This window comes from Hydrogenophaga sp., assembly GCF_030373245.1.
Lineage (GTDB): Bacteria > Pseudomonadota > Gammaproteobacteria > Burkholderiales > Burkholderiaceae_C > Hydrogenophaga.
The window spans coordinates 728,940-784,462 of record NZ_JAUCZF010000001.1 but is presented as its reverse complement, the minus strand read 5'-3'; the positions used below and the strand labels follow the sequence as shown (position 1 = coordinate 784,462).

The window sequence follows — 55,523 nt, the reverse complement described above, 5'->3', positions numbered from 1 at the left end:
TATGGGACACCTGCAACGCCTTGTTCGCAAGCACGGCGTTGGCCTCGTCATTGTTGACTCTGTCTACAGCACCACGGGTGCTGTGTGTCCTTTGGAGGTGATGGTGGATGTCGCCGAATCAGCGGGCTGCATGATACTGGTGGACGAGTCCCACTCACTTGGCACGCATGGGCCTGGGGGCTCTGGACTGTGTCAAGCCTTGGGCCTTTCTCACCGGGTGCATTTCATCACCTCAAGCTTGGCCAAGTCGTTTGCTGGGCGTGCCGGTTATTTCAATATCCCGACGGGCCTGCGCAACTACATCTTGAGTACCAGCTTCCAGAACATTTTCAGTTCGTGTCTGTTGCCCCACGAAGTGGCGGCGCTCGATGCCACTTTGGACGTGATTCAAGGCTGCGACGCGCAGCGGCAGCGGCTGCACCATGCGTCAAAAGCGATGAGACAGTCGCTCTCTGACATTGGCTTTCCGGTTCATCAAGGAACAGAGCAAATCATCGCCCTGGAAGCTGGCACCGAGGCAGATACGATGGTTCTGCGAGATTGCCTGGAGGAGCGGGAGGTTTTTGGCGCGGTGTTTTGCGCCCCGGCGACCACCAGCAGCAGGACGATCGTGCGTCTGACGCTGGACGCATCGCTGACGGATTCTGAACTGGCGCATGTTGAGCTGGTCGCTCGCGAGATCGCGCCCATTGTCAAACCATGGGAGTGGCCGATTGCGCGACGCGCCCGGCTCAACGCGGCTCAATCGTCCTGAATGAGCCGATCGCCCTGTGCCTCCAGAAAGTGGCGGTAGGGGTAGATCGGCGCAGGCAGGTCTTCCGGTTCGAGGCTGAATAGCGCTGCACGCAGCGTGTCATCGTCGCCCATGGACATGGACGGCGCGGTGCGGACCGCACCTCGCAGTCCGAGGTGCTGGTGCAATTCGATCGCCACAAGCCGGTGACCTTGTTCCACAGCCCGGACCGCCTCGAGTCCGAGGCCGGCCGAACTGGCCAGCTCCGCCAGGTCACCCAGGCTGGACTTCGCCTCCAGCTGGAGCCAGTGGCAACGCCCGTCGACGTCCATGCCCAGCAGGCCAAAGGGCTGGTCGAGCACGACGTACTCGACCCAGTGCTTCTCGGCATAGTTCTGCAGCGCCTGCGCGACCGCCGGAATCTGCAGCATGGACTGTTGGGCGGGCCGCAGCGTGGCCCGCCACAAGGTGTTGACGCGCGGGTGAGGTGAGTTCCCCAGTTTTCGCAAAGCGCCCAGCAGCAGGCGGGTGATGTCGCGCGCCTGCTTGGGTACGAATTGGTCGATCAGGCCCTGGTTGAACGCCTGCACCGCGACTTGCTCGTCGGCCTGGCCCGTGAGCAGAACGCGGGCACCGGGCCAGTCGATCAGCGTTTCGAGCACCTGCAAGCCATTGGTGCCTGGCATGGCGTAGTCGACCACGCAGGTCTTGGCCAGCTGGTGGCGTTGCGGGTGGTTGGCCCAGTAGCGCAGCACCTGGGGCAGCAGGGGCTGGCCCTGGCGCCAGCGGTCGATCATCTGCAACTGGGCCGCGGCGTCGGCTTCCCAGCGCGCCGGCTCGTCGCGCATGCGGCGAGAAAAGGCAGCGGGTCGCGAATACAGCTCGACCTGCCAGTGCGCCGGGATCACCATGCCCAGCATCTCGAGATACTCGGCGTCGTCGTCCAGGAACAGCACGCTGCCGGGTCGATGGAAAAGGGATAGTGTGAGTGCCATGTGGTGTTCAGCTAGAACTGCAGGCGTGCTCAGTGAGCGTCCCGGTAGATGGGCAGATCGACCATGAAGACTGCGCCCATGGTGGGCACGGAGTGCACGCTGATGGTGCCGTGGGCGGCTTCCACCACGTTCTTGCAGAAGGTCAGGCCCAGGCCGTTGCCAGCGCCGGCCTGGGTGGAGAAAAAGGGTTCAAAGATCCGTGCCTGCTGCTCATGGGCAATGCCCACGCCGTCATCGGACACCGCAATGCGGCCCTTGCCTCGGTGCACGCCGACATCGATGCGCAGGTCGCCCGGGTTGGGTGCGGTGCTGGCCGAGGCCAGAGAGTGCAGCGCGTTTTTGAGCAGGTTGGTGATCACCTGCATGAACAGTGGGCGCGAAGCCATGAAACAGAAGTCTTCCTGGATGTGAAGCCGCACGCAGTCGCGCTCTCGGGTGGACCGATAGGGGTAGTTGTTGATCACTTCACTGACCAGATCGCCCGCCATGACCGGAGACTGTTCGCGAGGCAGGCGCAGCAGTTGCGCATTGGAAATCTGGGTGTCGATCTGCCGGTTCATGCTGCGCACGAGATTTTGCAGGCGGGTGGACAGCTCTTCGATCTTCTTGCGTTTGCCTTCTGGCACGTCGTTGCGCGCCAGCGTGCGCAGCACGTCGCCCATCAGGTTCACCGTGGCCAGTGGCGTGCGCAACTCATGTGCCATCACGGCCATCGTGCTCAGGGTGTTGATCAGGCGGGTACGGCGCAAGTTGGCGCTGGAAAGACCAAGGAGCACGGCGGACACCCAGGCAAAACCGATAGCGAGCAGATTTTCGGGCGGAAGTGGTAGGGTCTCTTGAGCCATCAGATAGGAAAATGCGCATCCCAAGATCAATCCGAGGCAGCTGCCAATCGTCGCCACACGCCAGTCCGTCAGGTTGTAGTAGATGAGCAGCATGCCGCAGACGCTGGCGAGCCACACGGCATTTCCCTGATTCATCCAGTACATCCAGAAAAAGAAAACGGGCATGCTCACAAAGCAGACGAGCGAAAACGTCCAGACACTCCACCGGGAGCTCACATCGCGATTGATTGAGTTGGATAAAAACAGCAGACCACTGATCGATAGCGTGAATCGCACTGGCGCACTTTCGAAGGGCTGCGGCAGCCACTGCGTCCAAACCAGCCAGAAGAAGATGTTGCCCGAACAGAGGGCAAATCCCGTCCACTTCAATCTGGCGGCGGACGCGTGCAAAATGAGGTCGAGTGGCTCATGGACGACCTCGGTCATGAACCACCGGAACAATCGGGCTCTCGCGCTGTGGAACCACAACCGGTCCAAGGGCAACATGTACTCCTTCCAACGACAATCTTTGCCCACTTGTGCCGAAGGCTCGAGAAAAGCAGCGATTGTCCGTGCATTCGGGTGTAACGACCATGACACTGCCTGTCAACTTTGACAACCTTGGTGTGGATGCGGTTTTGGCTGACTGGGTCGCCGCGCTGAGCGACCAGGGCGTGGAGTCGGTGGTGGTGCTCGGCCCTAACCCCCTGGCTGGGCGCGACGACAGGGAGGTACTGGCCGTGCATCCGCCGCGGTTGCTCGGTGCGGCCCAGGCCCTGGCTGAGAGCCGGGACTTCGGCGCTGCCTGGCGCGAAAGCGATGCGCCACTCGTGGCCTGGCAGGAAATTTCCAAGGCGTCTTTTGAACAAGCCAGCCGTTGGCGCCGTCTGTGGCTGGCGCACGGCCACCAGACGTTGGTGCGTGTGGCGTTCAGCCTGCCGGCGGGGCGGGCCTTCGAGTGTTTCATGTTCAGTCCGCGGGCGTTCTCCAGCCGATCCGAGGCTGCCGCCCTCGCTTGGTCGGCCTACAACATCTGGCCCATGCTGCGACGAGCGATCGCCGAGCAGCGCGTGAGCCTGAGCCCGCGCGAGCAGGAAAGTCTCAACCTGGCCTTCGAGGGTCTCACGGCGCGCGAGACGGCCGCTCGCATGGACTGCTCCGAGCGCACGGTCAATTACCACCTGGCCAACGCCATGGCCAAGCTGCAGACCGACAACAAGCTCGCCGCGGTGCAGCGCGCCTGCTGGATCGGTCTGATCTGAGCGGTTGAACCGCCCATGTTGCACTGCGGCAGGGTGAGCGGGGTGGCGTGGAGATAATGCGCGCATGACTTTTTTGGCACTGGACGTCGGAAACACCCGTCTGAAGTGGGCTGTTTACGACGCTCCCAAGGTCGGCGCGCGTTTGATTGCCCACGGCGCGCAATTCCTCGAAAACATCGAAACCCTGGCCGAAGGCGACTGGCGAGCGCTGGATGCGCCGCATTGGGTGGTGGGCTGTGTGGTTGCCGGCGATGCGGTCAAACGCCGGGTCGAAGAGCAACTGGAGCTGTGGGATGTGAATCCACGCTGGGTGGTGTCCAGCCAGCACGAGGCCGGGCTCACCAACGGCTACGACCACCCGGCACGGCTGGGCTCCGACCGCTGGGTCGCCATGATCGGCGCCCGCCAGCGGCTGCTGGCTCAGGGCCCGGCACGGCCCTGCGTCGTGGTGATGGTGGGCACCGCCGTGACGGTCGAGGCAATCGACGCCGAGGGCAACTTCCTGGGTGGCATCATCTTGCCCGGACACGGCATCATGCTGCGCGCGCTAGAATCCGGCACCGCCGGCCTGCACGTTCCCACAGGCGAGGTGCGCGATTTCCCCACCAACACCAGCGACGCCCTCACCAGCGGCGGGACCTTCGCCATCTCAGGCGCGGTGCAACGCATGGTCGACAACCTTCGCCGCCATTGCGGCGACGAGCCGATGGTCTACATGACCGGTGGTGCCGGTTGGAAAATGGCTCCCAGCATGTCCAACCCGGTCGAACTGGTGGACAGCCTGATCTTTGACGGGCTGCTGGAAGTGGCCAGCAAAAGGCTGTAACCCTCCCCGCGCCGCGCGCATTGACTCCCCCCGCGCCGCAGGCGCGGCGCGGGAGGCTCACTCTGTCCAAGGCAGCATCAACGTCACCATCAGCAGCCGCTCGAACTCGGGCGCGAACTGATCGATGATGCGCTGGGGATCGGGGCACAGGGCGGTGTCGGCAATCACGCCGAACTGCACGCCGCCGCCATAGCTCAGGATGGACACGCCCAGACCGACCGTACCGGTCTGGGGGACCCAGAACATGTTTTGCTCCAGCGTGGCACCACACAGCTTGAGCTTGGTGGCCGGGCCGGGCACATTGGTCATCACCGCGGTGGTCTTCTTGCCGAACAGGCTGAGCAAGGCGTCCTGCGCCGGCTTGATCAGCAAGCCGGCGACCGACAGCAGACCAAAGGTCAGCAATGGTTGCAGGCTTCCCTTGAGCGCGTTCATGCGCGCGCGCACCGCGAACACGCGCTCAATCGGGTTGTCCAGCCCGATCGGCAAGACCAGCGGCACCAGACCAAAGCGGTTGCCCAACTTCCAGGCGTCCTCCATGGGTCGCAGGTTGATGGGCACCATGGCGCGAATTTCCTGGCCATCGGTGTCGTCGCCCATCTCGCGCAGGTAGGAGCCGATGGCGCCGGCCACGCAGCTCAGCAGGACGTCGTTGATCGAGCAGTTCAGCGCCTTGCCGATGGCCTTGACCTCGTCAAGCGGCAGCGGTTCGCACCACGCGACGCGTTTGGTGCCGCCGGGCTGGCCTTTCAGGCGGGTGGTCGAGTCGTCAGGCATGAGCGCAAGCGCGGCCAGGTCGCTGGCCAGTTGCCCGCCCATGCGCGCCAGATCCATCGCGCCACCCAGGGTGTCGTTCAGGCCCTGCTGGGGCGAAGCCATCATCGAAAACGATCGGGCCGCGCCACCGCCTGCCACTTCAAGTGCGCGCGCGGTCAGGTCGCCCAGCGGGCGGATCAGCGTGTCAGCGACCCAGTCTTCGGCTGCTTCCATGCCGGCTTTGCGCGCGCGCTTTTTGCGTTGGGGCGGCAGGTTGCCACCGTCGACCAGGCTCATCATGACGCTGATGAGGGCGATGCCGTCGCCAATGCAGTGGTGAATGCGTGCGATCAGGGCCGAGCCACCGTCGTGGTTTTCGATCAGCTCAAAACACCAGAGCGGGTGTTCGTGATCGAGCGACTGCGTGGCAAGGAGGGCCACGCGGGCCTGCAAAGCCTCCTGCTCGGACTGTCCGCGCTCGTGCTTCAGAGTTCCGGTCACCACATGGCGGTTGATGTCGAAGTCGGGGTCGTCGATCCAGTGGGCTCCTGCGGCGTCCTGGCGGGCGATCTGCACGAAGCGCCGGTAGGGCAGCAGGCGCTCCTGAACCCGTTGCTGCAAATCGTTCAGCGACACACCAGGGCGCAAGACCCAGATGCCCACGATCATCATCAGGTTGGTGTCGGAATCCATGCGCAGCCAGGCGGTGTCGACCTTGCTCATGCGCTCGCCCTCCAGGCCCAGCGCGCTGACCAGCGTCGGCGCAGCGGCACGCGCCCTGGCCGCTGGCGCGGTCTGGCCGGTCCTCTTGCGAGCGGCGGGCCGGGTGTGCGCCGGAGGAGTGCCTGGGGCGTGGGCGATGCGCTGGACCATGTTGTCTCCTGTGGCCTCCGCGCCTGGGCGCCACGGTGTGGTGCGGCAAGGGTGAGGCTTCTGACTTGGGGTGAGCGGCCTATTGTGCCGCGACCTCAGCACGTAAGATACCGGGCGAGCCCTGATGCCGGTGTCGCGGTACGCCTGGCCTGTGTCCCATTCTTTAGGAGTCCCTCATGTCCGATCTGAAGACGCGTTTCGAGGCCGCTGTGGCCGGTTCCAAGAATCTCAGCGAGCGTCCCGACAACGCCACATTGCTGAAAATCTACGGCCTGTACAAGCAGGCCACCACGGGCGACAACGCGGACAAAAAGCCCGGCTTTGGCGATATGGTGGGTCGCGCTAAGTGGGATGCCTGGAACAGTTGCAAGGGCACGTCGAAGGACGATGCCATGCAGCAGTACGTGGATCTGATCCAGTCGTTGAGCTGAGTCAGGTGGCAGCCGGTGGCGCCGCCGCCGGATTCCTCAGGTTTTTTTCTTGCGCGCTGCGGGCTTCTTCGCAGCAAGCAACTCGTCGAGGTTTTTCACGATCTCCGATTCGATGCGTTCCTTGAATGCACCGAGCAGGAAACCGAGCTTGGCGTCGAGCTCGAAATGATCGGCCGAGACGGTGAGCGTGCCGTCGACGCCGCTGCGGGTGAAGCAGACCTCATCGCAGTTGCCGCCTTCTTCGTACGTGCAGCTCATGCCGAACTCGCTTTCAGCCTGTTCGGCCCACTGCCAAGCGATCTTGCGCGCCCCGGCGAGACCCAGGTGGTGATTGCGTCGGATGTGAATGTCGGCCATGGGTGTCCTGCGTCGGAATGAAGATCAGCGAAGTTTCGGGCTTGCGGGCGGGAGCGTCTGTTCGGCCAGTCGGGTCTGCAGACCCAGTTCCTGCAAGGTCGCCGTGCGCTGCTCGGGGGGCTGCTGACCCAGCGCGCGAACCGCATCATAAAACCGGTTGAAGTCCTGACCCTCGCGCTCGAACAGGGCGAGGAAGCCGGGCACCAGATCGTCGTAGGCTGCCTGGGCGCCAAAGCTGGCATTGTTGGCGCGCGCCACCCAGGCGTCAAAGCCGGGGTAGTCGCTCCAGCTTGCCCTGAGAGCGGCGTAGGCCGCACGAAAACCGTCCATCACGTTGGCCTTGCGTTGCAGCTTCTCCGCGTCGCTCCAGGCGGCGTGGGTGTAGACAGCCTGAAGCTGCTCGCGCACCGAGCGGGAAAGCGCGCGGAATTCGCGGCGGCGCGCATCGAATACTGCGTATTCCGCCTTGGCCTGGGGGCTGGCCTCCTGGGTCAGCCAGCGCTCACCACCGATGCGCTCGACCGCGGTCGCGAAAGACTCGTTGAAGCGCGTGTCATCCTTCACGTACAGCACTTGGTGCGCCAGTTCATGGAACACCAGCCGCGCCAGTTCGCCCTCTGGGTAGCCGATGAAGGTGTTGAGCAGCGGGTCGCCGCCGAGCCAGTTGGTCCAGCCCAGGGTGGAGTATGCCGGCACCGGGTAGACCGCGACCTCCAGGTCGTCCGGCAGGCTGTCTGCGAAGGCTTGGGCGTTGGCTTCATCGAAGTAGCCTCGGTAGCCCACGCAGCCCACTACCGGGAAACACCAGGTCTGCAGCGTGAGCGACAGGGCCGGCGCGGCGACCACGTTGTAGACCGCAGCGCGGCGGCCCAGGTCGGCGTAACGCCGGTAGCTGGCGTTGTCGGGCAGCGCCAGCTCGCTGACGGCGAAGGCGCGGATGCGCTGCGACACTTCAAGCCGGGCCTTGAGCGCGGCCGAGGCCTGTTCGTCCTGCAACCAGTCCTGCACCGGTCGCGCCGCACGCATCAGATGCAGGTGGCCGCTGGCAGATTGCCAGTAGTAGCCGACGCCGGTGGTGGGGCCGGCGCAGCCCGCCAGAAGCATGGCCGCCAGCGAGATGCACAGAACGCTCCTTGAAGCGGCCTTGGCTGGGCCACGGGAGCTTTCTCCCTGGCCAAGGGGAAGGACGCGAAGCGGCGCAGGGGAGGTCATGATTTCTCGACTTCCACCAAGCAATCGTAAAACACGGGCCCGCGTCCCAGGTCGGTCAGGTGCTGGCTGGTGAGCTGATTGACGTTGGTGCCATCCAGCCCCAGTTTGCGCCACCAGATGCCCAGGCCGTGGACCACGCCGGGGCGCGCGCGAGAAGATACCTTCGCTTTGCAACGATGCTCGCCCCGGCTGTTGAATACGCGCACCACCTCGCCGCTCTCGATGCCACGCGCGGCAGCATCTTGGGCGCAGATCTCCAGCAGCGGCTCGCCTTCGATGTTGCGCAGACTTTTCACGTTGACGAAGCTGGAGTTGAGGAAGTTGCGCGCTGGCGGCGAGATCATGGCCAGCGGGTAGCGCAGACTGCTGCCGAGTGGCTCGTGGTTCGGCAGGTGTTCGGGCAGCGGATCGAGACCTTGCGCGGCGAGCCGGCTGCTGGCGAATTCGCAGCGTCCCGAGGGTGTGGGGAAGCCACCCTTGGCAAACGGCGCATCGGGCAACGGCAGCGTGGCGTAGCCCCGATCGAGCAGGGACTGGAAATCGATGCGGTCTCCGAAGGCGGTGCGGCAGAGGGCTTCGTCGCCATCCTGGAAACAGGGCTCGGTGAAACCCATTCGCGAGGCCAGGTCGCGGAAGATGGCGGCGTTGCTGCGTGCCTGGCCCAGTGGTGCGATGGCCGGTCGGTTGAGCAGCACATCGGTGTGGCCGTAGCTGGCGTGGATGTCCCAGTGTTCGAGCTGGGTGGTGGCGGGCAGAACGATGTCGGCGTGATCGGCGGTGTCGGTCTGGAAGTGTTCGAGCACCACGGTGAACAGGTCTTCGCGCTCAAACCCTCGCACCACCTGTCCCGAGTCGGGCGCCACCGCCACCGGGTTGCTGTTGTAGACGATCAGCGCCTCGATTTTCGGCCCGAACTCGGTCGAGGTCTGGCGCAGCAAGTCGTCACCAATGGTGCTCATGTTGAGGGTGCGTGGCGTGCGGCCGGCCAGCAGGTCGGGCCGGTGCAGGGCGGCGCGGTCGATGGGGAAATGGCCCGACGACGACAGCAGCAGCCCGCCAGCGCGGTGCCGCCAGGCGCCCACCATCGCCGGCAGACAGGCGATGGCGCGAGCCGCATTGCCACCGCCGCGCACGCGCTGCATGCCGTAGTTGAGCCTTATTGCAGCGGGCCGGGTGGTGCCGTAGGCGCGAGCCAGGTCGGTGATCTGCTGCACCGGCACGCCACATATCTCGGCGGCGCGCTCGGGTGGCCATTGCAAGGCACGCTCGCGCAGCGCGGCCCAGCCCAGGGTGTGGCGTTCGATGTAATCGTGGTCGAGCCAGTCGTGCGTGATGAGCTGGTGCATGAGCGCCAGCGCCAGCGCTGCGTCGGTGCCAGGGCGCAGGGCGATGTGGTCGTGGCACTTGTCGGCGGTCTCGGTGCGCCGCGGGTCGATGCAGACCAGGCGAGCACCATCGCGCTTGGCCTGCTGGGCCAGGCGCCAGAAATGCAGGTTGCTGGCGACTGAGTTGCTGCCCCAGATCAGAATCAGCCGCGACTCGGCGAAGTGCTCCACCTTCATGCCCACTTTTCCACCAAGCGTCGCCATCATGCCTTCGCCTCCCGCGGCAGAGCAGATGGTGCGCTCCAGATGTGAGGCACCGAGCTTGTGAAAAAAGCGCGCGGCCATGCCCTCGGCCTGCACCAGTCCCATGGTGCCGGCGTAGCTGTAGGGCAGGATGGCCTGCGGATCGCGCGCGGCAATGGCCTGCAGCCGGGTCGCAATCTCGTTGAGCGCCGCGTTCCAGGACATGGGCTCGAACTGCCCGCTGCCTTTGGGGCCGATGCGCTTGAGCGGATGCAGGATGCGCTCGGGGTGGTAGCTGCGCTCGGTGTAGCGCGAGACCTTGGTACACAGGGCGCCGTCGGTGGGGAGGTGGTCCGGGTTGCCCTGCACGCGAATCGCAACGCCGTCCTGTACGGTGGTCAGCAGCGCACATGTATCGGGGCAATCGTGCGGGCAGGCGCCGCGCACAGTGGTGACAGCTGGCTTGGTCGGATGTCCGCTGCCGGAGGTCGGATCGGGCGTCATGATGTTGAGGGTTTGCACTAGCGTGATCATGCCGCGCTGGGCTTTTTCACGGGGCATGATGCAGGGTTTGACACAGGATATCAGGAGGTTGGTTCATGCAACGTCGACAAGCGCTGGCCGGATTGGGGGCTTTCTGGGGTGGCGCCAGCACCGGACTTTTCCCTCTCGCCGCCCGGGCTCAGGGCATCGGAGTGACCGAGCGGGCGGTGGTGCTGGGTCAGTCGGCGCCATTCTCGGGCGGAGCCGCGCAGTTGGGGCTTCAGTTCCACCTCGGAGCCCAGCTCCACTTTGAGGCCGTCAACGCCCAGGGTGGCGTCAATGGACGGCGCATCGAGATTCAGCGGATGGATGATGGCTATGAGCCGGAGCGCTGTGCAGCCAACACCCGGCAGTTCCTTGCCGACGGCGTGTTTGCACTGTTCGGTTATGTGGGCACGCCCACCAGCCTGGCGGCGCTGCCATTGGCCACGGAGGCCAGGCTGCCATTCTTTGCGCCTTTCACCGGTGCTCAGGCGTTGCGCGATCCGTTCAACCCGTACGCGATCCACTTGCGTGCTTCCTATTTCGACGAGACGGCAGCGATCGTGCGTCAGGTCACCTCGGTCGGCATCAAGAAAATCGCGGTGTTTCATCAGAACGACGCTTACGGCAAGGCGGGTCTGGAAGGCGTTTCGCGAGCGCTTCAGCCCCTCAACCTTGCACCATTGGCCACCGGTACGGTGGAGCGCAACAGCACCGAGGTGACGCAAGCGCTGAAGGCCATCCTTGGAGCCAAACCCGAGGCCATCGTTCAGATCGGCGCCTACAAGGCATGTGCCACGTTCATCCGCCTGGCCCGTCAGCAGGGTTACGCCGGCAATTTCTACAACGTGTCCTTCGTTGGCACCCAGGCGCTGAGCGAAGAGCTGGGAGCGTTGGCGCGCGGCGTGGTGGTCAGTCAGGTCATGCCTTTTCCGTACGCGCCGGTCTCGCCACTGTCGGGCGAATATCTGGCGGCGCTAAAGGACAAACGCGGCCTGTCGCCCAACTACTCTGGCATGGAGGGTTTTGTGGCCGCCAAGACCTTCACCGAAGCGCTTCGGCGCGCGGGTCGCGCGCTCACGCGTGAAGCTTTCCTGGCTGCCGTGCAGGGGATGCGCAACGTCAACCTGGGTGGCTTTGTCCTCGATTTTGGTCCGCGCAAGAACACCGGATCGAGTTTCGTCGAGCTCACCTTGCTGACCGAAGACGGGCGGGTGCGGCGCTGAGCGTTTCGGCGGCGCGGCCGCGCAGGTGACACGCAGACATCCGCACTGGCTGCGCTGACTCTCCTCACTGGGTACCATGCGGGGCTTGACACCAGTCCCAGAGCGGGACGCCTCAGGGGTTACCCATGAAACTGATTGATTCCATCCTCACCCAGGCCGCGGGCATGGCAGCCGTGCGGCGCGACATCCACGCCCATCCCGAGCTTTGCTATCAGGAAGTGCGCACCGCCGATGTGGTGGCCGGCAAGCTGGCGGAATGGGGCATCGAGATGCACCGCGGCATGGGTACCACCGGCGTGGTGGGCGTTGTGCACGGCCGCGACGGTGGCAAAAACGGTCGCGCCATCGGTCTTCGCGCCGACATGGACGCGTTGCCCATGCAGGAGCACAACACCTTCGCCCACGCCAGCCAGCACGCGGGCAAGATGCACGCCTGCGGCCACGACGGCCACACCGCCATGCTGCTGGCTGCGGCCCAGCACCTGGCGAAGCATCGGGATTTCGATGGCACGGTCTATCTGATCTTCCAGCCAGCCGAAGAGGGCGGCGGCGGTGCACGCGAAATGATCAAGGACGGCCTGTTCGAGAAGTTTCCGATGGAGGCGGTCTTTGGCGTGCACAACTGGCCGGGAATGCCGGTGGGCACGTTCGCCGCCAGCAGCGGGCCGGTGATGGCGTCGAGCAACGAGTTCCACATCGTCATCCGCGGCAAGGGTGCGCACGCCGCGCTGCCGCACAACGGCATCGACCCGGTACCCGTGGCCTGCCAGATGGTGCAGGCATTCCAGACCATCATCACGCGCAACAAGAAGCCAGTGGACGCGGGCGTGATCTCTGTCACCATGATTCACACCGGCGAGGCCACCAACGTGGTGCCCGACCGTTGCGAGATCCAGGGCACGGTGCGCACCTTCACGCTGGAGGTGCTGGACATGATCGAGCGCCGGATGGGCGAAATCGCGCAACACACCTGTGCGGCGTTTGGCGCCACTTGCGAGTTCCAGTTCAAGCGCAATTACCCACCCACCGTCAACCACGCGGCCGAGACGGCGTTCGTCAAGCGCGTGCTGGCCGACATCGTAGGCGAGGCGCAGGTGGTGGACCAAGAGCCAACCATGGGCGCCGAAGACTTTGCCTACATGCTTCAGGAGCGTCCTGGCTGCTACGCCTTCATCGCCAATGGCGATGGCGATCATCGCGAGATGGGGCACGGCGGCGGCCCCTGCATGTTGCACAACCCCAGCTACGATTTCAACGACGACCTGATCCCGCTGGGGGCGACCTTCTGGGTGAGGCTGGTTGAGCAGTGGTTCGCCGAGCCCCGCGTCTCCGCTTGAAAGCCACGCCCTGTCATGATCGATCCCAAAGAGGCGTTTTCGGGCAGCTACGCTCGCGCCAGGGTGCGCTTTCTGGAGGGGGCGGCTGCCGCCGGGATGGCCATCCGCAGCCACAACCATCCTTTGGTCGGCCGCAATGGCGAGACGCTGGCCATGGACGTCGCGCTGGATGGTTCGCCTGAGGCCGACAGCCTGCTCATCGTCAGCAGCGGCTGCCACGGTGCCGAGGGGTTCTGTGGCAGCGGCGTGCAGGTGTTTGCGGCACACGATGCCGAGTGGCGCGAACATGCCCGCACTGCTGGCGTGGCGGTGCTCTATATCCATGCGCTCAATCCGCATGGATTCTCCTGGCTGCGCCGCGTCACCCATGAAAACGTGGACCTGAACCGCAACTTCCAGGACTTCGGCCAGCCACTGCCGGTCAACTCCGGCTACGCCGAACTGCACGACCTGTTGCTGCCCACCGAATGGCCGCCTTTGCCAGACAACCGCGTAGCGCTGGATGCGTGGATGGCCGAGCACGGCCAGGAACGCTTTCAGGCCGCGGTTTCGGGGGGGCAGCATGCGTTTGCGGACGGGCTGTTTTTCGGCGGCACAGCGCCCACCTGGAGCAACAGCACGCTGCGTGAGGTGCTGCGCCGCCACGGCCAGCGGGCGCGCCGCATCGCCTGGATCGATCTGCACACGGGTCTCGGCCCCAGCGGTCTTGGCGAGCGCATCTTTGCCAGCCGCAACGACCCCGCAGCTCTGGCGCGCGCGCGGGCCTGGTGGGGTGGCAACGGACAGACGCCCGTCACCTCGATCTACGACGGCTCATCCAGCTCGGCCCTGCTTACCGGTCTCATGTGGTGTTCGGTGTTCGACGAGTGTCCGCAGGCCGAATACACCGGCATCGCCATGGAATACGGCACCCTGCCGTTTTCCGGCGTGCTGCAGGCGCTGCGCGCCGATCACTGGCAACACAAGCATCCCGAAGCGCCAGACGCGATGCGCGAAGCTATCCGCCAGCAGATGAAGGACGCGTTCTATGTGGACACGGACGACTGGCGGGCGCAGGTCGTGGTGCAGGCGCGGCAGTCTCTGTTTCAGGCCGTTGACGGCTTGAGAGGATCGGTCAGCCCAACCTGAGGGCGGCGCGAAAGCGCTGGGGCCGCCGAAGCACTCAGCTGTCCAGCGCCATGCGCGCGGATTCGACGTAAAGCCGCTCCATCGCATCCAGTGGCCGGAATGCAGCGGCTTGCTGCAACAGGCGCGTAGCCTGCTCGGTCGCCTTCGGGCCTTCCAGCATCACCAGGCCGTTGGCCACCTCGGCCAGCGTGATTGCGGAGTCTGGGTTGAGTGCCATAGCACGCTGGTACAGGTCCAGACCCGTCTGCTTGCGCGCGCCGTGGGTCATCCCGCCAATGAGCTCGCCCACCTGGTCGATCACCTCGGCATGGAAGTTGGCCAGCGCCAGGTGAGCATCGGCGTGGCGGGGCTCTCGGTCGATGGTGGTCTGCAGCGCCTGGCGCACCTGGCTGCCCAGTCCCTTGGCCAGCGCCTTGGCCACGCTGATGCCCTGGCTGTACCGGCCCAGTGCATAGCCCTGCCAGTACCAGGCAGCCGCGTCTTGCGGTTTGCTGAGTTGCTGGACTCTGGCGCGTTCGGCGGCTTCGAGCCACAAGGCCAGGCGCTGGGGCTCGCTGGGCTCGACGTAGCGCGCGTGGATGCAGGTGGCCTTGTTGGCCACGGTGATGCCCAGTGCGCCCAGCGCGAGGCCGGCGTGGGTGGCGCCCTGGAAGTCGCCGTTGTGAAACCGCACCCAGGCCTCCAGCACCGCAGGGTCTGCCGGCAGGGCCTCGGCATCGCCGCGGTGCAGGCGCTGCCAGTGCGTGGTGAGTGAGTCGGCGGTGAAGGGCTCGGCGGGCGGGCAGGGGCAAGGGGCCCAGGGCAACGGCGCGGAGGAGGGCGACATGGCGGGTCAGTCGCGCTGATAGGCACCCGTGATCTGCAGCAGGTGCTGTCGCTGGCCTGCTTCCAGGTAGGGGGCCAGCAGATTGAGCACGTGCTGGGCGCCCCGCATCAGCGCCATCTCGGCATTTTCGGGCTCCAGCGCATGGCGAGGGTCGCGCACGTATTCGAAGCTCAGCCAGTAGGTCAGCACCACCACCATGCAGTTGGCGGTCGGCTCGACCTCGCGCGCATCGATGTCCACCGTGCCCGCGCGGCTCATGCCCGCCAGCACCGCACGCACCGCACGCGTCTTGTTCTTGAGCACGGTCTGGAAGCGCGTTTCCAGCAGCCGGTTCTTGGACAGGAGGTCGTTGAGGTCGCGGTAGAGGAAGCGGTATTGCCAGACGATTTCAAACTGCGAGTGCAGAAAAAACCATGCGTCTTCGACGTTGCGCACGCCGTCGGCCGCCTGCAGCAACTCGTTGAGCGCGCGCTCGTAGCGTTCAAACAGCGAGTTGATCAGCTCGTCTTTGGCCGGGTAGTGGTAATAGAGGTTGCCAGGGCTGATGCCGAGTTCGGCCGAGATCAGCGTGGTCGACACATTGGGCTCGCCGAAGCGGTTGAACAGCTCCAGCGTCACTTCCAGGATGCGCTCGGCGGTGCGGCGCGGGGCTTTGCGCGTCATGCGCTTGCCTGAGGTTGCCCAGCGGGCAGGCGCTGCTGCAGCTCATCCAGCGTGGCGTGCAGTCGGTCGATGGCTGCGCTGGCCGGGCGCTGGCGCCTCGGCTTGAGTGGCGGTAGCAGGTGGCGCTGGCGGTCGTTGAGTGCCTGGTGGTCGATGCCGATGTCGTGATTCGCCAGCGTCGGGCCCAGCGTGGCCAGTCTCAGGCGCAGCAGCTGGCGCGTCTGCTGGTAGGCGTGCTCGGCCATCTCTCGTCGCTGACGGTAGCTGAAGGTGTTGGCGAAGAACAGCTCGGCGTCGCGCTGGTCGGGCTCGATCAGCACGATGTCAGTGTTGGGGTAGTCGCGCTCGTAGTGTTTGAAGCCCAGCGCCAGGCGCGAATGGATCATGGAGCGAAAGGTCTGGCTCATCACCGCGGGCAGGCCACCTTCGACCAGCGACGGAATGCGGCTGTCCCCGAAACGGTCGGGGCTGGCCTGAAAAGGCACCAGCGGGTTCAGGCACAGCAGCAGGTCCACGCCTTCATCGAGCGCTTGCGTCGCGTGCAGCGTCTTTTTCAGCGCGCCGTCCACGTAGTGTCTGCCGTCAATCTCCACTGGCGAGAACAGGCCGGGCAGCGCCGCACTGGCCTGGATTGCGCGCGAGATCGGCACATGGTCCCAGCCTGGCCGACCAAAAGGAGCGGCCTCGCCGGTGTCGAGCTCGGTGGCCACCAGCGTGAGGTGGGCACGCAACTGGCGGAAGTCGTTGCTGCGGCCCTCCGCGCTGAACAGCTGTTCGATATGCCGGTGCACGCTTTCGTTGTCCAACACCCCGGTGGGCAGGGCTGCACCCAGGCGCTCCATCGCGTGGGTGAAAGATTGGTCCCGGATGGCCCAGGCCCAAAGGGCGCCGGCCAGCAGACTTGGCAAGCGCTGAAGACGCCGTCCAAACTCGCCCCACGCCGGCTTGAGCAACCAGGCGGGGTCGAACTGTTCGTCATGCTCCCGGTTATCGATGAAGAGGTTGCTCAGACGGCGCGGACTCAGCCCATTGGCCAGACCAGCCGCGATGAACCCGCCAGCAGACACGCCAATGTAGTGGTCGAGCCGGTTGAAGTTCACACCGGTGAGACAGTCCTCGAGCGCGCACAGCGCCCCGATTTCGTAGATGGCACCCAGCGGGCCACCGCCAGCCAGAGCCAGTGCGATGCGAGGTGGCCGGGCGCGTCGGGTCTTTGAAGTGGCATTGGAGGAGCGGGCTGACTTCATGCGATTGAGTGTAGACCTCGACAAGGGCTGGAGATGCTGCGTTGCACCATCTCCAGCAGGCGAAAAAAAGGAGCGTCAAGCGCCCCTGTGTCGGTGGGCGGCCCAGCCGCCACCGGCGCGCTCAGGCCGCTTTCGCGCGTGAGCTTTTGCGCGCCGCCTTGGCCGGCGCCTTGCGAGCGGCCTTGGCAGGTGCTTTGGCTACAGCCTTGGTGGGGGCCTTGCGAACGGCTGCCGGCTTGCCCCCCAGGCTGTGCACTTGCTGGGTCAAGGCGTCGATACGCTCGATCAGCGACTCCACATCGCGCGCCGAAGGCACGCCCAACTTGTTCAGGGCCGTGGCCACGCGGTCCTCGAAAATGTTCTCCAGCTTGTCCCACTTGCCAGCGGCCTTCGACGAGATGTCGTTGGCCATGGTGGACACACGACTGGTGGCTTCGGAGATGCGCTCCTCGGCCACAGCCTGGGTCTTGCGCTGGATTGACAGGCCCTCTTTCACCAGGGTGTCAAAGGCTTTGCCGCCTTCGGCCTGGGCCTTGGAGAAAGCGCCCAGACCGGCCAGCCAGATTTGCTGGGCCGAATCCTTGATGGCGCCAGACAGGGGTGACGCGGCCTGGCCGGCGGATTGGGCAGCGTTGCCGGACTTCTGGATTTTCTTGACCATGAGGGACTCCGTGAAAGAAGGTTGAGACAGATGTCGGGTGCCGCTCGACGATGTCAAACTGTACACGTGGCTTCAATGTAGGTGCCCGGTCTGGACTTGTGTAGGTGCACGCAACTAAACCTCGCGTGCCGTCCCGCGGGTTTCTGCGGAATGGTGGCCTGCCTGTCTTGGTCAAGAATGGCGGGCTGAGGTCGTCTTGAGTGCGACCGGTTTCCAACCTTCACCCATCAGGAGAGTCGCATGCAGTATTTCGTCACCGGTGCCACCGGGTTCATTGGCAAGCGTCTGGTCAAGAAGCTGCTGGAGCGCAAAGGCTCGGTGGTGCACTTCCTGATCCGCAAGGCCAGCGAAGGCAAGGTGGCGGACTTGCGTGAATACTGGGGCGTGAGTGCGTCGCGGGCCGTGCCCGTGTTCGGCGACCTCACCAGCAAGAAGCTGGGCGTGAGCGCTGACGCCATCAAGAGCCTCAAAGGTCAGGTCGATCATTTCTACCACCTGGCCGCGGTGTACGACCTGGAGGCCGATGCCGAGAGCCAGATCGCTGTCAACATCGATGGCACGCGCAACACGGTGGATCTTGCCAAGGCCATTGGCGCCGGGCACTTCCACCATGTGTCGTCGATTGCGGCAGCAGGTCTCTACGAAGGCGTGTTCCGCGAAGACATGTTCGACGAGGCCGAGAACATCGATCACCCGTACTTCATGACCAAGCACGAGAGCGAAAAAATCGTGCGCACCGAGTGCAAGATTCCCTGGTCGGTCTACCGCCCGGCGCTGGTGGTGGGCGACAGCCGCACCGGCGAGATGGACAAGATTGACGGCCCCTATTACTTCTTCAAGCTGATCCAGCGCATGCGGCAGATCCTGCCGCCGTGGATGCCCAGCGTGGGCCTGGAGGGCGGGCGCATCAATATCGTGCCGGTGGACTTCGTGGTCAACGCGCTGGACTACATCAGCCACCACAAGCGCGCCAGCGGCCACTGCTTCCACCTCGTGGACCCGATGGGTTACCGCGTGGGCGACGTGCTCGACATCCTGAGCAAGGCGGCGCATGCGCCGAAGATGAACCTCTTTGTCAATGCCGCGCTGATGGGGTTCATCCCCAAGAGCGTGAAGAAGGGTCTGATGGCGCTGGCGCCGGTGCGTCGCGTCTACAAGGCCATCATGCAAGACCTCGGTTTGCCCGAGGACATGATGAATTTCGTCAACTACCCGACGCGCTTTGACTGCCGCGAGACGCTGGCCGCTCTCAAGGGCAGTGGCATCGAGTGCCCCAACCTGAAGGACTACGCTTGGCGGCTGTGGGATTACTGGGAGCGCCACCTCGACCCCGACCTGCATATCGACCGCAGCCTGCGCGGCACGGTGGCAGGCAAAGTGGTGCTGGTCACCGGTGGCAGCTCGGGCATCGGCCTCGCAGCGGCGCACAAGTTTGCCGAGGCCGGCGCCATCACCGTGATCTGCGGCCGCGACCAGGACAAGCTCGATGAAGCCTGCGCCGAGGCCAAAGCCAAGGGATATGAATTCATTGCGTATTCGGCCGACATCGCCGACATGGCCGATGCCGACCGCTTCGTGAAGCAACTGATCGCCGACCATGGCGGCGTGGACTTCCTGATCAACAACGCCGGTCGCTCCATTCGCCGCGCCATCGAGGGCAGCTACGATCGCTTCCACGACTTCGAGCGCACCATGCAGCTCAACTACTTTGGCTGCCTGCGCGTGACCATGGGCCTGCTGCCAGGCATGGTGAGCAAACGCAAGGGCCATGTGGTCAACATCAGCTCCATCGGTGTGCTCACCAACGCGCCTCGCTTCTCTGCCTACGTGGCGAGCAAGGCGGCGCTTGATGCCTGGACGCGTTGTGCCTCCAGCGAATTCGCCGACCAGGGCATTTCGTTCACCACCATCAACATGCCGCTGGTGCGCACACCCATGATCGCGCCGACTCAGATTTACAAGAATGTGCCTACGCTTGCGCCCGAAGAGGCAGCGGACATGATTGCGCAGGCCTGCATCTTCAAGCCGGTGCGCATAGCCACGCGGCTGGGCGTGACAGGCCAGGTGCTGCATGCCTTCGTGCCGCGCGTGGCTCAGATCGTGATGAACACCAGTTTCCGCATGTTCCCCGATTCCTCGGCGGCCAAAGGCGAGAAGGGGGCGAAACCCCAGCTGTCGGCCGAGGCGGTGGCGATGCAGCAGATGATGCGCGGCATTCACTTCTGATCGGCTTCAGACCCGATCGGTCTGCCTGGCGAGCCGGTTTCCGGCTCGCTTTTTTTTGCCCACTGGACGTGGACGCGCGTGGGCAATCTTTTGGCGGCGACGCCGATCTGCTGCCAATCAGCCTGTCAGCGAAGGCACGGGTCGCCGCCTACAATTTCCTCAGCGTTCGCAATCCCACACCGAAGTTTCACGCATGACCATTCCACACCCCAACCCCGTTGATCTCAGCCACATCCAGCCGCGCGAGCGCGCCGAGATCCTGGCCCAGGCTCTCCCTTACATCCGCAAGTACCACGGCAAGACCATGGTCATCAAGTACGGTGGCAATGCGATGACCGACCCGGCCTTGCAGCAGGACTTCGCCGAGGACGTGGTGCTGCTCAAGCTGGTGGGCATCAACCCGGTGGTGGTGCACGGCGGCGGTCCGCAGATCGAAACCCTGCTTCAGCGACTGGGCAAGAAGGGCGAGTTCATCCAGGGAATGCGGGTCACCGACGCCGAAACCATGGAGGTGGTCGAGTGGGTGCTGGGAGGGCAGGTGCAGCAAGACATCGTGGGCCTGATCAACGCTGCTGGCGGCAAGGCGGTCGGTCTGACAGGGCGCGATGGCGCCATGATCCGTGCTCGCAAATTGCGCATGACGGACACCCAGAATCCGGATCTGGAGCATGACGTGGGTCAGGTGGGTGACGTGGTCAGCATCGATCCGAGCGCGGTCAAGGCCTTGCAGGACGACGCCTTCATCCCCGTGGTCAGTCCGATCGGTTTTGGGGAAAACAACGAGAGCTACAACATCAACGCCGACGTGGTCGCTGCCAAGCTGGCCACGGTGCTGCAGGCGGAGAAACTGCTGATGCTCACCAACATCCCGGGCGTACTGGACCGCGACGGGAAGTTGCTGGTCGAACTCACCCCACGGCGCATCGACGAACTGGTGGCCGACGGCACCATCTCGGGTGGCATGATTCCCAAGATTTCGGGCGCACTCGACGCGGCCAAGAGCGGCGTCACCGCGGTGCACATCCTGGACGGACGAGTGCCCCACGCACTGCTGCTCGAAGTGCTGGGTGATCAGCCATTCGGCACCATGATCAGGAGCCACTGATCGGGTCTTGTCGACCCTCTGTAGCCAGGGGCTGGCTGGTCTGTAACAGGCTGTTGCGCTGTGCGAGAATCCTGCAGGGATGACAAGCAACGGGCACAGAGCAAGCCCGATCAATGATCAATCACGGACCGATAGCCCATGACCTCCAGCGCCCCTGAGTCCACGCCCATCAACGACGTTGATGCCGACGCGGCATCCGAGCGCGTCGAGGCTGCTGAAAGCAATGGGCGCAAGCGGCCCAAGCCTGGCGAGCGCCGGGTGCAGATCCTGCAGGCCCTTGCCAGCATGCTGGAGCAACCCGGCGCCGAGCGCATCACCACCGCCGCCTTGGCGGCCCGTCTGGAGGTGAGCGAGGCTGCCCTGTATCGGCATTTCGCCAGCAAGGCGCAGATGTTCGAAGGCCTGATCGAGTTCATCGAACAATCGGTGCTCGGGCTGGTCAACCAGCTGGGCGAACGCGAGCCCGATGCCCTGGTTCGCTCGCGCAAGCTGATGACCTTGCTGTTGCAATTTGGAGAGAAAAATCCGGGCATGACGCGTGTCATGGTGGGCGACGCGCTCGTGTTTGAAAACGAGCGTCTGCAACAACGCATGAACCTGTTCTTCGACAAGATCGAGTCCGCCTTCCGGCAGAACTTGCGCGAAGCCGCTGTGATGACGGGGGCCGTTACGCCCACCGTCGATGCGCAGGCCGATGCCTCGGTCATCACGGCGTTCTGCGTGGGTCGCCTGCAGCGCTATGCACGCAGTGGCTTCAAGCGCTCGCCCAGTGAAAGCCTGGAGCACAGCCTCGCGCTGCTGCTGCCTGCCGCCCACCTCTGAATGCACCGCCGTCTGAACCGCGGGTAAACCCCTGAGTTTGGCGTTGCGCATCGTGCATTAGGGGCCGAACCCTAGACAAAAGTCGCGCTCTGGGCAGGGCAATCACCCTGGGTGGCCTCATTTGCGGTAAAAATAGAACGACCGTTCGATTATTCGTCTTCGGTTTCTTCTTTCCCTGTTCAAGCCGTCTTTGTCCATGCCCGACACCCACAGCAAGCTGCGCCCCCGGCGCGAAGCAGACGTCCACAAGCCGCTGCAGAAAGGTCGTCAGACCAAGGCCGCCATCATTGATGCGGCCCTGGGCCTGGCAACGCAGATTGGCCTGGAAGGCCTGTCCATCGGCGCGCTGGCCGAAGTGATGCAGATGAGCAAGTCGGGCGTCTTCGCGCATTTTGGATCGCGCGAGGAGCTGCAGATTTCGGTGGTGCGCGAGTACCACGCGCGCTTCGAGGAAGAGGTGTTCTATCCAGCCATGGGTGCGCCGCGTGGTCTGCCCCGTCTGCGCACCCTGTTCGACAACTGGATGAAGCGCACCACGGTCGAGATCGACTCCGGCTGCATCTACATCAGCGGCGCAGTCGAGTTTGACGACCGGCCGGGCCCGGTGCGCGATGCGCTGGCCAGTTCGGTCAACACCTGGCTGACCGCCATGCGGCGCGCGGTGGAAATCGCGGTGCAGGAAGGCCATCTGCGTGCCGACACCGATGCCGACCAAATGGCGTTTGAAATCCACGCCCAGATCCTCGCTCTGCACTACGAGGCCCGTTTCCTGCGCAGCCCGGACTCGACCCGGCGCGCCCTGCGGGCCTTCGAGGGCATCGTGCAGCGTTTCAGCGCCGCCAACAGCCCCGTCCCGGTGGCCATTCCGATCACCCAGGCCTCGCGCAAACGTCGCCCCGACGCGGCACAGCACTGAATTCTTCGTCCCCTTTTCCTTTCACGCCACAGGAGTCCAACATGCCGATCTACAACCCACCCCTGCGCGACATGCAGTTCGTGATGCACGAATTGCTCAAGGTCACCGAAGAATTCAAGACCATGCCACAGCATGCCGAAACCGATGCTGACACCATCAATGCGGTGCTGGAGGAAGCCGGCAAATTTTCCGCCGAGGTGATTTTCCCGCTCAACATCAGCGGCGACACCGAAGGCTGCCAGCTCGACCAGAAGACCCACGAAGTGACCACGCCGAAGGGATTCAAGGAGGCCTACAAGACCTATGTGGATGGCGGCTGGGCCGCGCTTTCATGCGACCCTGAGTATGGCGGTCAGGGGCTGCCGCTGGTGGTTAACCAGTGTCTCTACGAAATGATGAACTCGGCCAATCAGGCCTGGACCATGTATCCCGGCCTCACGCACGGCGCCTACGCCTCGTTGCACACCCACGGCACCGACGAGCAGAAAAAGACCTACCTGGCCAAGATGACCAGCGGCGAGTGGACGGGCACCATGTGCCTGACCGAGCCACATTGCGGAACCGATCTGGGCCTCATGCGGACCAAGGCTGAGCCGCAATCCGACGGAACCTACAAAATCACCGGCAACAAGATCTTCATCAGCGCCGGTGAACACGACATGGCCGACAACATCATCCACCTGGTGCTGGCCCGTCTGCCTGATGCGCCCCCGGGGATCAAGGGCATCAGTCTGTTCATCGTGCCCAAGTTCCTGGTCAAGCCCGACGGCTCGCTGGGCGCGCGCAATGGCATCTATTGCGGCGGTCTTGAGCACAAGATGGGCATCCATGGCAACGCCACCGCGCAGATCGTGCTCGACAGCGCAGTGGGCACCCTGGTGGGGCAGCCGCACAAAGGCATGCAAGGCATGTTCGTGATGATGAACGCCGCCCGCCTGGGTGTGGGTAACCAGTCGTTGGGTCTGACCGAGGTGGCTTACCAGAACGCGCTGGCCTACGCCAAGGACCGCCTCCAGATGCGCAGCCTGAGCGGCAAGAAAGCCAAGGACAAGCCGGCCGATCCGATCATCGTGCACCCCGATGTGCGCAAGATGCTGCTCACCGCCAAGGCCTACGCCGAAGGTGGCCGCGCGCTGGCGATGTACAGCTCGGTGCTGCTGGAGAAGGTTCACAACCACCCGGACGAGAAAGTGCGCAAGGACAGCGATGAGATGCTCTCGCTGCTCACCCCCATCGTCAAAGCCTTCCTGACCGACAACGGTTACCAGGCTGCCACCATGTGCCAGCAGGTCTTTGGGGGCCACGGCTACATCAAGGAATGGGGCATGGAGCAGTTTGTGCGCGATGCCCGCATCAACATGATCTATGAAGGCACCAACACCATCCAGAGCCTGGACCTGCTGGGCCGCAAGGTGCTGGGTGACCAGGGCGCAGCGCTGAAAAAATTCGGCAAGCTGGTTGGCGCGCTGGTGGCCGAAGAGGGCGTGAACGAGAAGATGGCTGAGTTCATCAACCCGATTGCGATCCTGGGCGAGCAGATCACCAAGTTCACCATGGAAATCGGCTTCAAAGGCTTGCAAAACCCCGACGAGGTGGGTGCCGCGGCGGTGGACTACCTGCGCGTGGCCGGGCACCTGGTGTTCGGTTACTTCTGGGCCCGCATGGCGCAGGTGGCGCTGCGCGAGATCGCTGCGGGCAGCACCGACCCGTTCTACCCTGCGAAGCTGCAGACCGCGCGCTTCTACTTCGCCAAGCTGTTTCCAGAGACTGCGACCCTGATGCGTACCGCCCGGGCAGGCTCGAAAGTCCTGATGGACACCGACCTTGCGTTGGCATAAACCAGCCTTTCCACCCAACTCGGAGACTCACCATGTTCAAGCCCCTCGCCGCAGCCCTGCTGCTCACCGTCGCCCCTTGGGCCGCCTGGTCACAGATGACGCCGGTGGGCAGCTGGCACTCGATCGACGACAAGACCAAAGAAATCAAATCCGAAATCGTGATCGCCGACAACGGCGGTGTGCTCTCCGGGCGCATCGCCAAGCTGCTGCGCAAAGAGGCCAAACAGGACGCCGTCTGTGACCAGTGCACCGATGACCGCAAAGACAAGCCTGTCTTGGGCATGGAGATCATCCGCGGCGCCAAGAAGCAAGATGGCAAGGACGTGTGGGAAGAAGGCAAGATCCTCGACCCTGAAAACGGCAAGACCTACACGTTGCGCCTGACCCCGATCGAGGCGGGTAAAAAACTGGAAGTCCGCGGCTCGGTGTTTGGTATCGGACGCACGCAAACCTGGGTTCGCGTCGCGCCTTGACCCACCCCCGCCACGCTTCGCGCGACCCCCTCACGGGGGCGATGCCAGTGGCCCGGCAAAGCCGGTTCCACGGCATCTTTGAGCCACTACCCTTCACGCACCCCTAAGCGTTGAAAGAAATCTGATCCATGAACCGATTCCAAATCAAGAAAGTTGCCGTGCTCGGCGCGGGTGTGATGGGTGCGCAGATCGCGGCACATCTCGTCAACGTCAAGGTGCCGGTGGTGCTGTTCGACCTGCCCGCGAAAGAGGGAGCCAAGAACGGTATCGTCACGCGCGCCATCGACAGCCTCAAGAAGCTCAAGCCGTCGCCGCTGGGCGTGGCGTCTGACGCCGACCTGATTGGCCAGGCCAACTACGAAGAACACCTGGAGCTGCTGCGCGGCTGCGATCTCATCATCGAGGCCATTGCCGAGCGCATGGACTGGAAGCTCGATCTCTACAAGAAGATCGCGCCCTTCGTCGCCGAGCACGCCATCGTGGCCAGCAACACCTCGGGCCTCTCGATCACGAAGCTCAGCGAAGGCCTGCCCGAGGCGATCAAGCCGCGCTTCTGCGGCATCCACTTCTTCAACCCGCCGCGCTACATGACGCTGGTGGAGTTGATCAACACCCCCACGACCGAACCCGCCATCCTCGATCAGCTGGAGGCCTTCGTCACCAGCGGTTTGGGCAAGGGCGTGGTCCGCGCCAAGGACACGCCCAACTTCGTGGCCAACCGCATCGGCATCGCCGGCATGCTGGCGACGATGAAGGAAGTCGATAACTTCGGCCTGACGTATGACGTGGTGGACGATCTGACCGGCAAGCGCCTCGGGCGCGCCAGCAGTGGCACCTTCCGCACCGCCGACGTGGTGGGCCTGGACACCATGGCCCACGTGATCAAGACGCTGCAGGACAACCTGAGCCTGCAGACAGATCCCTTCTACGAGAGCTTCGGTACGCCGCCGGTCTTGACGGCGCTGATCGAGGCCGGCCACCTGGGTCAGAAAGCCAAAGCCGGGTTTTTCAAGAAAGTCGGCCGCGACATTCTGCGTTTCGATCTGGAGAGCGAAGACTACGTGCCCGCTGGCGAAAAGGCCGATGAGGTCTATGGCCGCATGCTCAAGCGTCCTGCCGCTGAGCGCCTGCGCCTGTTGCGCGACGCCGAAGGCCCGCAGGGCCAGTTTCTGTGGGCCATTCTGCGCAACGGGTTCCATTACGCCGCGGTGCACCTGGCCAGCATCGCCGAGAGCGCGCGCGATGTGGACCAGGCCATGCGCTGGGGCTTCGGCATGAAGCAGGGCCCCTTTGAGCTTTGGCAGGAAGCTGGCTGGCTTGACGTGGCGAGGATGGTGAAGGAAGACATCGAAGCCGGCAAGGCGCTGAGCAAGGCACCGTTGCCAGACTGGGTGTTCAAAGGTCCTGTCGCCGAAGCTGGTGGTGTGCACACCGCCGAAGGTTCGTGGAATCCTTCCGCCGGAAGATTTGAGCCGCGGCGCAATTTGCCGGTGTACCAGCGTCAGCACTTTCCGGAGTTGCTGCTGGGCGAAGCCGGACCGAGGTTCGAGACGACTGGAAACACCATCGAAGAAAACGACTCGATCCGTGTCTGGACGCTGGACAACGAGGTCCTGATCGCCAGCATCAAGACCAAGATGCACGCCATCAGTCCCGAGGTGTGCGAGGGCTTGATGACGGCAGTCGAACTGGCGGAGAAGGATTACCAGGGCCTGGTGATCTGGTCGGGCGATGAACCCTTCAGCGCAGGTGCCGACTTGCAGGCCATGTTGCCGGCCTTCATGGCTGTGGGCGTGGCCGCGATCGAAGACGCCGAAGGCTTCATGCAGCAGACCATGCTGCGCTTGCGCTACGCCAGCGTGCCCGTGGTCTCGGCTGTGCGTGGACTGGCGCTGGGCGGCGGTTGTGAACTGGCGGTCTACAGTGCGCGCCGCGTGGTGCACATGGAGAGCTACATCGGACTGGTGGAAGTGGGTGTGGGCCTGGTGCCTGGTGCCGGTGGCCTGACCTACATCGCCCGCCGTGCGGCCGAAAACGCTGAAACTTCGACCGGCAAAGACCTGCTGCCATTTCTGACCGAAGGCTTCACCGCCGCCGCGATGGCCAAGGTGGGCACAAGCGCCATCGAGTCGCGCCAGCTGGGCTATGTGCTTCACAGCGACGTGATCGTGCCGCACAAAGACGAGCTGCTGTTCGTGGCCATCAACGAGGCCAAGGGCCTGTTTGCCGGCGGCTACCGCGCGCCGCACCAGCGCATGTTCCCGGTGGCCGGCCGCGACGGCAAAGCCACCATTCTGGGCAGCCTGGTCAACATGCGCGACGGTGGCTTCATCAGCCAGCACGACTTCCACATCGCATCCCTGATCGCGAATGTGGTCACGGGTGGCGACGTGGACCCGGGGACTCTGGTGAACGAGGACTATTTGATGACCCTGGAGCGCCAGGCGTTCTGCTCTTTGATCGTGCATCCGAAGACGCAGGAGCGGATTCTCGGGATGCTGAACACGGGCAAGCCTGTCAGGAACTAGCCGATCCCAGCGCCGCGCTTGCAGCGCGTCACCCTCTCAAAAGGGGCGATGCAGGCGGCCCGGCCAAGCCGGTTCCGCGGCATCGCGGAATGGGCTTCCCTTCGTTGGTTCGATTGAATTGGAGATGGATATGACGGATCTGGTTTCTTATGCGTTTGCAGATGGTGTGGCGACCCTCACCCTGGACGATGGCAAGGCGAATGCCATGGGGCCGGCGATGCAGGCGGCGCTCAATTCAGCGTTGGATCGCGCCGAGGCCGACAAGGCCATCGTGGTTCTGACGGGGCGTGCGGGCGTTTTCTCTGGTGGTTTTGATCTGGGTGTGTTCAAGGCGGGCGACGCCAAGGTCACGTTTCAAATGCTCACCGGTGGCGCGCAGCTGGCGCAGCGTCTGCTGTCGTATCCGCATCCAGTGATTGCGGCATGCTCAGGCCACGCGGTGGCCATGGGATTGTTTCTGCTGCAATGCGCCGATGTGCGCATCGGTCTGAAAGCCGGTGCCACGTTCCAGGCCAACGAGGTGCTGATCGGCATGACGCTGCCCTACTTTGCCCTGGAGACGATTCGCCAGCGCGTGACCACGCCGCACCTGCCTCTGGTTGGCACGGCACTGCCCTACGCGGGCGACGATGCTGTTCGCGCCGGTTTGCTCGATGAAGCGGTGGCGCCCGACGCACTCGCTGGCGCAGTGCGGGCGCATGTGGAGCGCTTGAAGAAGGCGCATCCGGCCTCGTTCAGCGCGACCAAGCAGCGCCTGCAAGCACCCGTAATGGCGGCTATGCCGGCTGCCATCGAAAAAGACATCGCGGACTGGAAGCGCCTGGGCACGGCTCAAGCCTGAGTTCTTTTGTATTTGATACGCGCTGCCTGCCATCGAACGCAGCCGACACAATGAGGCATTTGCCATGAAACAGATTCAAGACGCATACATCGTTTCCGCCACGCGCACGCCCATTGGCCGTTCGCACAAAGGCTCGTTCAAACACCTGCGTCCCGACGAGCTGCTCGCCGTGGCGCTGCGCTCGGCGCTGGCACAGGTACCTGGCCTGGACCCGAAAGCCATCGAAGACGTGATCTGCGGTTGTGCCATTCCGGAAGCTCAGCAGGGCCTGAACGTGGCGCGCATCGGCGCCATCTTGGCGGGCCTTCCCAACACGGTGGGCGGTATCACGGTGAACCGCTTCTGCGCCTCGGGCCTGTCGGCGGTGCAGATGGCGGCCGACCGCATCCGCGTCGGCGAGGCTGATGTGATGATTGCCGCCGGCACCGAGAGCATGAGCATGGTGCCGATGATGGGCAACTCGCCCAGCCTCTCACCCACCATCTTCAGCAACACCGATGACGTCGAGAGCTATGGCATCGCTTACGGCATGGGCCTCACGGCAGAGAAGGTGGCCCAGCAATGGAAGGTGAGCCGCGATGCGCAGGACGCCTTTGCGGTGCAGTCGCATGCGCGCGCGGTGGCGGCCATGAAGGCGGGTGAGTTCGCTGCCGAGATGACGCCGGTGGAGGTGACCGAGCGCAGCGTGAACCTGGAAACCGCGGAAGTTTCCACCACCACGCGCACCATCAGTCTGGACGAAGGCGCCCGACCCGATACCACCCTGGAAGGTCTGGCCAAATTGCGCACCGTGTTTGCGGCGCGCGGCTCGGTCACGGCTGGCAACAGCTCGCAGACCAGCGATGGCGCGGGCGCGCTGATCCTGGTGAGCGAGGCCGCGCTGAAGCGTTACAACCTGAAGCCCCTGGCGCGCTTCGTGAGCTATGCCAGCCGGGGTGTGCCGCCGCACATCATGGGCATTGGTCCGGTGGAGGCGATCCCAGCGGCGCTCAAGGCCGCGGGCCTCAAGCAGGACGACATCGACTGGTTTGAACTCAACGAAGCCTTTGCGGCGCAGTCTCTGGCCGTGATGAACACGCTGGGTCTGGACCCGGCCAAGGTCAATCCCATGGGCGGCGCGATTGCGCTCGGCCATCCGCTGGGTGCAACCGGTGCCATCCGCTCGGCCACGGTGGTACACGCTCTGCAGCGCACGCAGAAGCGCTACGGCATGGTGACGATGTGCGTGGGCATGGGGCAGGGAGCCGCGGGGATATTCGAACGCGTCTAGTTCTCCCACCCCCGCGTCGCGCCTGCGGCGCGCCACCCCCTCAAGGGGGCGGCAATGGCGGCCCGGCGAAGCCGGTTCCGCGGTGCCCTGGGTTGTGAAACCATCGCTCGCCGATTGACGTGTCGCAGTGCCGACAGTGGTTGACGGATGCGCTTCGGCACACTGGTCGCCATGAACATGCAGCACCCCTTCGACCAAGCCGTCGCCCTCGCGCCCACCGCTGAAGGCGTATACACCGGCGCTACGTCACCAGCCTTTGCCAACATGGTCGGGCCGTTCGGTGGCGTGACGACCGCAGTGGCGCTCAATGCGGTGCTGCAACACCCAGCCTTGCTGGGCGAGCCGGTGGCGCTGACGGTGAATTTCTGTGCCGCGCTGGCTGACGGAACGTTTGGCGCGACGGCGAAGCCGGTGCGCACCAACCGGTCCACGCAGCACTGGGTGGTGGAGCTCTCTCAGGCGGGCGAAGTCGTGATGACCGCCACCGCCATGACCGCCGCGCGGCGCGAAACCTGGGGTGTGGACGACGAGCCCATGCCCGCTGTGCCGACGCCTCACGCAGTGCCCGACCCAAACCATACGCCGCAGGTGGAGTGGGTGCGGCGCTACCAGATGCGCTTCATCGAAGGCGCCCTTCCGGCCGATTGGGACGGTGGCGGCGTCCACAGCCAGACGCGGCTGTGGATGCGCGAATCGGCGCCGCGCCCGCTGGACCTGTGCGGACTGGCGGCGCTGGCCGATGTGTTTTTCCCGCGTATCTGGCTGCGCCGCGCCACGCGGGTGCCGGTGGGTACGGTGTCGATGACGGTGTACTTCCACGCCGGCTCGGCCCAGCTGGCTGAGCTGGGCCACGGCTGGGTGCTGGGCCAGGCGCGCGCGCAGGCATTTCGCAACGGCTTTTTCGACCAGACCGCCCAGCTCTGGAGCGAAGGTGGGCATTTGCTCGCCAACAGCCACCAGGTCGTCTACTACAAGGCCTGAGGGGAACCCTTCCTACAAAGGACGACCCGTGCCTCTCGAGCGCAGCCTGCGAAGGCAGCGAGGCTGTCGCCGACTCGTGACGTGCACGCATATCCGCGCTGGGCTTGAGTGTCGTGTCTCCTTTGAAAGGGCGTGCGCCGTCAAAGACGTGGACAATCGTGCTGATGATCAGGGGCATCCAGCCCCAGCACACTTCTTCCACCCAACCAGCCCCCGACATGAGCGACATCCTCGTCCACACCGAAGCCGGCGTGACCACGCTGACCTTCAACCGCCCCGATAAGAAGAACTCCATCACCGCGGCCATGTACGCGGCGCTGGCCGATGCGCTGGCGGTGGCCGAGGCCGATGCCAGCGTGCGCTGCGTGGTGTTCCAGGGCAATGAAACCACCTTCAGCGCGGGCAACGACATTGGCGACTTCCTGAACAACCCGCCGGCCACCGGCGATTCGCCGGTGTTCCGCTTTCTGCGCGGCATCGCCAGTTTCCCCAAGCCGGCGATCGCGGCGGTGTGCGGCCCGGCGGTGGGCATCGGCACCACGCTGCTGCTGCACTGCGACCTGGTCTATGCCGGAGACAACGCCGCGTTTTCCATGCCCTTCGTCAACCTCGGTCTCTGCCCCGAGGCAGCCTCCAGCCTGCTCGTGCCACAGATGCTGGGTTACCACCGCGCAGCCGAAGCCCTGCTGCTGGGCGAACCTTTCATGGCCGAGGCGGCGCTGGAAGTGGGTCTGGTCAACCGGGTCTTGCCACCTAGCGAAGCGGCGAATTACGCGCAGGCCGTGGCGCGCAAGCTCGCAGTCAAGCCGCTGAGCTCGCTGATCGAGACCAAGCGGCTGATGAAAAAGGGTCAGGCTCAGCAGGTGATGGCGGTGATGGCCGAAGAGGGCGAGAGCTTTGGTCGCATGCTGCGCGAGCCTGCGGCGCGTGAGGCCTTTGGCGCCTTCATGGAGCGGCGCAAGCCCGACTTCTCTCAGGTCTGAATCCCGCGCCCCCGAGAGACCACGTGAGCAACGCGCTGGACCAGGCCCGAGCCCTGTTTGTCCGTGGCAACGCGCACTTCGAGGCTGGGCGCCTGCAAGCTGCGCTGGTTGACTTTGACGCCGCGCTGGCGCTCGCTCCCGGTCGCCCGTCGCTGCTGGCCAACCGCGGAGCCACACTTTGCCGGCTGGCACGCTGGCACGAGGCTTTGCCCGTCCTTCAGTCCGTCGCGCAGGCCGACCCGGGTCATGCGGACGCGTGGGGCGCGCTGGGTCTGGCGCAGCAGGCCCTGGGCCAGTGGACCGCTGCGGTCGAATCGCTGTCTCGTGCCCGCGCACTCGGCTCGCAGGACGGTGCCCTGTGTCTGGCACTGGCCGACTGCCAGATGCGACTCCAGCGGCCAGACGCCGCGCTGGCCGCGCTGGATCAGGCGCTGGCAGCAGACGCCACACTGGCTGAGGCCTGGAGCTTGCGCGGCAACCTGATGCGCGAAGCTGGCCGCTGGACCGATGCGGCAGACGCGTTTGATCAGGCGCTTGTGCACGGCGGACATCCTGAGCTGAACCGCTTCTACCTGGCTGCGGTGCGGTCGGGTGAGCCGGTGCCGCCGCATCCGCCGCGCGCCTACGTCGAGTCGCTGTTCGACGACTACGCACCCGATTTCCAGCACCACCTTTTGCAGGATCTCAAGTACCAGGCACACAGCACCCTGCTTGCGCCGCTGCTGGCCGAAGGTCGCCACTGGTCGTTGGCGCTGGATTTGGGTTGCGGCAGCGGACTGTGTGGACAGCTGCTCGCGCCGGTGTGCGGTGCGGTGGACGGGGTGGATGTGTCGCGCGTCATGGTCGAGCAGGCGAGCGCCAGCGGTCATTACCGGCGCGTCGATCACGCCGAGTTGCTGCCCTTCCTCACGTCGGGTAACGAGCTGGCCGACCTGATCGTGGCCGCCGATGTGTTTATTTATGTGGGCGCGCTGGACGCCCTGGTGCCTGCTGCCGCGCGGCGCCTGGCGCCCGGCGGCGTCCTGGCCTTCAGCGTCGAGCAGGCCGACCCGGGGCACGACTTGCAGCTGCGGCCCAGCCTGCGCTACGCCCATGGGCGTGCGGCCATCGAGCGGCTCGCCTCGGCCTGTGGGCTCATCGTGCAGACCCTGTGGGCCGCCCCGATTCGCGAAGATCAGCTGAGGCCCGTGATGGGCTGGTACGTGGTGCTGCAGCGCGCTGACGCTGCACAGACCGCCAGGTGATAACTTTACGCAGGCTTTGCCTAGGGCGCATTGAGCTTCGCCCGGGATCGTGCATCATCCCGACATGGTCCGCTCATCACCCATGAAGCCGCTCGTTGATTTCCTTCAGACGCCAGTCCGGTTGGGTCGGGTTCCTGGCGCTCTGCGTCGCCGCCTGTTGTTGGCCGGCGGCGCGCTGATGATCGGCCTGTCGCTCGCCGCCTGCAGCCAGCCGGTAACCTCCACGCTGCGCTGCGATGCCGCCTCACCCATCGCTGCCGGCCAGCGCGTGCTGGTGAGTTTTCGCCAGGCCACGTCGCCCGATGCCCCCGCGGTCATCCAGCGGCTGCAGACGCTCGCTGGTGCCTGTGTGCGCCCGGTGTCCAGCGTCTCGCCCACGCTGCATGTGTATGTTGTTGGCGGACCGGTTGATATGGCGGTGCTGCGCGCGCGCTGGCTCAGCTGGGAAGCCGTGCGGGATGTCGAGGCCGACGTGCTGATTCGCCGGCAGTGAATGCGCAGCCCTCGCTTGCATCCCGCTTCCTTTTTTCATCCAGACGGTCTCGCAACTCCCATGTCCTCAACTCCGCTGCAACCTTCACGCCGTCCCCGCTGCCTGCTGATGGCCGCGCTGTTGGGCGTGTGCCTGAGCGCCGTCGCCGCGCCCAAGACCGGCAAACTGCCCAGCAGCGCGGTGGCCGTCACCCCCGTGGCCGAGCCCGCGAGCGTGCAGCGTCTGCTCATCCGCTACCGCACAGGCATCAAAATGGGAGCCGCGGCCAGCGCTGACGGCGCCACCGAACGCGCCCAGGCTGCGGCCCAGGTGATGCGCAGCGCGGGCCTCGCCGGCGAGTCCAGGATGCACTACCTCAAGTCGGTCTCGCCCAGCATGCACGTGGCCACGCTGGAGCAGGCGGTCTCGGCTGCAGAAGCCAGGGCGATGATGCAACGTCTGCAAGCCGACCCCGCCGTGCTCGACGTCATGATCGACCAGCGTGCCAAGCCGCACTTCGTGCCCAACGATCCCTATTTCACGGGCCGCGATCAATGGCATCTGCAGCCGTCCAGCGTGATTCCCGGCGGCCTGAACGTCAACGATGCCTGGGACCGCAGCACGGGCTCGGGGGTGGTGATTGCGATCCTGGATGGTGGGTATGTCACACATGCCGATCTGCTACCGAATGTCTTGCCCGGCTACGATTTTGTGAGTGCGGATCCGCCTGGTAGCACCCCGACCCTTGCGGGGCAGCCATTCTGGACAGCCAACGACGGGAATGACCGCGATTCATTTGCATTGGATCCAGGAGACTGGGTGACGCAGGCGGAAGTCACGGCTGGGTTTTGTGACGAGGCGACCCCGGAAAGCACCTGGCACGGCAGTCATGTGGCGGGCTTGGCTGGGGCTGCAGGCAACAACAGCCAGAGCGGTCTGGGCGTGGCATTTGGCGCCAGGATATTGCCCGTTCGGGTGCTGGGCCGGTGTGGTGGCTACGTGTCTGACATCCTGGCGGGTGCGCGTTGGGCGGTGGGTTTGGACGTCTTGGGTGTACCCCGTAACCCGACGCCAGCGCGAATTCTCAACCTGAGCCTGGGTCTGCCGGGCACGTGCAGCAGCACGATCCAGAGCGTCATCGACGAAGTCCGGTCACAAGACGTCAGCATCGTGGCGTCGGCAGGCAACGATGGCAATACCCTGATTTCGGTCCCCGCCAACTGCCGCGGTGTGTTTGCCGTGACGGCGCACACCCGGGAAGGAGACAGCGCGGACTACGCCAATGTGGGTTCGGGCGTTCGGATCAGCGCGGCTGGGGGTGGCTTGAACACGCTGTTGTTGGAACAACCTGGCAGTCCTCGTGGCATCGTTTCCACCGGCAATGCGGGGTTGACGGTGCCGACCAGCGATGCCGACCTGTTGCTGTCGGGTACCAGCATGGCGGCGCCGCAAGTGGCTGGCGTGTTGGCCTTGCTGGCTGCAGTACGCCCCGACCTGTCGATGTCCACCTTGGAGTCTTTTGTTGTCGGCAGCGCCCGGGCGTTTCCGGCGGGTGGGTATTGCGCCACCAATCCACAAGCCTTGCCGTCAGGTTTTTGCGGCAGTGGTCTTCTGGACGCAGATGCCGCCATGGCCACTGCCCTGGGAATCGCACCTTCAGGTGGCGGTGGCTGTACGGCCGCCCCGAACGGGCAGGCCGATCTCAGCCTGTTGCTGCTGGCGCTGGCCGCCGCGGGCCTGATGGTCTGGCGCCGTCGCCAGGTCCGCTGAGTTTCGCGCGCAGGTTCAGCTGGTACTGCGCCGCGCCACCCAGAAAGTGGCGCCCTCGCTGCCGTAGCGTTCGGCGTGGGGCACTTCAGGCTCCAGGCTGAAGCGGTCGCCGGCGCGCAGGTGCTGCGTGGCGCCATTCACGGTCAGCCACAGTTCACCGCGCACCATCAGGGCCTGGACGGCGAATGGGTGGGTATGTTGCGCCACCACCGCATCGGGTGCCCACTCTCGCGTCAACACTTCGTCAAAACCTTGTCGCAAGGCCTGTGTCTGGAACTCGTCGAAGCTGGGAGCGCGCATGAGGTCATTTTGCGCCCGGCGCGCGGGATGCGCCATCGCGTGTGTGACGCTTCAGGCCAGCGCGATGCTGGCCAGGTGCAGCTGAAACGGACCAGGTTCGCTCCGCACCGCCATGATGCCGATCTGGTGAATGACGTCGTCCGGTTGCCATGGCTGTTCATGCATCTCGCGTCCGCGGCGGCGCGCGACAAAACGGCTCAGCGGCAAGGCCAGGGTGGTCCAGTCGGGTGGGGCCACCACATCGGCCTGCCATTGCACGCCGTCTGTCTCGGATCGCCGGTGCAGGCAGCACTTGTAAGACCCGCCATCCCCACGCAGCATCAGGATCACCGACCCGGCCTGACTCAGTGGCTGCGGTGCGCTCAGCCGACAGCGGAAAGACGCAAAGCCGCCTCCGTGATCCAGGCTCACCTGGCCACTCAGCTGCACGTGGGTCAAGTTGTCTGTGTGGGTGGAGAGCAGTTGCGCTCTGCCGTTGGATCGCCCGCCCATCACCTGGTCGTGCAGGCCCATCCAGCCTCCGTCAGGTGGCGGCGCGGTGGCGGCGCGCCACAGATCGCGCGTCTGGGAATCGGCGCTCATGGAAACATGCGGCTGCCTGCGGCCGGCGGGCGCACGAAAACGCCGTTTGTCCGCATGCGCTCTCGGGGCTCTGGGGCTGCGCTAGGCTTGCTCATCGCGTGCACTCTCAAGAGGCTGAACATGGAAGACTCCCGCTGCTGCGGCACCGGCACCTGCATCATCAATGAAGACGGCCAATGCTGGTGCGGCCAGCGCTGGGATGGCACGCGCATGTGTTTTCCCGAGCCGGTCGACGGCCAGGCCGACGGCGATGGCACCGCGCCCCCATCGCGCCCTGCGTCGGCCAACGGCGAGGACAACGCTCATTGATCAACCGGGCCAGCGTGGCCCCGGCGCACCCGCCTGCCACACTGGCAGTTTGACCATGCAGGTGGCGAACAAGGGGCTGCCCAGCCAGCGGTCCAGCCAGCGCCGCGTGGCCATCCAAGGCGCAGCCGTCCAGGCGTCGGCATCGATCGCAGCAAACTGGCGCACGAACGGGAAGATGGCCGCATCGGCCCAGTTGTAGCCGTTGTCGCCCAGGTGGCCGGTCGCTCTGAGCGCAGCGTCGAGCGGTTCGATCAGGCAGCGCTCTGCCGCCGCGCGGTACACCTCGGCACGCTGCTCGGGGAAACGTTCGGCGTACTTGGTGCGGTCGAGCCAGTGCTTGAACTCGCCATCGGTGGTGCTGACCAGCAATGAGTCGCGCGCGGCATCGCCGCGGATCAGCCAGCCGTCCGGATCGTGCTGCGTCAGAGCCCAGCGCGCGATGTCCAGGCTTTGCGTCAACACCTGCCCGCCACCGAGATCCAGCACGGGTACCGTCGCTGCTCGGGAGCAAGCCAGCAACTCGGTCGGCTTGCAACGCAGGTCCACTTCGCGCAGCTCCACCGCCACGCCCGCCTGCAGCACGGCCAGCCGCGCCCGAATGGCATACGGGCAGCGACGGAACGAATACAGGATAGGCAGAGCTGGCATGGGCCACTCAGCTCGCTGCCACCAGCGCGCGGTAGCCCTGGCGCGTGCGCTCGGACACGGCTTGCAGCACCTGGTCATGCGAGGTCTGGTGACGTGCAAGCAAGCGCGCCGATGCCACCGCTTGCGAACGGCAATACCAGTGGCAGCTGTGCTGAAACAGAAACAGCTCGGCGGAGAGCCGGAAGGCCTGGTCGCGCCGGCTCAGCGCCTCGGGATTGGCCACGGCCTCGGCCACACCCTGGGCGTGCAGCGCCATCAGCGGGCGCAGATCGAGGGTGTTGGCGGATAGCCAGCGGGCCGCCAGCGCAGAGGCCACTGGCCAGCGGCTGATGCGCGCCTGAGTGGCATCTTCCCGGGCGACCTGCTCGGCCAGGCGTCCCAGCTGGGTGCTCAGCCGCTGCTCTGCGCCGAGCAGGTTGTTCCAGATCGGTTCACTGCGTTCAGCGTCGCTCTCACCCAGGGCGCGCAGGTAGCCGGTGCTCACCTGCTCCATGAGCTTCTCGATCTCGAAGGGTTGCAGCAACCTGGCGAGCCAGATGATGCGCTGGTGCTGCTGTTGGCGATTGGCGAGAAACAGTGCAGCCAAGAGCAGCGCGGGCAGAAAGACGAGGTCCATGCGCCATTGTCGCCCGCGGCTGCGCGGCGATCTCAGGTCAGTTCTTCGCGCAGGCCCAGCAGGATCTTTTTGCCGCGGTTATCTCGGCTCAGCGCGACCAGGCCTTCGTCTTTGAGCGAGGCGTAGCCGGTGTGCTGCTTCAAAGTCTCATCGTCCAGCGCTGCAAATGCCATGGTCCAATCGGCAAAATTGCGCGTGGCGATAGGCCCTTCCCAGAGCCGATACACCTGCTGGTGACGGGGGTCCGCTTCGATGCGCTGGTACAGCGCCTCGATCACCGAGCGCTCACCTTCGATCAGCTGCATGAACTCACGCTCGTGGTAAACCAACATGCCGGTGATGCCGGCGGCCTGGTTGTGAGCCCGCGCTTTGTCGAGCAACGCGCCAAGCTCGTCCGATGACATCGAATCGCAGGCCAGGCTCATGTAGACAATTTCGTGCAGCGGCATCGGGGGGCGTTCAACCGAGGGACTTCAATCACTGTACTGCAATCAGGCTCCTCAACGCCAACTCTCTCTGTGGGGGCATCATTGCCTGATGACTGGCCACACCTTTTCGCCTGCGCGCCGGGTCGGGCAGTCCGAGCCACAGGAGAGCGGGCCACTGGACTTGATGCCCTGCAGACATGCTCCGGGTTTTCCCTGAAGTGCTCCCCATTTTTTCGGCGCACGCTGAGGCTTCGAATGGCAATGGCGAACCAACCGGAGAGCAGCATGGACTATGTGGATGGCTTTGTGGCGGCCGTGCCCACCCGCAACAAGGATGCCTTTGTGAAGCACGCCCGGGTGGCGGCGCAAGTGCTCAAGGAAGCGGGCGCCACGCGCGTGGTGGAGTGCTGGGGCGACGATGTGCCAGCGGGTCTGCACACCTCGTTTCCACTGGCGGTGCAGTGCCAGGACGATGAAACGGTGGTGTTCTCCTGGATCGTCTGGCCTTCGCGCGCGGTGCGCGATGCCGGCATGGACAAGATGATGAACGACCCTCGCATGGACCCAGCCAGCAACCCCATGCCCTTCGACGGCAAGCGGTGCATTTTTGGTGGTTTTCAGGTGTTGCTGGAATCCTGAGCGGCCCTCGACAGCCCCGGCCAAGGCGATGCTCGATGCGATGGACCAACCGGTCTTGAGCCGCAAGAGCCAGGTGGGTATCACCAGCGAAACCGTGTGCGACAACCCACAAGCGGGCTGCTGGGCAATCAGCCTGGCGGCAGCCGAGAGCTGACGCGCTGCTCGCTTTGCCCGGGGTGGCACGGTCTTCACGGCCGTTCAAGCAGGTGGCTGAGATCTTTTGCACAATGAAAAGCTCTAACCTGCTGCGCTGCCTGCCTTGTCCCACATGTCACGACCTCGGATTGTTCTGCCCGTTCGCCGCCTGTGCGCCGCTCTGCTCGTTGCTGGCCTGCTGACCAGTTGCGCCACGGTGGCGCCGCCAGAGGGCGGCGTGGAGGCGGGGGCTGATTGGGTGCAGAGCAACCGAATCGATGGAGCGGTGGTCGGGTGGGTGCACAAGACCTTTGCGAACCGCAGGTCCACGCGGTACACCACAGGTTGGCATAACGGACGGCCAGCACTGCATGCGCGCAGCGACGGCAGCAACAGCACCCTGCGTCTGAATCTCGATCCGCCTGTCGATCCGCAAGCTCGCCAGCTGAGCTTCTCCTGGCTGGTGCCCGCACTGGACCCGATCGCGGTGGCATCCAAGGAACCGGTGGACGATGCCGTGGTCCGCATCATCCTCACCTTTGAGGGTGACCGAAGCCAGGGCTGGGCAGCGCGTGATCATTTGCTGTCCGAGCTGGCACGGCTCGTCACGGGAGAGGCCTTGCCCTACGCCACGCTGATCTACGTCTGGGATCCGCGTCAGCCCGTCGGCACCGTCATGCCCAGCCCACACACCCAGCGCATCCGCAAGTTGGTGGTGGAGTCGGGCGACCAGGGCCTGAACCGCTGGCTGGACTACCAGCGCAACATCGCCGCCGATTTCCAGGCGGTGTTTGGCGAAGCGCCGGGGCGATTGACTGGCGTGGGAGTGATGACCGACTCCAACAACACCGCCTCCCGTGTGAGCGCCTGGTTTGGCCCAATCGCGCTCACCGGCGCGCCAACTGCGGCAGCACGCTGAGGAGCGCCGGGCTGGCGCAAAAAAGGCCCCGGCACTTGCGTACCGGAGCCAAGAGGAGGACTGTCGGGAAAGTGTTTGCCGTCAGGCGCTTTGCTGGATGCCAGCCAGCAGCCAGCCGCCCGCGCCTTGGCGCGGCTTGGTGAGGTGCCAGATTTCGTCGAAGTTTTCCGTCAGCGCAGCGCCATTTTCCCGCGTTTCGCCGGTGAAGCGCACGCTCACGACGTAACGTTCTGCGCCTTCTTCCACGTCGATCACGGTGGCATCGATGCGCACCACGTCGGTGTGCTGTTCGGCGGCGCCGCGTTCGGCCAGGTCCATGCTGAGTTCGGCAAACATCTCTGGGGTGGTGAAGGAACGGATGTCGTCCAGATTGCCCGCATCGTTGGCGGCTTGCAGGCGGATGAAGTTCACCTTGGCGTTGCGCTCGAAACCGGCAACGTCGAAGCCCGCTGGCAGGCTGCTCGCCTCAGCGGTTGACCCGCCGATGGCGCTGCCGATCATCGAGCCTGCCGAGCCGCCGGTTGGGCTCACCGGTGCGCGGAAAGCGTTCTGAGGGCTGGTGCGATGGGCACCCGCTCCGGCGTAGGCCAGGCCACCGTTGCCACCCTGCTGGGCGGCGCGCTTGCGCATGATGAAGCCAAACACCGCGATCGCAGCCACAACCAGCAGACCGATCATCAGCATGTTGGCCAGCTCTTCGCCAAAGCCCAGATGAGACGCCAGGGCTGCGATGCCGAGGCCTGCGGCCAGACCGGCCACCGGGCCCATCCAGCTGCGACCGGTGGTTGCGGCGGCACCTGCTGCGCCTGCAGCGGGAGCCGCCGCCGCCGGTTGTGCAGGAGCCTTGGCCGGAGGCGTGGCCTGGCGTTGCATGCCAAAGGACTTGCCGCCGCCCATGCGCTTGGCCTCGGCCTCGAGGTGAACGGTGCCCAGACCCAGGGTCATGACCACGGCCAGCAGGGATAGCCACTTTTTCATCAGAGTCTCCGTCAGGGAAAGTTAAGTTGGAGTGGAGGGTAGCGGAAACCATATTCCTGAAAAAGCAGATATATCCAGACAATTTATCTGTAAAAACAGAACTCATGGCCTGGCGGATCACCACCCCGAATGTCCATGATCAAGGCGCAGCTGTGCGCCGACGGCCAGCCTTCAGGTGCTGGCGAGACCCAGACGTTGCATCAGCGCGTCGCGCTGCCCTGGCTGGAAGTTGATGCGTTCGGGGTCGGCGTGCACTGCCTGAGCCACGCGCGGATCCATCACGCGGAACCACAGTGGTGGCAGATAGGCGAGCAGAAACATACCGAAGTAGCCCGATGGCAGGCGCGGCAGGTCGGGGAAATCGCGCAGGCTCTGGTAGCCGCGTCTGGGGTGGGCATGGTGGTCCGAATGGCGTTGCAGCTGGAACACCACCAGATTGGAAACCAGGTGGTTGCTGTTCCAGGAGTGGTGCGGAGCGCAGCGTTCGTAGCGCCCATCGGCCTCGCGCCGGCGCTGCAGGCCGTAGTGTTCAATGTAGTTGGCCGAGGTCAGCTGGAAAGCTCCCCAGAACGCGACCAGCGGCAGAGCCGCAGCCATGGGAAACCCGTACATCGCGATCAGGCCGCCGTACAGGATCAGGGTGACCAGACCGGCCTGCAGGATTTCGTTGTCCGGGTGCCAGGCGCTCTGGCCGCGGCGGAACAAGCGGTTGGCTTCCAACGACCAGGCGCGCAAGAAGGCGCCCGGCATCTCGCGCAACATGAAGCGGTAGATGCTCTCGCCCAGCCGCGCCGAGGCCGGGTCTTCCGGAGTCGATACGTGGCGGTGGTGGCCGCGGTTGTGTTCGATGGAGAAGTGGCCGTAACCCCCCAGCGCGCTGTTGAACAGGGCGAGTTTGCGACCCAGCCAGTCTTGCTTGTGCCCGAGTTCGTGGCTGAGATTCAGGCCGAAGCCCAGCACGGATCCGGTGACCACGACCGTGGCCAGCCAGACGGCCGGCGGCAAGGTGTGGGTCGCGAGGAACACCAGGTTGAACAACACCGTACCCCAGAGCACCGGCACCGTCGCGTAAAGAATCCACCGGTAGTAGCCAGTGGCCTCCAGGGCAGGCACCTCTGCCTCGGGCGGGTTGGTCAGGTCTTCACCGATCAACCAGTCGGCCAGCGGGATGACGCCATAAAACAGCACCAGCGGCAGCGCGAACCACCAGAGGCTGGTAGCGCCCAGGGTGTGGGCCAACGTGCCAGTGGCCGCGACCCCTGGCCCGACCACCGACAGCAGCCAGCTCCAGCGCTTGCGATCGCGAAACTTGGGCTGTGTGGTCATGGACTGGAGGGGCAGGGGCATGCGTACATTCTGCGCATCGTGGCCGCCATTGCCCAGCGCGGCAAGCGCCATAAAATCGTCAAATAGTGCCAAGTCCCGCTTTCATGTCACCGCGAGCGGCCTCACCCGCCGAGTGGCTTCGACCAATTGTGCACCCCGTGTACGCCCGCCTGCTGTGCGCCGAAATGCGGCGGCGCGGCTGGTCGCCCGAGGTCCAGATGCAAGGCACAGGTATGGATTGGAACGCTTTGCACACCGGGCAGGCATTCCTGAGCCTGGCGCAGTTGCAGCGGCTGGTATCGCGCGCCCTAGAGCTCAGTCAGGACCCTGCGCTGGGCCTGGCGGTGGGCCTGTCGACCGAGCTGGCCAGCCACGGCGCGCTGGGCTTTGCGGCCCTTTCGGCGCCTCGCCTGGGTGGGGCCCTGGCCCTGCTGCCGCGCTACAGCGGCCTGCGCCTGCAACTGGCTGCGTTCGCCCTTGAGATCGGAACCGAAACAGCAGTCCTGCGTCTGGATGAGCGGCTGGACGATCCATCGCTGCGGGCCTACGTGCTGGGCCACATCACAGGCGCGCTGCTGCGTTTGCTGCAGTCGGTGACCGGTCAAGATTCGGGGCCGCTGATTGCGCTGCACTGGCCACTGCCGCGCGGGCCGGAGGCAGACGCCCTGCTGGCTGCGGCGCCCGAAGTGCATTGGAGTGCAACCGGCTGGCGCATGGAATTCGCTGCGACCTTGCTGCAGGCGCCCACGTTGGCGCCGGACGCGCAGGCGCACCGCGAGGCGCTGCGCAGTTGCGACGAGCACCTGGCCCGCGGCCCCGATGGTGGGCTGACCCAGCGCCTTCGTCTGCACCTGCTGGCCTGCGATTCGGATTTTCCGAACGTGCAGCAGATGGCTGCGATCGAAGGCTTGTCGGCGCGCAGCCTGATCCGGCACCTGCGCGACGAGGGCACGCGCTACCAGACCCTTCTCGACCAGACCCGGGCCGACCTCGCTTGCTGGCTGCTGGCCCAGACCGAGCAGCCGGTGGAGAGAATCGCCGCCCGCCTGGGCTTTGCCGACCCGAGCAACTTCAGCCGCAGCTTTCGCCGCTGGTGCGGCACCACGCCGCGGGCGTTTCGCCAGTCGGCGCGATAGAGCGTTTAGCGCATTGCCCCTTTGGCTGGTGGCCGAAACAAGGCCATGACCCGCGGCAGCTTTGCCCAGACTAGCGATGCCGTGGCTGTCACATCGGTCGCCTCTGGCACCTCGTGCGTAGATTGGTTGATTCGCAGGGCATCCCAGAAAATGGGTCGAATAAGCCCAGGTGTTCTGCCCCGCAGATCGCGGACCGATGAAACCGCGTCTTCACCTCAGTCGCCGTGCGGCAAATCCGCGCTACAGCACCTTCCATTGCTGTGGTTTGCGCCTGGTGCTTGACACGAATCGATCCCTTTCATTTCATGCAAGCATTGAAGGGACAGAACCAAGGGGCTGCGGCAGGCTGCTACCCTCGGTTTTTGTTTTTGATACGGGCCAATCCACCATGCAGTCACTGGGCAAGCGCGCCGCCGGGGAACGGCTGGAACGCATGCGCGCTTCGCCCTTGTGGCAAGGCGACGGTTTTCGCAACCGGCATCCGATTCTGCCGGGACTGCGCGACGCTTCGGTGGCCATGCCATCGGCGAAAGATTTCCTGCTGGGTGGCGAGCGGCGCGTGCCGGATGCGCCACTTCCATCCGTCGACCCGCGACCGGTCTGGCGCCGCCCACCAGACAGCGGCCTGCGCGCGACCTGGCTGGGCCATTCGACGGTGCTGCTGGAAATGGACGGCTACCGCGTGCTCACCGACCCGGTCTGGGGCAAACGCGCGTCCCCTTTTGCGCTGCTGGGCCCCAAACGCTTCCAGCCGGTGCCGCTTCGACTTCGCCAGATGCCCGAGGTGGACGTGGTCGTGATTTCGCACGACCACTACGATCATCTCGATTACCCGACGATCCGCGCGCTCGCCCGCCACAGCGCGGTGCCGTTTGTCACCTCGCTGGGGGTGGGAGCGCACCTGCAGGCCTGGGGCGTGGCGCCCGAGCGCATCACCGAGCTTGACTGGTGGGAGACCCACCGGGTGCCTGGCACTGGCCTCTCGATCACGGCCGCGCCGTCGCAACATTTTTCCGGACGCGGCCTCAAGGACCGCAACGCCACGCTCTGGTCGTCCCTGGTGATGCGCAGCGAGGGCCATGCCGTGTTTTTCAGTGGCGACACCGGGCTCACCACCGAATACATCGCCATCCGCGACCGCCTCGGCCCGTTTGATCTGGTGATGCTCGAAGTGGGTGCCTTCCATCCTGCCTGGGGCGATATCCACCTGGGCCCGCTCAACGCCCTCAAGGCCCACACATTGCTCGGTGGCGGCGCATTCATGCCGGTGCATTGGGGCACCTTCAGCCTCGCCATGCACGCCTGGGACGAGCCAGCCGACACCTTGCTGGCCCGTGCTTCAGCCCCTGAGCAGCTCCTGATGCCGCGGCTGGGTGAAGCGGTCGATCCCGCACATGCCCGCCCGTTGCAGCCCTGGTGGCGCCAGCCAGGCGAGCAGCGGGGAGTGCCCGTGAAGCCGATGGAGGAAACTCCCGCGCTCGAAGGTGAGCCGAAGCGCGAACTGCCCTGGCCGCTGGATTGAAGACGCAGCGGGCCGCCAGGCGCTTGCCCGCCGTGTCCATGCTGGCTTCAAGGCTGGCATCACCTCCCTACAATGGACCACATGATTGCTCGTGAACCCACCATCGCCCGCCTCAGCAGCGCCCAAGAACTCCTGCTGGATCCTTATGGCCTGAGCCCTGCGCACCTGCAGCGGGCGCTGGGCGAAATCATGTCGCACGGCGTGGACGACGCCGACTTGTATTTCCAGTACACCCGAAGCGAGGGCTGGAGTCTGGAGGAGGGCATCGTCAAGACCGGCAGCTTCAGCATCGACCAGGGCGTTGGCGTGCGCGCGGTCAGCGGCGAAAAAACGGCGTTCGCCTACTCGGACGACCTGTCCTGGGCCTCGCTGCTCGACGCCGCGCACACGGTGCGCACCATTTCCGGCCAGGGCCAGAACCGGCGCGTCAAGCGCGCACCGGCGGTGAAGGTCGCCAAGACGCGTTCGCTTTACCCCGGCGTGGACCCGATCGCCACGCTGGACAGCACGGCCAAAGTGGCTCTGCTGGAGAAGGTGGAGAAACTGGCCAAGGCCAAGGACCCGCGTGTGGTGCAGGTCATGGCTGGGCTGGCCAGCGAATACGACGTGGTGCTGGTGGCGCGGGCCGACGGCACTCTGGCGGCCGATGTGCGCCCGTTGATCCGCCTCTCGGTCACCGTGATCGCCGAACAGAAGGGCCGGCGCGAAATGGGGTCTTCTGGTGGAGGTGGCCGGTTTGGCCTGGATTACTTCGACGAAGCTTTGGTGCAGTCGTATGTGGACGAAGCGGTGGGCTACGCGCTGACCAACCTCGACGCGCGGCCCGCGCCAGCAGGCGAAATGGTGGTGGTGCTGGGCTCGGGCTGGCCAGGCATTCTGTTGCACGAAGCCGTGGGCCATGGCCTGGAAGGCGACTTCAACCGCAAAGGCTCCAGCGCGTTCGCCGGCAAGATCGGCAAGCGGGTGGCGGCCAAGGGCGTCACGGTGCTGGACGACGGCACCATTGCCGACCGCCGCGGCTCACTCAACGTGGATGACGAAGGCCATCCCTCGCAGAAAAACGTGCTGATCGAAGACGGCATCCTGCGGGGCTACATTCAGGATTCGATGAATGCCCGCCTCATGGGCGTGAAGCCCACCGGCAACGGCCGCCGCGAGAGCTACGCCCACGTACCCATGCCGCGCATGACCAACACCTACATGCTGGGCGGCGACAAGAGCCCGGACGAAATCGTGGCCAGCATCAAGAAAGGCCTGTATGCCACCAACTTCGGCGGCGGTCAGGTCGACATCACCAGCGGCAAATTCGTGTTCTCCGCCAGCCAGGCCTACTGGGTGGAAAACGGCCAGATCCAGTATCCGGTGAAAGGCGCGACCCTGGTGGGCAACGGCCCGGATGCCCTCACCCGCGTGAGCATGATCGGCAATGACATGAAGCTCGACAGCGGCGTGGGCACCTGCGGCAAGGAAGGCCAGAGCGTGCCGGTGGGCGTGGGTCAACCCACCCTGCGCATCGACGGCCTGACGGTGGGTGGCACCGCCTGACGGGGTTTGTCGGAATTGGTGTGAGCGAGGCTGTTAGTATCGATCAGACGGGAAAACAGCCTCCCGAGTTCTTTAGGGAATAGACGGTTTTCGTCCAAGTGCTGGCAACCACTTTTTGTGGACACGCCAACCATGGAAACCGCCAACACGGCAGCCGCCGACCTCTGTTTGACCCCCAGCGCCTTTGCCGCGCTGCTGGGCCGACCCGATACCCCTCTGATTCTGGATGTGCGCCACCCCGAGCGCTTTGCCTTGAGTCCCTCGTTGCTGCCCTCAGCGATGCATGTGGCGCCTCAAGTCTTGGCCGACTGGCTGAAAGATCGCCCTGCGCAGTCCGCTGTTGTGTACTGCGTTTACGGACACGAGCTCAGCCAGAATGCCGCTGTTCAGTTGCGCAACGCAGGCTGGGCTGCGCGCTACTTGCTCGGTGGGATCGAGGGTGGTGAGCCCGGTGTGGACGGTTCCGCGCTGATACAGGCTCTGAGCGCAGCGCCTGCACCGCTGATTCGAAAGCGCCCAGACCTTGGCGTCACCGGCATCGGCGGTTCCCGATGGGTTACCCGGGCTGGCCCCAAGATCGACCGCGTCGCCTGCCCCTGGCTGATCCGCCGCTTCATTGACCGGGACGCGGCGTTTTTCTACGTCCCTGCTGACGAGGTGCTGGCTCAGACTGCGTTGAGGCAGGCAGTGGCCTTCGACATTCCCGGGGTGCCGATCGCGCACGAAGGGGAGCGATGCAGCTTCGATGCCTTGCTCGGCGCCTTCGGCCTGAGCTTGCCAGCGCTGGATCTGTTGGCCGCGATCGTTCGCGGGGCCGACACCGACCGGCTGGACCTGGCCCCACCGGCTGCAGGTTTGCTGGCAGTGTCTTTGGGCATGGCGCGCCGCCACGCGACCGACGACCGCGCCATGCTGGAAGCCATGGTGCCGGTGTACGACGCCCTGTACGCCTGGTGCCTCGACCAGGTCGACGGCAACTTGGAAGCCCACAACTGGAGCCCGCAATGACAGCGCAGCACAGCGTGGGTTTCTGGGAAGCTCTGCGTTTCTGGCTCAAGTTGGGCTTCATCAGTTTTGGCGGCCCAGCCGGTCAGATCGCCGTGATGCACAAGGAACTGGTGGTGGAGAAGCGCTGGATCAGCGAACAGCGCTTTTTGCATGCGCTGAACTACTGCATGCTGCTGCCGGGACCTGAGGCGCAGCAGCTGGCCACCTACATCGGCTGGCTGCTGCACCGCACTTGGGGTGGCGTCGTGGCAGGCGCGCTGTTCGTATTGCCCTCACTGGTGATCCTGATCACCCTGAGCTGGATTTACGTCGCCTTTGGCCATGTGCCCTGGGTGGCGGGGCTGTTCTATGGCATCAAGCCGGCAGTGGCGGCGCTGGTGCTTCAGGCTGTGCACCGCATGGGCGGAAAAACGCTTCGTCATCCTTCGCAGGCGCCGTTGCTGTGGCTGATCGCTCTGGGGAGTTTCATCGCCATCGGCTTGTTTTCCCTGCCGTTTCCGGCCATCGTCCTGGCGGCGCTGACGGCGGGCTGGCTGGGTGGACGGTTCGCACCGCGACAGTTTTCGCCACCAAGAAGTGCACATGCCAGCGGGATTGCCCGGACCAAGCCTCTTCCGGCCTTGATTGACGACCTCACGCCGGTGCCTGACCACGCACGCTTCAGCCGCGGCAGGCTGGCTCGCGTGCTGACAGCGGGCGCGGCTCTGTGGCTGCTGCCGATGGGTGTTTTGGTGGCCTGGCAGGGCTGGGGTGGCACGCTGGCGGCGATGGGATGGTTCTTCACCAAGGCGGCATTGCTCACGTTTGGCGGCGCCTACGCAGTCCTTCCGTATGTCTACCAGGGGGCTGTGGTCGAGCACGGATGGCTGCTCGGGCCGCAGATGATCGATGGCTTGGCACTCGGTGAAACCACGCCCGGACCGCTGATCATGGTCGTGGCCTTTGTCGGTTTCCTGGGGGGATGGGGGCAGCAGGTGCTCGGGCCGGGTGCCTTGTTCCTCGGTGGCGCGCTGGCTGCCGCAGTGGTGACCTGGTTCACCTTTCTGCCCTCGTTTCTGTTCATCCTGGCCGGTGGTCCGCTGGTGGAGAGTACGCATGGCAAGCTGCATTTCACCGCACCCATGATGGCCATCACTGCGGCTGTGGTGGGCGTGATCGCGAGCCTTGCCATGTTTTTCCTCAGCCATGTGCTCTGGCGCGAAACGGTGCGGGGCGACTGGCTTGGTCGGCTGGACTGGGTCGCGCTGGGCATGGTGGTCCTGGCTGCGGTGGCGCTGATCGGGTTCAAGCAGGGCGTGGTTCGAGTGATCCTGTCCAGTGCGCTGGCGGGCTGGCTTTTTCAGACGGTGGGCTGGGTAGGATGATGTCGCGTCAGCCCGGCGTCAATTCGGCTGTGCTACATTGCAGCGTCATGCAAGCACGAGTCGCCTTCAGCTTCTTTTATTTTTGGTTCTCAGTCCCAGGCGGACGAGAGGCGAGGCTGTAAGCGCATCACCGAATCTCGATCAAACCGCCGGGCGACATTACCCGGCGGTTTTTTTTGGTCTGTTGGTTTCCTTCTTTTTCTTAGAACGTTTTCAGGAGTCATCGCGATGAATGCCAAGTCAACCACTCTCAGCCAGGATGCCTGGCACGCCCGTCCCGTCGACAAGACCAGCCAGACCGACGACGAACGCATCAAAGACATCACCGTGCTGCCACCTCCTGAACACTTGATCCGCTTCTTCCCGATCGGCGGCACGTCGGTCGAAGACCTGATCACCCGAACCCGCCAGCGTATCCATCGCATCCTGCACGGCATGGACGATCGCTTGCTGGTGGTGATTGGCCCGTGCTCCATCCACGATCCGGCGGCGGCACTGGACTATGCGCGCCGCCTGCAGCCGCTGCGCGAAAAATACGCCGACACGCTGGAGATTGTCATGCGCGTCTATTTCGAAAAGCCGCGCACCACCGTGGGCTGGAAGGGGCTCATCAACGACCCTTACCTGGATGAGAGCTATCGCATCGACGAAGGCCTTCGCATCGCGCGCCAGCTGCTGATCGAGATCAACCGCATGGGCCTGCCGGCCGGCAGCGAATTCCTCGATGTGATTTCGCCGCAGTACATCGGCGACCTGATCGCCTGGGGCGCTATTGGTGCGCGCACCACCGAAAGCCAGGTGCACCGAGAGCTGGCCTCTGGCTTGTCAGCACCGATCGGCTTCAAGAACGGCACCGACGGCAACATCCGTATCGCCACCGATGCGATCCAGGCCGCGGCGCGGGGCCACCATTTCCTCTCGGTGCACAAGAACGGCCAGGTGGCGGTGGTGCAGACTCAGGGAAACCCCGATTGCCACGTGATCCTGCGCGGTGGCAAAGCACCCAACTACGACGCGGTCCATGTCGCTGCCGCAGTGAAAGACCTTGAGTCTGCCAAGCTCATGCCGCGCCTGATGGTCGATTGCAGCCACGCCAACAGCAGCAAGCAGCACGAAAAGCAGCTCGACGTGGCGCGCGACATCGCGGCGCAGATCGAAGGAGGCTCGCGCAGCGTATTCGGCCTGATGATCGAAAGTCACATCGAGGCGGGGGCGCAGAAGTTCACCCCCGGCAAGGACAACGTGAAGAAGCTGGCCTACGGACAGAGCATCACCGACGCCTGCCTGGGGTGGAGCGATTCGGAGCTGGCCCTCTCGATCCTGTCGCAGGCCGTGAAAACCGCACGCAGCCGAAGCCGCTGACGACACAGGATGCCCGACGACTTTGTCACGCTGCCCCCCTCGGGATGACCCTACAACCCCGGTTTGTCTTGGTGAAGCGTTGAGCGCTTGATATTCTGCTGTGGCTGGTCGCAGGCCACTCGGGGATTGCGGTGTCGGCTTGAACGCCTTAACAGAGAGGACGCGAGGGTGGAACAACCGGTATTGCGGCTCGGGCTGCTGGGCTTTCCCGACGCAGCGGCTCAGCGGGTAATGTCCTGGGCGGCGCACGCGCAGCCTGGCTGGCCGCAGTGGCGAGAAAGTGATCCGCACCGGGCCGATGCCTGGATGATTTTCGGCAGCTCGGTCGAGGTGCTCGGCCGCGACTCGCTGGTGGTGCGCCATCCACTGACGTCGGGAGCCCGCCTCACGCTCAACCGCGCCGAAGTTGATCGACCGCTCGCTTTTGCCAACCCGCTGCCAGAAGGTTTTGCGTCCGCCGAGTTCTTCGAGTCTGACGTGGAAAAAAGTGTGCGCCAGCGGTTGCAGCGCTTCGAGGCCTGGCTTCGTCCCTTGCGCACCCAGTTCGCGCTCGGCGCCCAGCTGGTGGAACGGGTGGGCAAGTACAAGGGTGGCATTGTGCACATCACCCACGACAACAAGCTGATCGCGGTGATCGACCTGGATCGCTGGAAAGCCGGTATCCACATCCCAGCGCGACCGGTGGATCTGGCCATGGCTGAATGGATCCGTCGCCCGGCGCTGGCCAACGACATCCCCTCTTCCTTCATCCGGTTGTCAGTACACCAGATCATGTGGACCTACGCCGTGCGCACGCTGCGTGACGTGCTGCCAGCGCGCTACCGTGAGCAGACGATCTACCTGCGCCGCATTCCGCCGATGGCGCCGCGCTGGTTTGACGATGTGCATCTGCTCATCATGCGCGAGCTCATGATGCGCCCGGGCAAGCTGAGCGAGCTGCTGGACCGCACGTGCCTCGCACCCGATGCGTTGGCCCATCATCTGGCATCGCTGTATTTCGCTGGCGGGATCACCACAGATGCCGACAGCGCGCGGCGCGCCGAGCCCAAGGTGCGTCGAGCGCTGGTTGCTCTGCACCTCGATCAGTCGGTACCCGACCACGACCCCCGTGCAATGGGTGTCCCCAACGGGGTCAACTCGGAGTTTGGTGCCCCATCCAGCATCTTGCGAGACGGCCAGCATTCGCCGCTGCGACCGGTTCAATCCCGGGCGCCCGACCCGACGTTGCCCATGCCGCTACCGGAGCAGGGCGAAGACTGAAGGCTGAAGTGTTGAAGCGGCACAATCGGAGGGCTGTTACCCTCCCGGGTACATCCAGAAGGAGTCGATTGCATGCGCAGCCAAGTCACCGTGAGCTGGAGCGACACAGCCACTTACCGTTTTGATCTGGAAGAAGTTCAGCCCATGCCTCACGAGCAGGCACGAGCCTGGCTGGACGAGCAGTTCACCGTCCTGGAATGCGAGCCGATCCGGCTGACGGGCAAGGTGCTTACTGCCGACAAGGTGCTGGGGGTGGCGCAGGCGGCCGGCCAGGGCCGTTTCCGCGATGCCGCCCACCACGATTGGGCCGAGACCTATGCGCGGGCGACCAGCGCGGCGCTGGCCAAGCCGGTGGTGTTGGTCGACCTGGCGACGATGTCGGTCGGCTACTGACCCGCGCGGCCAGCCCGCGGATCTTTCAAGCCTCGCCCAGAGCGGCCAGAAGCTTGGCGTGCACGCCGCCAAAACCGCCATTGCTCATGCACACGATGTGGTCGCCTCCTCGAGCGGCGGCCCTGACCTGTGCCACCAGCTCGTCGACGTTGTTCGCCACCCGGGCACGCTCGCCCAGGGGCAGAAGCGCGTGCGCCGCGTCCCAGTCCAGCCCGCCAGTGTGGCAAAACGCCAGGTCGGCGGCATCCAGGCTCCAGGCCAGCTGTGACCTCATCGTGCCCAGCTTCATGGTGTTGCTGCGCGGCTCGAACACCGCCAGGATGCGGCCACGGGGTGCGCCGGACTGGTCCAGCCGGCGCCGCAGGCCGTCGAGCGTGGTTCGGATCGCCGTGGGGTGGTGCGCAAAGTCGTCGTACACGGAGATCGGCAACCCCTGTTTTTGCACGGTGCCGCGCAGCTCCATGCGCCGGCGCACATTCTCGAATTGAGCCAGTGCCTGTGCGGCGACGTCGGGTGCCACGCCCACGTGGTCAGCGGCGGCGATCGCCGCCAGCGCATTGAGCTGGTTGTGTACACCGGTGAGTGACCATTCAACCCGTGCCACCACCTCGCCGCGCCGGAGCACATCGAAGGCGTGGGGTTCGCCCTGGGCGGTGAAGTCGCTCACCGCCGCACCAAAACTCCGCAGTTCGCTCCAAAGGCCCTGGTGCAGTACGCGCTCCAGCGCCTCTTCCAGCCCATTGACCACCACACGGCCCGATGCGGGCACGGTGCGGACCAGATGGTGGAACTGGCGCTCGATCGCGGCCAGGTTCTCGAAGATGTCGGCGTGGTCGAATTCCAGGTTGTTCAGGATGGCGGTGCGCGGTCGGTAGTGCACGAACTTGCTGCGCTTGTCAAAGAACGCGGTGTCGTATTCGTCCGCTTCGATGACGAAACATGGCCCCCACGCTCCGCCGCTTCGCGGGTCGCTGCCCCCCGAAGGGGCTGACCTTGCCTGGGGCGGCCCTGCGCTGCGGTCGGTTGCCCCCACGTTACCTACTGCGCGCGGGTCGCTGCCCCCGAGCCTTGCCGACACACCAAAGTTCATCGGCACGCCCCCGATCAGAAAACCAGGCTGCAGTCCGGCCTGCTCCAGGATCCAGGCCAGCATGGCGGTGGTGGTGGTCTTGCCGTGGGTGCCGGCCACGGCCAGTACATGGCGACCTTGCAGCACATGCTCTGCCAGCCATTGAGGCCCGCTGGTGTAGGGCGCTCCGGCGTCCAGGATCGCTTCCATGAGTGGAAATTTGGGTGTGCCATCGGGCTGGCGCGCACGGCTGACCACGTTGCCCACCACGTACATGTCGGGCGCCAGCGCCATCTGGTCGGCATCAAAGCCTTCGATCAGGTCGATGCCCAGCGCACGCAGCTGGTCGCTCATGGGCGGATAGACGCCCGCGTCGCAACCGGTCACGCGGTGCCCGGCCTCGCGGGCCAGCGCCGCCAGCCCGCCCATGAAGGTGCCGCAGATTCCCAGAATGTGTATGTGCATGCCGAGATTCTAGGAGGCTGCGGAGCCGGGCCTGCGCGGCAGTCTGGCCGAGCGGCAGGGACCGAGTGCGCTCCATGAACCATGTCACCCCGCATGGAGGGGAGAACCGGCAGCGTTCACAATAGCGCGATGGATCTGACCCGAAGCGATGCCTGCACCGAGCTGGCCCAGGTGGCTGCCAGACTGGTGGTGGACGATGGTCTGGCGTTCGCGGCAGCCAAGCGCCAGGCCGTCCGACAGCTGGGCCTGCCTGCCCGCACCGCCCTGCCCGACAACGCCTCCGTGGATGCTGCGGTGCGAGAGCACATCGCCATTTTTTGCGCCGACTCCCAGCCCGCCGAGCTGCTGGCCCTGCGAGAGCTGGCGCTGGTCTGGATGGACCGGCTGGCCGCCTTCAACCCGCACCTGGGCGGCGCTGTCTGGCACGGCACAGCCACACGGCACAGCGACATCCACCTGCACCTGTTCTGCGAAGATTCCAAATCGGCCGAATGGGCCCTGATCGACCAGCGGGTGGACTACCGGGCGGGTGAAGCCCCCGGTTGGCGGGGCATGCCGGTTTCGACGCTGACCGTGCGCTGCCGAGCCGAAACAATGGATCAGTGGGTGATGGTGCACCTGCTGGTGCACGATCTGGACGACCTGCGAGGCGCGCTCAAGGCTGACGCGCAAGGTCGTAAGCCGCGTGGCCCTGCGCAAGCCTTGCGCGGGCTGATGAACATGGCGGTGGATGCACCGGAGGAGAGACTGTGAACCGTCGTCAATGGTCAATGGCGGGCGTTGCGCTGGCGGCGGGGGCCGCGGGTGCAGGCGTGGCCTGGTGGCGGTTTCAGCCGCACGCGGTGCAGGACGGCGCGATGGCGGTCTTCTGGGCCAGCCAGTTCGAAGGCCCTAACGGCGAGCGGGTGGATCTCCAGGCCTGGCGCGGTCGCCCTCTGCTGGTCAACTTCTGGGCCACCTGGTGTCCGCCCTGCGTGGAGGAGCTGCCCATGCTCAACGCGTTCCACACCCAGCACGCGGCGCGCGGCTGGCAGGTGCTGGGCCTGGCGGTGGATCAGCCCAGCGCGGTGCGCCGCTTCATGGAGAAACTGCCCCTCGTGTTCCCGGTCGGCATGGCTGGACTGGCCGGCACCGAACTCAGTCGTACGCTGGGCAATGCGTCCGGCGCCTTGCCGTTCACCGTGGTGATGGGGCGCGATGGTGCGGTTTTGCACCGCAAACTGGGCAAGGTGTCTCAGGCCGATCTGGATGCCTGGGCGCAGCTGGCCTGAGTCGCCCAGAGCGGCGAACAGCTGGGTCTTGTGCCGCCAAATGCGCTCAAAAAAAGGTAAAGTGCTTGGATTGAGGTTGGTTGGCCAGCTTCGAATCAGGCGACTTCGGGTTCTGAAGCCTTTGCCAGGGTGACCTGATCGCTCCTGCATGGGGTACACTGCGCCACCCCGTCAGGCCGAAGATTTCAGAAATTCATCGAAGATGGGTTCTTTTGAATTCTATTTGGCCGATTTTCGTTGGAGAAATCATGGATTTGAGAAAACTGAAGACGCTGATCGATCTCGTCTCGGAATCGAACGTGTCCGAGCTGGAGATCACCGAAGCCGAGGGCAAGGTGCGCATTGTCAAGAGCATGCCGCCTGCTGCTGGCGGACCCGTGGCCTACGCCTTGGCCCCCACCGCCGCGCCGGCGGTGCCGGTCGCTGCCGAGGTGGCGCCGGTCGTGGCCGCTGTGGCGGAGCCCGCGCCCTCGGGTCACATCGTGAAGTCGCCCATGGTGGGCACCTTCTACCGCGCCTCCAGCCCGGGCGCCAAGCCCTTTGTGGAAATCGGCGACACGATCAAGGAAGGCGAGACCATCTGCATCGTCGAGGCCATGAAAATCCTCAACGAAATCGAGGCCGACAAGTCCGGCACCGTGACACAAATCCTGGTCGAGAACGGGCAGGCTGTGGAGTATGGCCAGCCGCTGTACGTGATCGAATAAGGACTGTCGACGCATGTTCAAAAAAATCCTGATTGCGAACCGGGGTGAGATCGCCTTGCGCGTGCAGCGCGCCTGCCGAGAAATGGGCATCAAGGCGGTCATGGTGTATTCCGAGGCCGACCGCGATGCCAAGTACATCCGTCTGGCCGATGAAGCGGTCTGCATCGGTCCGGCGCCTTCGGGCCTGAGCTACCTGAGCATGCCAGCCATCATCTCGGCCGCCGAGGTGACCGACGCCGAAGCCATCCACCCCGGCTATGGTTTCCTGAGCGAAAACGCCGACTTTGCCGAACGGGTGGAGAAAAGCGGCTTCACCTTCATCGGGCCCACGCCCGAGTCGATCCGGCTCATGGGTGACAAGGTGTCGGCCAAGCAGGCCATGATCCGCGCCGGCGTGCCCTGCGTGCCTGGCTCCGAAGGGGCGCTGCCAGCCGACCCGGCCGTGATCAAACGAACCGCCAAGGCCATTGGCTACCCGGTCATCATCAAGGCCGCTGGCGGCGGCGGTGGTCGGGGTATGCGCGTGGTGCACACCGAGGCGGCACTGCTGCACGCGGTGCAGACCACCAAAGCGGAGGCGGGGGCGGCGTTTGGCAACCCCGAGGTCTACATGGAGAAGTTC

The 55,523-nt window shown here is 64.9% G+C and carries 54 protein-coding genes (2 of these 54 cut by a window edge); 36 read left to right on the top strand and 18 right to left on the bottom strand.

Annotated features, from left to right (window positions below; genetic code table 11):
- Window positions 1-754: the 3' portion of an alpha-hydroxyketone-type quorum-sensing autoinducer synthase gene (cqsA, locus tag QUV25_RS03780; protein WP_300861417.1), read on the top strand. 494 nt of this gene lie to the left of the window's left edge; only the last 754 of its 1,248 coding nucleotides appear in the window; its start codon lies off the left edge, out of view; the stop codon is at window positions 752-754.
- On the opposite strand, the gene QUV25_RS03775 is transcribed toward cqsA, so the two are convergent.
- The gene (locus tag QUV25_RS03775; RefSeq protein ID WP_300861416.1) at window positions 742-1,728 is read right to left on the bottom strand and encodes a response regulator; all 987 of its coding nucleotides are present in this window, start codon (window positions 1,726-1,728) and stop codon (window positions 742-744) included. The two genes, cqsA and QUV25_RS03775, sit on opposite strands and share 13 nt — an antisense overlap.
- A 29-nt stretch (window positions 1,729-1,757) precedes the next feature.
- Window positions 1,758-2,738, bottom strand: coding sequence for a HAMP domain-containing sensor histidine kinase (locus QUV25_RS03770; RefSeq protein WP_300861415.1), 981 nt, complete (start codon window positions 2,736-2,738; stop codon window positions 1,758-1,760).
- 407 nt (window positions 2,739-3,145) lie between these two features.
- On the opposite strand from QUV25_RS03770, the gene QUV25_RS03765 reads away from it, so the two are divergent.
- Together QUV25_RS03765 and QUV25_RS03760 are read left to right on the top strand one after the other, a co-directional pair.
- A complete protein-coding gene (locus QUV25_RS03765; protein WP_300861414.1) occupies window positions 3,146-3,814 on the top strand; it encodes a helix-turn-helix transcriptional regulator in 669 nt (222 codons plus the stop codon).
- Window positions 3,815-3,878: 64 nt separating this feature from the next.
- Entirely contained in the window at window positions 3,879-4,640 is a 762-nt protein-coding gene (locus tag QUV25_RS03760; RefSeq protein WP_300861412.1) for a type III pantothenate kinase, read from the top strand.
- 57 nt (window positions 4,641-4,697) lie between these two features.
- Here the strand turns inward: QUV25_RS03760 and QUV25_RS03755 are convergent, their stop codons facing one another.
- Entirely contained in the window at window positions 4,698-6,119 is a 1,422-nt protein-coding gene (locus QUV25_RS03755) for a wax ester/triacylglycerol synthase family O-acyltransferase (RefSeq protein WP_300862019.1), read from the bottom strand.
- 326 nt (window positions 6,120-6,445) lie between these two features.
- Between QUV25_RS03755 and QUV25_RS03750 the strand changes: the two genes are divergently transcribed.
- Window positions 6,446-6,700 (top strand): acyl-CoA-binding protein, encoded by a 255-nt coding sequence (locus QUV25_RS03750; protein WP_300861411.1) that lies wholly within the window; start codon window positions 6,446-6,448, stop codon window positions 6,698-6,700.
- A gap of 36 nt (window positions 6,701-6,736) precedes the next feature.
- Here the strand turns inward: QUV25_RS03750 and QUV25_RS03745 are convergent, their stop codons facing one another.
- The 3 genes from QUV25_RS03745 to QUV25_RS03735 form a co-directional block, all read right to left on the bottom strand.
- Entirely contained in the window at window positions 6,737-7,057 is a 321-nt protein-coding gene (locus QUV25_RS03745) for a polyhydroxyalkanoic acid system family protein (RefSeq protein WP_300861410.1), read from the bottom strand.
- 24 nt (window positions 7,058-7,081) lie between these two features.
- A complete protein-coding gene (locus QUV25_RS03740) occupies window positions 7,082-8,161 on the bottom strand; it encodes an aminopeptidase (RefSeq protein ID WP_300862016.1) in 1,080 nt (359 codons plus the stop codon).
- A gap of 104 nt (window positions 8,162-8,265) precedes the next feature.
- Window positions 8,266-10,341: a molybdopterin oxidoreductase family protein gene (locus tag QUV25_RS03735; RefSeq protein ID WP_300862014.1), complete on the bottom strand. Its 2,076-nt coding sequence runs from the start codon at window positions 10,339-10,341 to the stop codon at window positions 8,266-8,268.
- 95 nt (window positions 10,342-10,436) lie between these two features.
- Between QUV25_RS03735 and QUV25_RS03730 the strand changes: the two genes are divergently transcribed.
- The 3 genes from QUV25_RS03730 (at window position 10,437) to QUV25_RS03720 (ending at window position 14,053) form a co-directional block, all read left to right on the top strand.
- Complete coding sequence (locus tag QUV25_RS03730; RefSeq protein WP_300861408.1) at window positions 10,437-11,588, top strand: ABC transporter substrate-binding protein; 1,152 nt, start codon at window positions 10,437-10,439, stop codon at window positions 11,586-11,588.
- 125 nt (window positions 11,589-11,713) lie between these two features.
- Window positions 11,714-12,925: a M20 aminoacylase family protein gene (locus QUV25_RS03725; protein WP_300861407.1), complete on the top strand. Its 1,212-nt coding sequence runs from the start codon at window positions 11,714-11,716 to the stop codon at window positions 12,923-12,925.
- A 15-nt stretch (window positions 12,926-12,940) separates the two neighbouring features.
- The gene (locus QUV25_RS03720) at window positions 12,941-14,053 is read left to right on the top strand and encodes a M14 family metallopeptidase (protein WP_300861406.1); all 1,113 of its coding nucleotides are present in this window, start codon (window positions 12,941-12,943) and stop codon (window positions 14,051-14,053) included.
- A gap of 34 nt (window positions 14,054-14,087) precedes the next feature.
- Here QUV25_RS03720 and QUV25_RS03715 read toward each other — a convergent pair whose 3' ends face one another.
- The 4 genes from QUV25_RS03715 to QUV25_RS03700 form a co-directional block, all read right to left on the bottom strand.
- Window positions 14,088-14,879: a hypothetical protein gene (locus QUV25_RS03715; protein WP_300861405.1), complete on the bottom strand. Its 792-nt coding sequence runs from the start codon at window positions 14,877-14,879 to the stop codon at window positions 14,088-14,090.
- 6 nt (window positions 14,880-14,885) lie between these two features.
- Window positions 14,886-15,542, bottom strand: coding sequence for a TetR/AcrR family transcriptional regulator (locus tag QUV25_RS03710; RefSeq protein WP_300861403.1), 657 nt, complete (start codon window positions 15,540-15,542; stop codon window positions 14,886-14,888).
- Window positions 15,539-16,789 (bottom strand): patatin-like phospholipase family protein, encoded by a 1,251-nt coding sequence (locus tag QUV25_RS03705; protein WP_300861401.1) that lies wholly within the window; start codon window positions 16,787-16,789, stop codon window positions 15,539-15,541. The genes QUV25_RS03710 and QUV25_RS03705 overlap by 4 nt, the downstream gene beginning before the upstream one ends.
- Before the next feature lie 121 nt (window positions 16,790-16,910).
- The gene (locus tag QUV25_RS03700; RefSeq protein WP_300861400.1) at window positions 16,911-17,450 is read right to left on the bottom strand and encodes a phasin family protein; all 540 of its coding nucleotides are present in this window, start codon (window positions 17,448-17,450) and stop codon (window positions 16,911-16,913) included.
- A 240-nt stretch (window positions 17,451-17,690) separates the two neighbouring features.
- Between QUV25_RS03700 and QUV25_RS03695 the strand changes: the two genes are divergently transcribed.
- The 14 genes from QUV25_RS03695 (at window position 17,691) to QUV25_RS03630 (ending at window position 34,919) form a co-directional block, all read left to right on the top strand.
- Window positions 17,691-19,676 carry an SDR family oxidoreductase gene (locus QUV25_RS03695; RefSeq protein ID WP_300861399.1) on the top strand — a complete coding sequence of 662 codons (1,986 nt, stop codon included), beginning with the start codon at window positions 17,691-17,693 and terminating at the stop codon, window positions 19,674-19,676.
- A gap of 193 nt (window positions 19,677-19,869) precedes the next feature.
- Entirely contained in the window at window positions 19,870-20,781 is a 912-nt protein-coding gene (gene argB, locus QUV25_RS03690) for an acetylglutamate kinase (protein WP_300861398.1), read from the top strand.
- A gap of 138 nt (window positions 20,782-20,919) precedes the next feature.
- On the top strand, window positions 20,920-21,603 hold the full coding sequence (slmA, locus tag QUV25_RS03685) for a nucleoid occlusion factor SlmA (RefSeq protein WP_300861396.1): 684 nt from the start codon (window positions 20,920-20,922) through the stop codon (window positions 21,601-21,603).
- A 196-nt stretch (window positions 21,604-21,799) separates the two neighbouring features.
- Window positions 21,800-22,519 carry a TetR/AcrR family transcriptional regulator gene (locus QUV25_RS03680; protein WP_300861394.1) on the top strand — a complete coding sequence of 240 codons (720 nt, stop codon included), beginning with the start codon at window positions 21,800-21,802 and terminating at the stop codon, window positions 22,517-22,519.
- Between the two features lie 41 nt (window positions 22,520-22,560).
- Window positions 22,561-24,357: an acyl-CoA dehydrogenase C-terminal domain-containing protein gene (locus tag QUV25_RS03675; RefSeq protein ID WP_300861392.1), complete on the top strand. Its 1,797-nt coding sequence runs from the start codon at window positions 22,561-22,563 to the stop codon at window positions 24,355-24,357.
- Window positions 24,358-24,389: 32 nt separating this feature from the next.
- Window positions 24,390-24,830: a DUF2147 domain-containing protein gene (locus QUV25_RS03670; protein ID WP_300861391.1), complete on the top strand. Its 441-nt coding sequence runs from the start codon at window positions 24,390-24,392 to the stop codon at window positions 24,828-24,830.
- 128 nt (window positions 24,831-24,958) lie between these two features.
- Window positions 24,959-27,358, top strand: coding sequence for a 3-hydroxyacyl-CoA dehydrogenase/enoyl-CoA hydratase family protein (locus QUV25_RS03665; RefSeq protein WP_300861390.1), 2,400 nt, complete (start codon window positions 24,959-24,961; stop codon window positions 27,356-27,358).
- A 130-nt stretch (window positions 27,359-27,488) separates the two neighbouring features.
- Window positions 27,489-28,199 (top strand): crotonase/enoyl-CoA hydratase family protein, encoded by a 711-nt coding sequence (locus QUV25_RS03660; RefSeq protein ID WP_300861388.1) that lies wholly within the window; start codon window positions 27,489-27,491, stop codon window positions 28,197-28,199.
- Window positions 28,200-28,263: 64 nt separating this feature from the next.
- Window positions 28,264-29,469: an acetyl-CoA C-acyltransferase gene (locus QUV25_RS03655; RefSeq protein WP_300861386.1), complete on the top strand. Its 1,206-nt coding sequence runs from the start codon at window positions 28,264-28,266 to the stop codon at window positions 29,467-29,469.
- Between the two features lie 171 nt (window positions 29,470-29,640).
- Entirely contained in the window at window positions 29,641-30,450 is an 810-nt protein-coding gene (locus QUV25_RS03650; protein WP_300861384.1) for a thioesterase family protein, read from the top strand.
- Between the two features lie 218 nt (window positions 30,451-30,668).
- Window positions 30,669-31,433, top strand: coding sequence for an enoyl-CoA hydratase (locus tag QUV25_RS03645; RefSeq protein ID WP_300861383.1), 765 nt, complete (start codon window positions 30,669-30,671; stop codon window positions 31,431-31,433).
- 23 nt (window positions 31,434-31,456) lie between these two features.
- The gene (locus QUV25_RS03640; RefSeq protein WP_300861381.1) at window positions 31,457-32,677 is read left to right on the top strand and encodes a tetratricopeptide repeat protein; all 1,221 of its coding nucleotides are present in this window, start codon (window positions 31,457-31,459) and stop codon (window positions 32,675-32,677) included.
- Between the two features lie 82 nt (window positions 32,678-32,759).
- On the top strand, window positions 32,760-33,170 hold the full coding sequence (locus tag QUV25_RS03635) for a hypothetical protein (protein WP_300861380.1): 411 nt from the start codon (window positions 32,760-32,762) through the stop codon (window positions 33,168-33,170).
- A 60-nt stretch (window positions 33,171-33,230) separates the two neighbouring features.
- Entirely contained in the window at window positions 33,231-34,919 is a 1,689-nt protein-coding gene (locus QUV25_RS03630) for a S8 family peptidase (protein WP_300861378.1), read from the top strand.
- Window positions 34,920-34,934: 15 nt separating this feature from the next.
- Here QUV25_RS03630 and QUV25_RS03625 read toward each other — a convergent pair whose 3' ends face one another.
- The gene (locus QUV25_RS03625) at window positions 34,935-35,219 is read right to left on the bottom strand and encodes an AraC family ligand binding domain-containing protein (protein WP_300861377.1); all 285 of its coding nucleotides are present in this window, start codon (window positions 35,217-35,219) and stop codon (window positions 34,935-34,937) included.
- Window positions 35,220-35,270: 51 nt separating this feature from the next.
- A complete protein-coding gene (locus tag QUV25_RS03620) occupies window positions 35,271-35,801 on the bottom strand; it encodes a CIA30 family protein (protein ID WP_300861376.1) in 531 nt (176 codons plus the stop codon).
- 120 nt (window positions 35,802-35,921) lie between these two features.
- Between QUV25_RS03620 and QUV25_RS03615 the strand changes: the two genes are divergently transcribed.
- The gene (locus QUV25_RS03615; RefSeq protein ID WP_300861372.1) at window positions 35,922-36,110 is read left to right on the top strand and encodes a hypothetical protein; all 189 of its coding nucleotides are present in this window, start codon (window positions 35,922-35,924) and stop codon (window positions 36,108-36,110) included.
- Here QUV25_RS03615 and QUV25_RS03610 read toward each other — a convergent pair whose 3' ends face one another.
- The 3 genes from QUV25_RS03610 to QUV25_RS03600 are packed head-to-tail and all read right to left on the bottom strand — an operon-like array spanning window position 36,111 to window position 37,823.
- Entirely contained in the window at window positions 36,111-36,758 is a 648-nt protein-coding gene (locus QUV25_RS03610; protein ID WP_300861370.1) for a glutathione S-transferase N-terminal domain-containing protein, read from the bottom strand.
- 7 nt (window positions 36,759-36,765) lie between these two features.
- Window positions 36,766-37,374 carry a hypothetical protein gene (locus QUV25_RS03605; protein WP_300861369.1) on the bottom strand — a complete coding sequence of 203 codons (609 nt, stop codon included), beginning with the start codon at window positions 37,372-37,374 and terminating at the stop codon, window positions 36,766-36,768.
- Between the two features lie 32 nt (window positions 37,375-37,406).
- Complete coding sequence (locus QUV25_RS03600) at window positions 37,407-37,823, bottom strand: BLUF domain-containing protein (RefSeq protein ID WP_300861367.1); 417 nt, start codon at window positions 37,821-37,823, stop codon at window positions 37,407-37,409.
- A 264-nt stretch (window positions 37,824-38,087) separates the two neighbouring features.
- Here QUV25_RS03600 and QUV25_RS03595 point away from each other — a divergent pair, with 264 nt between their 5' ends.
- Together QUV25_RS03595 and QUV25_RS03590 are read left to right on the top strand one after the other, a co-directional pair.
- Complete coding sequence (locus tag QUV25_RS03595; RefSeq protein WP_300862011.1) at window positions 38,088-38,441, top strand: DUF1428 domain-containing protein; 354 nt, start codon at window positions 38,088-38,090, stop codon at window positions 38,439-38,441.
- A gap of 268 nt (window positions 38,442-38,709) precedes the next feature.
- The gene (locus QUV25_RS03590; RefSeq protein WP_300861366.1) at window positions 38,710-39,495 is read left to right on the top strand and encodes a DUF3047 domain-containing protein; all 786 of its coding nucleotides are present in this window, start codon (window positions 38,710-38,712) and stop codon (window positions 39,493-39,495) included.
- A gap of 81 nt (window positions 39,496-39,576) precedes the next feature.
- Here the strand turns inward: QUV25_RS03590 and QUV25_RS03585 are convergent, their stop codons facing one another.
- Window positions 39,577-40,473 carry a Tim44 domain-containing protein gene (locus QUV25_RS03585; RefSeq protein WP_300861365.1) on the bottom strand — a complete coding sequence of 299 codons (897 nt, stop codon included), beginning with the start codon at window positions 40,471-40,473 and terminating at the stop codon, window positions 39,577-39,579.
- 171 nt (window positions 40,474-40,644) lie between these two features.
- Window positions 40,645-41,820 carry an alkane 1-monooxygenase gene (locus QUV25_RS03580; protein WP_300861364.1) on the bottom strand — a complete coding sequence of 392 codons (1,176 nt, stop codon included), beginning with the start codon at window positions 41,818-41,820 and terminating at the stop codon, window positions 40,645-40,647.
- Window positions 41,821-41,957: 137 nt separating this feature from the next.
- On the opposite strand from QUV25_RS03580, the gene QUV25_RS03575 reads away from it, so the two are divergent.
- From QUV25_RS03575 to QUV25_RS03540, 8 genes are all read left to right on the top strand, one after another.
- Entirely contained in the window at window positions 41,958-42,935 is a 978-nt protein-coding gene (locus QUV25_RS03575; protein ID WP_300861362.1) for an AraC family transcriptional regulator, read from the top strand.
- 388 nt (window positions 42,936-43,323) lie between these two features.
- Window positions 43,324-44,457, top strand: coding sequence for an MBL fold metallo-hydrolase (locus QUV25_RS03570; RefSeq protein ID WP_300861361.1), 1,134 nt, complete (start codon window positions 43,324-43,326; stop codon window positions 44,455-44,457).
- A gap of 81 nt (window positions 44,458-44,538) precedes the next feature.
- Window positions 44,539-46,002 carry a metalloprotease TldD gene (gene tldD / locus QUV25_RS03565; RefSeq protein ID WP_300861360.1) on the top strand — a complete coding sequence of 488 codons (1,464 nt, stop codon included), beginning with the start codon at window positions 44,539-44,541 and terminating at the stop codon, window positions 46,000-46,002.
- A gap of 132 nt (window positions 46,003-46,134) precedes the next feature.
- Window positions 46,135-47,010: a chromate resistance protein ChrB domain-containing protein gene (locus tag QUV25_RS03560; protein ID WP_300861358.1), complete on the top strand. Its 876-nt coding sequence runs from the start codon at window positions 46,135-46,137 to the stop codon at window positions 47,008-47,010.
- Entirely contained in the window at window positions 47,007-48,374 is a 1,368-nt protein-coding gene (gene chrA, locus QUV25_RS03555; RefSeq protein WP_300861357.1) for a chromate efflux transporter, read from the top strand. The genes QUV25_RS03560 and chrA overlap by 4 nt, the downstream gene beginning before the upstream one ends.
- A 228-nt stretch (window positions 48,375-48,602) precedes the next feature.
- On the top strand, window positions 48,603-49,736 hold the full coding sequence (locus QUV25_RS03550) for a 3-deoxy-7-phosphoheptulonate synthase (RefSeq protein WP_300861355.1): 1,134 nt from the start codon (window positions 48,603-48,605) through the stop codon (window positions 49,734-49,736).
- A 168-nt stretch (window positions 49,737-49,904) separates the two neighbouring features.
- Complete coding sequence (locus tag QUV25_RS03545) at window positions 49,905-50,996, top strand: hypothetical protein (protein ID WP_300861353.1); 1,092 nt, start codon at window positions 49,905-49,907, stop codon at window positions 50,994-50,996.
- Window positions 50,997-51,068: 72 nt separating this feature from the next.
- A complete protein-coding gene (locus tag QUV25_RS03540) occupies window positions 51,069-51,389 on the top strand; it encodes a hypothetical protein (protein ID WP_300861352.1) in 321 nt (106 codons plus the stop codon).
- 25 nt (window positions 51,390-51,414) lie between these two features.
- On the opposite strand, the gene mpl is transcribed toward QUV25_RS03540, so the two are convergent.
- On the bottom strand, window positions 51,415-52,923 hold the full coding sequence (gene mpl, locus QUV25_RS03535; protein WP_300861350.1) for a UDP-N-acetylmuramate:L-alanyl-gamma-D-glutamyl-meso-diaminopimelate ligase: 1,509 nt from the start codon (window positions 52,921-52,923) through the stop codon (window positions 51,415-51,417).
- 129 nt (window positions 52,924-53,052) lie between these two features.
- Between mpl and QUV25_RS03530 the strand changes: the two genes are divergently transcribed.
- From QUV25_RS03530 to accC, 4 genes are all read left to right on the top strand, one after another.
- Window positions 53,053-53,676: a hypothetical protein gene (locus QUV25_RS03530; protein ID WP_300861348.1), complete on the top strand. Its 624-nt coding sequence runs from the start codon at window positions 53,053-53,055 to the stop codon at window positions 53,674-53,676.
- A complete protein-coding gene (locus tag QUV25_RS03525) occupies window positions 53,673-54,194 on the top strand; it encodes a TlpA disulfide reductase family protein (protein WP_366945630.1) in 522 nt (173 codons plus the stop codon). The genes QUV25_RS03530 and QUV25_RS03525 overlap by 4 nt, the downstream gene beginning before the upstream one ends.
- Before the next feature lie 248 nt (window positions 54,195-54,442).
- On the top strand, window positions 54,443-54,901 hold the full coding sequence (gene accB, locus QUV25_RS03520; protein WP_300861346.1) for an acetyl-CoA carboxylase biotin carboxyl carrier protein: 459 nt from the start codon (window positions 54,443-54,445) through the stop codon (window positions 54,899-54,901).
- 13 nt (window positions 54,902-54,914) lie between these two features.
- A protein-coding gene (gene accC / locus QUV25_RS03515) for an acetyl-CoA carboxylase biotin carboxylase subunit (protein ID WP_300861344.1) crosses the window boundary here: on the top strand, window positions 54,915-55,523 show its 5' portion. The gene runs 741 nt beyond the window's last position; 609 of the gene's 1,350 nt are visible here — the first part of the coding sequence; its start codon is at window positions 54,915-54,917; its stop codon lies beyond the right edge, outside the window.

Excerpts from the sequence above, each read along its gene's own strand:
- QUV25_RS03715 (WP_300861405.1), bottom strand. The coding sequence starts at position 14,879 with ATGTCGCCCTCCTCCGCGCCGTTGCCCTGGGCCCCTTGCCCCTGCCCG.
- QUV25_RS03675 (WP_300861392.1), top strand. The coding sequence starts at position 22,561 with ATGCCGATCTACAACCCACCCCTGCGCGACATGCAGTTCGTGATGCAC.
- QUV25_RS03760 (WP_300861412.1), top strand. The coding sequence starts at position 3,879 with ATGACTTTTTTGGCACTGGACGTCGGAAACACCCGTCTGAAGTGGGCT.
- QUV25_RS03720 (WP_300861406.1), top strand. The coding sequence starts at position 12,941 with ATGATCGATCCCAAAGAGGCGTTTTCGGGCAGCTACGCTCGCGCCAGG.
- QUV25_RS03585 (WP_300861365.1), bottom strand. The coding sequence starts at position 40,473 with ATGAAAAAGTGGCTATCCCTGCTGGCCGTGGTCATGACCCTGGGTCTG.
- QUV25_RS03560 (WP_300861358.1), top strand. The coding sequence starts at position 46,135 with ATGGAAACCGCCAACACGGCAGCCGCCGACCTCTGTTTGACCCCCAGC.
- QUV25_RS03730 (WP_300861408.1), top strand. The coding sequence starts at position 10,437 with ATGCAACGTCGACAAGCGCTGGCCGGATTGGGGGCTTTCTGGGGTGGC.
- QUV25_RS03750 (WP_300861411.1), top strand. The coding sequence starts at position 6,446 with ATGTCCGATCTGAAGACGCGTTTCGAGGCCGCTGTGGCCGGTTCCAAG.
- QUV25_RS03630 (WP_300861378.1), top strand. The coding sequence starts at position 33,231 with ATGTCCTCAACTCCGCTGCAACCTTCACGCCGTCCCCGCTGCCTGCTG.
- QUV25_RS03540 (WP_300861352.1), top strand. The coding sequence starts at position 51,069 with ATGCGCAGCCAAGTCACCGTGAGCTGGAGCGACACAGCCACTTACCGT.
- QUV25_RS03700 (WP_300861400.1), bottom strand. The coding sequence starts at position 17,450 with ATGGTCAAGAAAATCCAGAAGTCCGGCAACGCTGCCCAATCCGCCGGC.
- QUV25_RS03775 (WP_300861416.1), bottom strand. The coding sequence starts at position 1,728 with ATGGCACTCACACTATCCCTTTTCCATCGACCCGGCAGCGTGCTGTTC.
- slmA (WP_300861396.1), top strand. The coding sequence starts at position 20,920 with ATGACCTCCAGCGCCCCTGAGTCCACGCCCATCAACGACGTTGATGCC.
- QUV25_RS03755 (WP_300862019.1), bottom strand. The coding sequence starts at position 6,119 with ATGAGCAAGGTCGACACCGCCTGGCTGCGCATGGATTCCGACACCAAC.
- QUV25_RS03625 (WP_300861377.1), bottom strand. The coding sequence starts at position 35,219 with ATGCGCGCTCCCAGCTTCGACGAGTTCCAGACACAGGCCTTGCGACAA.
- QUV25_RS03550 (WP_300861355.1), top strand. The coding sequence starts at position 48,603 with ATGAATGCCAAGTCAACCACTCTCAGCCAGGATGCCTGGCACGCCCGT.
- QUV25_RS03610 (WP_300861370.1), bottom strand. The coding sequence starts at position 36,758 with ATGCCAGCTCTGCCTATCCTGTATTCGTTCCGTCGCTGCCCGTATGCC.
- QUV25_RS03645 (WP_300861383.1), top strand. The coding sequence starts at position 30,669 with ATGAGCGACATCCTCGTCCACACCGAAGCCGGCGTGACCACGCTGACC.
- QUV25_RS03710 (WP_300861403.1), bottom strand. The coding sequence starts at position 15,542 with ATGACGCGCAAAGCCCCGCGCCGCACCGCCGAGCGCATCCTGGAAGTG.
- QUV25_RS03605 (WP_300861369.1), bottom strand. The coding sequence starts at position 37,374 with ATGGACCTCGTCTTTCTGCCCGCGCTGCTCTTGGCTGCACTGTTTCTC.
- QUV25_RS03650 (WP_300861384.1), top strand. The coding sequence starts at position 29,641 with ATGAACATGCAGCACCCCTTCGACCAAGCCGTCGCCCTCGCGCCCACC.
- QUV25_RS03590 (WP_300861366.1), top strand. The coding sequence starts at position 38,710 with ATGTCACGACCTCGGATTGTTCTGCCCGTTCGCCGCCTGTGCGCCGCT.
- QUV25_RS03615 (WP_300861372.1), top strand. The coding sequence starts at position 35,922 with ATGGAAGACTCCCGCTGCTGCGGCACCGGCACCTGCATCATCAATGAA.
- QUV25_RS03635 (WP_300861380.1), top strand. The coding sequence starts at position 32,760 with ATGAAGCCGCTCGTTGATTTCCTTCAGACGCCAGTCCGGTTGGGTCGG.
- QUV25_RS03705 (WP_300861401.1), bottom strand. The coding sequence starts at position 16,789 with ATGAAGTCAGCCCGCTCCTCCAATGCCACTTCAAAGACCCGACGCGCC.
- QUV25_RS03665 (WP_300861390.1), top strand. The coding sequence starts at position 24,959 with ATGAACCGATTCCAAATCAAGAAAGTTGCCGTGCTCGGCGCGGGTGTG.
- QUV25_RS03530 (WP_300861348.1), top strand. The coding sequence starts at position 53,053 with ATGGATCTGACCCGAAGCGATGCCTGCACCGAGCTGGCCCAGGTGGCT.
- mpl (WP_300861350.1), bottom strand. The coding sequence starts at position 52,923 with ATGCACATACACATTCTGGGAATCTGCGGCACCTTCATGGGCGGGCTG.
- QUV25_RS03740 (WP_300862016.1), bottom strand. The coding sequence starts at position 8,161 with ATGCTTCTGGCGGGCTGCGCCGGCCCCACCACCGGCGTCGGCTACTAC.
- QUV25_RS03570 (WP_300861361.1), top strand. The coding sequence starts at position 43,324 with ATGCAGTCACTGGGCAAGCGCGCCGCCGGGGAACGGCTGGAACGCATG.
- QUV25_RS03620 (WP_300861376.1), bottom strand. The coding sequence starts at position 35,801 with ATGAGCGCCGATTCCCAGACGCGCGATCTGTGGCGCGCCGCCACCGCG.
- QUV25_RS03655 (WP_300861386.1), top strand. The coding sequence starts at position 28,264 with ATGAAACAGATTCAAGACGCATACATCGTTTCCGCCACGCGCACGCCC.
- QUV25_RS03660 (WP_300861388.1), top strand. The coding sequence starts at position 27,489 with ATGACGGATCTGGTTTCTTATGCGTTTGCAGATGGTGTGGCGACCCTC.
- chrA (WP_300861357.1), top strand. The coding sequence starts at position 47,007 with ATGACAGCGCAGCACAGCGTGGGTTTCTGGGAAGCTCTGCGTTTCTGG.
- QUV25_RS03670 (WP_300861391.1), top strand. The coding sequence starts at position 24,390 with ATGTTCAAGCCCCTCGCCGCAGCCCTGCTGCTCACCGTCGCCCCTTGG.
- tldD (WP_300861360.1), top strand. The coding sequence starts at position 44,539 with ATGATTGCTCGTGAACCCACCATCGCCCGCCTCAGCAGCGCCCAAGAA.
- QUV25_RS03725 (WP_300861407.1), top strand. The coding sequence starts at position 11,714 with ATGAAACTGATTGATTCCATCCTCACCCAGGCCGCGGGCATGGCAGCC.
- QUV25_RS03580 (WP_300861364.1), bottom strand. The coding sequence starts at position 41,820 with ATGCCCCTGCCCCTCCAGTCCATGACCACACAGCCCAAGTTTCGCGAT.
- accB (WP_300861346.1), top strand. The coding sequence starts at position 54,443 with ATGGATTTGAGAAAACTGAAGACGCTGATCGATCTCGTCTCGGAATCG.
- QUV25_RS03770 (WP_300861415.1), bottom strand. The coding sequence starts at position 2,738 with ATGCCCGTTTTCTTTTTCTGGATGTACTGGATGAATCAGGGAAATGCC.
- QUV25_RS03735 (WP_300862014.1), bottom strand. The coding sequence starts at position 10,341 with ATGACGCCCGATCCGACCTCCGGCAGCGGACATCCGACCAAGCCAGCT.
- QUV25_RS03600 (WP_300861367.1), bottom strand. The coding sequence starts at position 37,823 with ATGCCGCTGCACGAAATTGTCTACATGAGCCTGGCCTGCGATTCGATG.
- argB (WP_300861398.1), top strand. The coding sequence starts at position 19,870 with ATGACCATTCCACACCCCAACCCCGTTGATCTCAGCCACATCCAGCCG.
- QUV25_RS03680 (WP_300861394.1), top strand. The coding sequence starts at position 21,800 with ATGCCCGACACCCACAGCAAGCTGCGCCCCCGGCGCGAAGCAGACGTC.
- QUV25_RS03765 (WP_300861414.1), top strand. The coding sequence starts at position 3,146 with ATGACACTGCCTGTCAACTTTGACAACCTTGGTGTGGATGCGGTTTTG.
- QUV25_RS03595 (WP_300862011.1), top strand. The coding sequence starts at position 38,088 with ATGGACTATGTGGATGGCTTTGTGGCGGCCGTGCCCACCCGCAACAAG.
- QUV25_RS03695 (WP_300861399.1), top strand. The coding sequence starts at position 17,691 with ATGCAGTATTTCGTCACCGGTGCCACCGGGTTCATTGGCAAGCGTCTG.
- QUV25_RS03745 (WP_300861410.1), bottom strand. The coding sequence starts at position 7,057 with ATGGCCGACATTCACATCCGACGCAATCACCACCTGGGTCTCGCCGGG.